The following is a 57,671-nucleotide window of genomic DNA, read 5'->3' as shown; positions in this document are numbered from 1 at the left end:
TAGGAAAAGAAGACAGAAACCTTGAGATTGAAGCACTCATGCAGTTTCAACCCCATATTGTTTATTTGGCAAATTCGGGTGGTATTAAGGTAGGGGTAACACGCAAATCCCAAATCCCTACCCGCTGGATAGATCAGGGAGCTGAATATGCCCTTCCACTGGCAGAAACAGCAAACAGATACGAAGCGGGAGCCATTGAGGTAGCTCTGAAACAGCACTTAGCCGATAAAACAAATTACCGGAAGATGTTGAGTGGACAGGTTCCCTTTGAAGATCTTGCCCTCAAAAAGAAAGAGATACACAACTTTATACCCGAAGAGCTACAACACTACATATTGAAAGAAGAAGAAATTGTACGCCTGGAATATCCGGTGCACCAATATCCCACGAAAATCAATTCGGTAAATCTGAAAAAGACTTCTACATTCGAAGGAGTACTAACAGGCATCAAAGGACAATATCTGATATTTAACAATAACTTCGTGTTTAATGTAAGAAGTCACGAGGGGTTTGTGGTGGATTGGGAGGTCTACTGATCTTTCAAAAGAACAAATTACACCATAAATCGTTCTTTTGAGAGATCAATTTCATATCTTTGTAGAAAAGAAATGAGACTATGGATACTTTGTTCAGAAATTACTCCCGACTTTTAAGTGCGGTAAACAACCAATATCATCGTTATCTGTATAATCAGATTGATTGGGAAAATCGCCTGATTGGTATAACAGGAGCCAGAGGAACAGGAAAGACAACCTTATTACTTCAGCATATCAAAGACAATTTTCCAGATACCAGCAAAGCATTATATGTCAGTTTGGACAATATTTGGTTCACCAAAAACTCTCTGCTTGAGTTGGTAGATCGCTTTCAGGCATACGGAGGAACTCATTTATTTCTGGATGAAGTGCATCGCTACCCCACATGGTCAGTAGAAATTAAGAATATCTACGATAGTTATCCTGAGTTATATATTGTTTTCACAGGGTCATCCATCCTGGAAATTTATAAATCTAATGCAGATTTATCAAGACGGGCCATTACTTATCACCTTTATGGCTTATCATTCCGTGAGTTTCTTCTCTTTGAAAATATGCTGGAAATAGCCCCACTATCTTTAGAGGATATCTTGCAAAATCATCAAACAATAGCAGGAAACATTGCTTCCAAGCTTAAAGTGTTGCCGGAATTCAGAAAGTATTTGGAACACGGTTATTATCCTTTCTACAAAGAAAGTATCAAAAGCTACCCCATTCGTTTACAGAATATAGTAAATACTATTTTAGAGAACGACTTGCCTGCCGTGGAAAGTGTGGAGTATGTCACGATACAGAAAATCAAAAAGATGTTGATGATTATTTCTTCATTAGTTCCTTTCTCGCCCAATATCACCAAGCTTAGCGCAGAAATAGAAGCCAATCGAAGCAATACACTTAAATATCTGGGATATTTACAGAAAGCGGGACTGATTATTTCTTATTTATCTTCACAAAAAGGCATGAGCTTGATGAATAAGCCTGATAAGATATACTTAGATAACACCAATTTATTGTACGCCCTATCAGATATTTCAGTTAATGAGGGGAATCTAAGAGAGACTTTCTTTGCCAATCAGGTAAACGTATTACATAGGCTTACCACCACCAAACAAGGAGACTTCCTTGCTGATGATCGATATACATTTGAAATTGGGGGACCCAACAAAAGCTTTAGTCAAATAAAGGACTTACAAGACAGTTTTACGGTTATTAGTGATATAGAAACGGGACACGGAAACCGTATCCCATTATGGTTATTTGGATTTTTGTATTGAGAAAAGGGATTAGCAACTCTACTGCACATCCAATCCATCCAACGCCAACCCATTCATATCCGTCGCCGACAATATCACCTTATAATACCCCGCATTAATATACGTCCCCGTTGTGGTGCTCATTAAACGCCACTTCTCGGGGGCTTCGGGGAAGGTTATTTCATCATCCTTTAACACTGTCCCTGCCTTGTCTATAAATTGCAAGCGAACAGTAATCGGCTTACCGCTGGTATTCATATACTTAAAGCGGAGGGCATAAACTTGTGCCAGACCGGTAGAGATATTCCATTCAATGCTGTTATTCATTCCTTTTCCAAAGAAAATACCTGTCTGCTTACGATGCTCTTTTTTCGTGAATTTACCTTTCAATTTAGCATCTTCGGCTTCGTAGGTAATATTCGGACGAGCATTTTTATCTTCGGGGAGTAATTCTTTCGGGGTTTTCGCCATGACAGAGGTATTGAAAGATTTCCACGACAGAGCCTCTCCCCGACCCTCTCCCAAGGAGAGAGGGAAACCCTGCGGAAGGAATTGCGCAGCTATCTCCCTCTCCTTGGGAGAGGGCTGGGGAGAGGCTATAGCTATCGCCGAGATTAACGCCTGCCCTGCTTTCACTTCGGGGAAATGAATCATTAACTTACCACCTTTTACATCCGCATAAACAACTTTCTTGCAAGCACCATCGTGGCCAGTTTCTGCCCAGATATCCAAATCATCCAGAACGGTTTGCCCATTGACAGCTACATCGAAGATTCGTAAACCTTCGCAATCTGTTTTATCGCTTCCACCTGTACCGTGCCAGGGCTCTGTAAAGTAAAGTTCAATACGGTAACGACCATCAGTAACAGGGAAGGTATAGTTCAGTTTATGACGACCGAAACGGAAGTACTGAAACAATTCCCAATCACGAGTGCCACGGATAGGATCATTAGTATAACGTTGACTGGCTTGATAAGGAGATAACTCTTTAAAGTCGGCTGCCCAGGATTGGGAAACAGTAGAGTTATCTTGCATCCATTCCTGACCAAACTCATCAGTATAACGATCGCCGCCGCAATTAACACGGTAAAGGTAATTATAATCTGCTTCGCCTTTCAAAATAGGTTTTGCACCGGCATAAAGCTTTTCAAAGTGAGGAGCGCGTTCCAAACCCTTTAATATTATTAGGTCTTCGGCAACAGGTTTGCCCTGATAGTAACCGACAGCGCGGAGAACATTGTAACGAATATCCCGGTTTTCCCATGTCATGTGGGTACCGATACCATTATTACGTTTACGACCTAAATATTCTTTATTGGCCACATCATTGTATAATAGAACAGAGTCGCAGTTGCTGTACACTTCAACGTTAGCACGACGGCGACCTGTCTTAAAGCGATCAGCCCAAGTGTGCGAAACAATGTACACCATTGGATCTTTAGCGGGGCTTACGTAGTTGGAACGGTACATGTAGTACACATCGAGAGGTTCTTCCCAAGGAGTAACGAGTCCTTTGTAATTGAACGGACCAACTTTATCTATTTGGCGATAAGCTTCGTCAGGTTGACGACGGCCCGGGTTATCGTGACTGCTGTAAATCCATTGGAACTGTCCGCAAACACTATCGCGTACCTGCTCTGCAAGGCGGATTTTCATCTCCATTAATTGACACATGCGGTCTTCACTCCAAACGCCGTTCTGTTCAAATGTGCCGGGTTCGGTATGCAGGTCGATGCTGCGCCAAGCACCGTATTCTCCATTAAGAAGTTGGTCGGGACGAACTAATTCAGTATTATAGTTGTAGGGGTTGCCACCATAAGTGCCACTCCAGTTCTGAACAACGTTCCAGTCACCTCCTTCGCCACCGTTGCAGGTGGTGATAACACGCATGTTACGGGCAGTAGGATCCATCTCGCGGATGATTTCACTGCATTCTTCGGCAAAGGCACGGGGCAGGGTACTTTCGTTTTGTAATCCCCAGATCACTACAGAGGGAGAGTTGCGACGTTCTTTCACCCATTGGCGAAGAAGCTTCTTAAAGTTCTCGCGAAATTCAGGAGTATCGTACCAAACGTGAGCAGAGAGTTGTGTCCAGAATAACACGCCTTCTTCATCCCAGTATTTCTGATAATCGAGGTGATGGGGTTGGTGTGCATCGCGAAAGCCGTTGAAGCCAGCGGCACGTATCTGCTTAACACGGGCTGCTACTTGCTCACGACTAAAAGCATGACTTTGCCCAAACTGATGTTCGTACTCGCAAACACCATTAATAAATACAGGCTTACCATTCAGATAGAAACGTCCATCGCCATCGTTACGTTTTACCGGCCAACTGATTGTACGTATTCCAAAAGGTGTGGTAATCTCGTCAGTGGTTTTAGTGCCACGTTTAATCATGGTGGCGAGTTTGTAGAGATAAGGATTCTCTGTATTCCACAAGATAGGTTTCTCTACCGGAGAAGATTGACGGATTACCTTCATCTCACCCGGAGCAAGGGTTATTTTCTCGGCAAGACGGAACACCTGGCGGCCATCTTCATTGCTCAGTTTGTTTACAAACTCAATAGTTTCGGTGGTAGTTCCATAGTTCTTAATCTCAGTATCTACATAAACGGTTTCGGCTTTATCATCGTTCCAGACATGCACGCCGAAAGGTTCAATACGGATATTATCTGTTACTTCGAGCACTACAGGACGGAAGATTCCCAACGGCTGCGAGCCTTCGCTGAATCCCCATTCGGAAGAGCAACCACCACATACCCAAGGCATATCGGCAATCATTTCGGGGTGTTCGGCTTTTACGATGAGTGTATTTGATTGTCCTGCGCGGAGGGCATCAGTAACATCAAGCGTCAAAGTAGTTCTACCCACAGGGTGGCGACCGTAGTCTTTACCATTCAGTTCGATGGTAGCATAAGTACCTACGCCTTCAAAGCGAAGGAAAGAACGCTTGCCAGCCTCCTGTTGAGGAGTCACAAATGTGTGTGTATAGATAGCAGTACCGTGTAAGTTGCCGTGAGTAAGTTGACGGTAGCCATAATAATCGTCCCAGTTATGTGGTATGTTAACAGTTTGCATGTTTCCCTGGCTATTGCCTTTCTCGTCTACCAACCAGGTTTGCCAGTCTTTTTCCAGTTCAAGTACCATGCGTCTATTTTTAACTTCGGGTGCCGGGAAGCGAACAGCCGACCTTCCCATTGGTTTACTGGTAGCCACGGCAATACCGCGCTGATCGTACTTATTAACGGCGCAATAAAAATGATACACTACCCCGTCGTGTTTCACCACATAGCTTTTATGAGCAAAGAGATTATCGTAATCTTTAGAGGGGGCTATGAGATCTTCGCCTTCCCAGTCTGTCCAATGCACAAGGTCATAGCTACAAGCAAAGGTGTTATATGCTTTGTAGCGACGGGTAGGATTGAAAGCAGAAAAATAGAACATCACATACACATCGCCAAACTTTTGAATATGGGCGTCTCCTGTAATGGTGCCTTCGGTTTCGTGGGTAAAGATGGGGTTACCTTCGTAGCGCTTCCAGTTCTTCATGTCTTTGGAGAGGGCGATGCCCACGCGTTCGCCTTTGAGGTTGGTTTCAGGGTGGCGTCCTCCTGCATTGTAGAACATAACAAAGGGATAGCCGAATGTTTTGCTCTTATCCCAATAGACAGTGCTCTTATACTCGGTGATGTTTTCGAACCATTGTGCATCTTTATCATCAGAGGCAAGAATGGGTTTATCCATAGCCTCCCACTCGATGGCTTGACCGAGATTTTTCTCTTTCGTCCAAGCAAGACCAACGCTCAAAGGACCTGTCTCGTAACCTGCATTGGGACCGCCGATGTAAGTCATCCAGTAGTTTCCTTTCCAGGGTTGAAGTTGATAGCTTCCTCCCCACTCCATATCGGGCAAAGCAGGGAATCCACCGCGTTGGTTGGTATCCCAAGTGCCATCACGAAAGGCAAGAAGGCAACCTTTAATATCCCATTCGAGAAGATTATCACTCTCGGCTATCCAGGTTTCGTAGCCTCGACCATCGCGACCGTCACGACCGTTGTAGATAACAAAGGTCATGTACCATTTATCTTGATGGCGGAAGACAGTGGGGCAATCCATTTTGGCATTGTTGGTGTTGGGGGCTACAACAAGGCCATATTTATAGGGAGTACGGGCTTCTTCGTAGATCTCGGCCATGCGCGATTGGGAGACAATAGCCCCTTCCCGACCCTCTCCAAAAGAGAGGGAGGAGGATAGCAACAAGAGAAATAAAAGCGATATTCTATTTATCATAATGTGGATTCACTTAATAAAACATCCAGTCCATTGCCTCTTCCGTTCCTGCCAGTCCGGCATTACGAACAGTGATATCGCTGTCGGTAAATCCTAATACCAACGTATATCCTTTGGGTAGTAACAACTTATGCTTTCCTGCTTCAAAGTGATATGCATGTACATTTGCCAATGGCATACCTTTCAAACGGATTGCATTTGTCAGCTTCGGCTCTGCCTGTCCGTATTCATTGGCGGCAGCATCGGTTTCCAATGTTGGTTTTTTGGCATACTTCTTTTGATCGTCGCGGAAATAGCCAACTAACAGACTTACAGGTTTAGCTGATTCAAACTCGATGGAAGTACCTTCTTCGCGTTGATTGTTACCGTTCAGGCAGAAAGCGGTTAACCCTTCCAATTCAGGGGCTAAGGCTTCTACTTTACTATCTAAGTTAGAGAACAGAGAAGCACCTTCGGTTAGTTTTATGGTAGGCAACTTACTGATTATTTTTACTTTAGCAGGAGATAAAGCTAATATGGAAGTCTCCTCCGATTGCACTTTACCGGCCAGTCGGTCTTTTAAGAGAGAGAGGTTTGCTTTGAAGTTCTCCAATTCCTTTTCGTAGTGAACCAGCATTTCTTCCCAGGTTTTATTGTGACCATCGTCTCCGCCAATAGGGATACGGCGTTGAGCTGTTTGCATACTGTTGGCGTAGTAGTAGTGATCTTTGGTCAGTTCTACTAATTTGCGGTAGTGTTCCAAACTTTGCTCCAATAAGGGGATGGCATTCTCAAGGTTCTGAATATCTTTTCCCCATTGATAATCCAATACCAGTTTGGCGGCTTTTACTTTCAGGTTGAAGGCGTATGCAAATTCCCGGTAGCAGTATATATCATTACGCAGACGATCGAATTCTGCTTTATTCTCTGTGGCTTTACCCGCGGCTTTATCAATGGCAGCTATCGCTTTGTCTCCGTGCTCAATAGCTTGGGCAACAATATCTAACGGCAATTCGCCTACATGTGGTTCTTTCTTCCATTCTTTTTCTACGTATTCAATCAGCTTCTCGCCTTCGGGACCGCAACTTTCGTAGAAGCCCGGATAGATGGTGTATTTATAAGGGTTCACCAATTGACTGACAAACATTCCTAATAGTAGGGTCTGACGGTTTCCTTCGGTAATACCAAAGCGACGCAATAGTTTCGGTGCAATTTCTCCGCTTTCTTCATAAGCTTCGCGAATGTTAGCAGCTACCGATGGATTCATGCCGTAGAAGTCTCCTAACTCCCGATCCCAGTAAGTTATTTCTTCCTGACGATTGCGCTGACAGTTCCATGCATAGCGTCCCCATGTTTTGTACCAAATCCAGTCGCGGTAAATTTGTAGTTCGCGCTCGCCATCGGGTAGTTTATCGGCGGTATATGGCCAATCCCAGTAAGAGGCTTGCGGATAAAGATGCAGTGCATTTGCTCCATGCACATTATGCATGGCTTTCACTGTCTTTTGCACAAAGTCGGGCGATCCCCAACGGAATGGTTCCAGGTTGGCAAGAATGTGTACATTGCTGATATGTATACTTCCTAAAGAACTTAGGTCGGTATGAATCTTTGCCCAAGGACCGCGAGGCTCGTATGTAGTGAGTGATTCACCATTGTATTTATGCATCGTGTAGAGGTTCTTGTACAGAGGCAAGGCTGCATCCATCACCATTTTGCAGTCGGTATCGTGTGCACGAAGCAATAAAGGAGGTTCGTCGGTACGTCCCAGTTTTGCCAGTCCGTCTTTTACGCCCGGAATAATGGTTTTGGTAAACCATTCCACATCATCTTCGTGCGTATCCATTGCCTCGCCCAGACATACCAGCAGACCTACATTGGGATACTTCTCTATAAAAGCTGCTACGGATTTACGTGTATAATCGCTAATCAATGGCGTAATAGGCCGATTACGATCTTGCGTTTTAATACCATAATGATCGGCAAAGGGTTTAGATACCAATATATTATAGAACATCTGAATCACAAAGATTCCGCGTTTGTCGGCTTCTTCGGTCAGGAAGCTGAAAATTTCTTCATTCATCTTAAAGGTAGCCTCATCTACTTCGAGGGCAAACGGATAATCTTCCAGTTTAATTAAGGAAGCAAATGGATGTCCGTTCCAAAGATAAAGAGAATTCATGCGGTTTTCCACCAACATATCAAGGTACTCAATCCATTGTTCTTTATCGTAGAACCAGGGGAAATTTTCGGGAGTATAAGGATATTCGTATACGGTATGCCCGGGCAGATAAACAGTTTTCTGCAAGCCGATGCAGGCACCACGAAGCACCATTTCGGGAGCATCGGTATAGGAAGTTGGGAAATTGAGATTCTTTTTATTATTGACATGGTCTATCAATTCACGGCATCCGTAGATAACTCCGCTGCCGTCTCTACCACTAATGGTAGTTATATCTCCTTCGGTTACAATACTGAATCCTTCTTTTTTAATAGTGGTATCATTGGAAAGTGCCAATCGAATGGTTTTACCTGTTCCTTCGTTAACGGTATAGCCCGCTTTTATCAACTCTTTTTCGAGGTGGTTGGCACCGAATTGAATACGTTTAGGAGCGTTCGGCTCAACTTCAATATTAATATTAGGCTTTCCGCAAGCGCATAGAAAGCAGGCGAGAAGGGTTAACAGCAGTAACTTGGGTTTATTCATCTTATTATGAGCATTATATTATTTCTTCACAAAAAGACGAGGAAAGAAAGGGTTTGTACTCAATATGGCCTCTTCAATACGATAAACAAAAAAAGAAAGAGGTTGCTTAAAATTCTTTTTTAAACAACCTCTTTACACGATTTATGCGACTCTTTTATTTCACAACTTCAATTTGAACCATACGATTCAGGTAAGCCTTGTCGTATTTTTCAACGCCTCCTACTGAGTCAGTAGTCATACGGTTGCGTTCAATCTTATAAGTACCTACCAATGCATCAACTACAGCTTGTGCACGTTGGTTACTCAAACGCTTGTTTGTTTCTGCCGATCCTGTTGCTGAGTCGGCATAACCTACCACCTTGAATTTCAGTTCAGGATATTGTTGCATCTGATCTGCAAGGAAACCTAAGTTAATCAACTCTTGTGATGATACTTTAGCAGAACCAATGTTGAAGAATACCGAACGTGGTGCAATATCCGGAGCTTTTACTTTCACAGTTTCTTCTACAACTACGGTTGAAGGTTTCACTGCCAATTTTTGTTTCAGGTTAGCATTTTCGGCAGCCAAGGAGTTTACTCTTGAACGGATATCCCTCAACTCTGCTTCTGAGATAATTTGACGAGCCGGATGTGGCTTCTTAAATTCACGATTTCTAAAACGATACGTTAACCCAAGAGTTGTAGCAACAACACCGTCAAAGTCACGACTACCATTTAATTCTCTATCAAACTTGTTTTCAGCACCCATGGCACTTAATTCAAGGTTAATATCTAAAACCGGAGAAATACGGAAACGGTTCACAATACCTGCATTAGCTGTGAAGGCTTCGCCTTTCGGGCTATCGTAAGTGTGAGTAAAACCAGCACCTAAATAAGGTATCATTTCATATACACGGTCGGGGTTGTATCCGAAAAGCAAGGCACTCAGGTTGAACATTACATCACCATGCAAGTTACCATATTTAAATTTCTGCGGATAGTAAGGAGATTCACTCCTTGGCTGTTTTATAGCTCCGTCGACAAAGGGGTTGTAAGGATCTGTCGTAGCACCTTTTCCCTGGAAGCCACTATACTGCAAACGCAACCCCAAACCGGGAGTAAACCATTTACCAAGAGCTACATTGAATGTAGGACTGATACGATCTTTGAAGCTGGCTCTTACATCGCTGTTACCCAGCATCATTTCGGCACCACCGCCTGCAGAAATAAACCAGTTATCCCAGAATTTATTGGTGAACACTTCATACTTATCGCCGGATACATTATCGTATCCCGTACTACTACTCTGCGCAAAAGCTACAGAAGAAAGACCGGCAATTGCCAGTAACATTAAAATCTTTTTCATATTAAAAAACAGTTAAGTGGTTAAATTATTGTTATTCAAGTCTTTTTTTCTTGCTATTACAACTTAAATAACAGCTATTAAGGAAAAAGGTTTCGGAAAAGAAGATTTTTTTTAATTCATTCCACGTCCAGACACGCACTATTTACACGAAAAGTTGCAAAGAGCGTGAAGTTTTTTGAAAAAAGATTTTGCAGACTCATGCATCTTTACGTAATTTGTGAGGTGAACAATTAATTAACTAACCTTTTAAAACAAATTATTAACATGAACTCACACATGGAAAAACCTTACGTGGTAGGTATCGACATAGGTGGAACTAACACCGTTTTTGGAATTGTAGATGCTCGTGGAGCTATCATTTCAAGCGGAGCTGTTAAAACTCAGGCTTATGATAAAGTAGAAGATTACGTAGATGATGTATGCAAAAGTCTTCTGCCATTGATTATTGCACAAGGCGGCATAGAGAAAATCAAGGGCATCGGTGTAGGTGCTCCTAATGGAAACTACTACAACGGAACCATTGAATTTGCCCCCAACTTACCCTGGAAAGGTGTTATTCCATTGGCTGCTCTTTTCGAAGAAAAATTAGGAGTGCCAACCGCACTTACCAATGATGCCAATGCTGCCGCTGTGGGAGAAATGACTTACGGTGCTGCACGTGGTATGAAAGATTTTATCATGATTACTTTGGGTACAGGCGTTGGTAGTGGTATTGTTATCAATGGTCAAATTGTATATGGTCATGATGGTTTTGCCGGAGAATTAGGACACACCATTATTCGTCGCGAAAACGGACGTAGCTGCGGTTGCGGTCGTAAAGGCTGTTTGGAAACCTACTGTTCTGCTACAGGAGTAGCGCGTACTGCCCGCGAAGTTTTGGAGTCTCACCCCGAACCTTCTTTATTAAGAGAAATCCCTATCGATCAAATCACTTCTAAAGATGTATATGATGCAGCCGTGAAAGGAGATGTTTTGGCACAAGATATCTTTAAATTTACCGGAAAGATATTAGGCGAGGCTATTGCCGATTTCATCGCCTTCTCTTGCCCGGAAGCTATTATTCTTTTCGGAGGACTGGCTAAATCCGGCGATTATATCATGAAACCAATTCAGGAAGCTATCGACGAAAACATCCTCAAGATATTTAAAGGAAAAGCTAAATTGCTTGTTTCTGAATTAAAAGATTCCGATGCAGCTGTACTTGGTGCCAGCGCATTGGCTTGGGAATTGAAGTAAGATTACTGCCCAAGATTCACTCTTTATAGAAAAAGAATCTCACAGAGAAACTTTCTCTCTTTTTGTTTCAAACCGGCAAACAGATAATTTGCTACCGGCAAACTCGTAGTTTGCTACTGGCAATTAACTTGTTTGACGGTTTGAAACGATATAATGAGTACATATCTCTTTTTATCCGTCCTTATTACATATAATGTATAGCCAATAAGAAGAATATGAAAGAGCTCATAAACATGCGTTCCTTTATCGCGCAAACCATTGCCGACAGAAAGAGAATCGCCATCCCCATCATGACCCACCCGGGCATTGAGATGAATGGTAACACTGTATACCAAGCTGTTACCAACGGCACTATACATGCCAAAGCCATCGAAACATTAGATAAACGATACCCCGCTGCCGCTGCCACAGTGATTATGGACTTAACCGTAGAGGCAGAAGCCTTTGGTGCAGAAATTGTATTCTCCGATCATGAAGTACCCAGCGTTACAGGACGTCTTTTAAATAATGAAGCCGCCATCGAAGCTCTGCAAGTACCCAACTTAGATAAAGGACGCGTAGGCGAATACCTCAAAGCCAACCAACTGGCCGCCGAAGCCATCACCGACAAGCCTGTTTTAGCCGGTTGTATCGGTCCCTACTCCCTTGCAGGGCGCTTATACGACATGTCGGAAATCATGATGCTTATTTATATTGATCCAAATGCAGCCAACTTATTACTTCGCAAATGCACCGACTTCCTATTGGAGTATTGCAAAGCCCTGAAAGCAACAGGTGTCAACGGAGTAGTCATTGCCGAACCCGCCGCAGGACTGCTATCGAACGAAGACTGCCAACAATACTCTTCGATCTATATTAAAGAGATTGTGGAAGCCGTTCAGGATGATTACTTTGCCGTAATCCTTCACAACTGCGGAAATACAGGACACTGCACCCCTGCTATGGTCTTCGCCGGAGCCATGGGATACCACTTCGGCAACAAAATCGACATGACACAAGCCATAACCAACATCCCAGCCGATGCTTGGGGAATGGGTAACCTCGACCCGGTGGGTGTGTTTAAACAAGGTACCCCCGAAAGCATTAAGCGAGATACCCTACAGCTATTAAAGGATATGGAAAACTATCCAAACTTTGTATTGTCGAGTGGGTGCGACACGCCTCCGCATGTATCGCCCGAAAACATCGATGCTTTCTTTCAGGCTTTAAAGGAATATAATGATTCGAGCATATAATGTTGCTTTCCATGAACTCCATCTAACACCCGAGGAAGTTTACGAAGTCATGGGATACGGTTCTGTTACTCCCGAAAAGGAAATCACAGAAATGGTTAAAGCTGCTATAAACCACTTGGCGGCTTTTGTCATTCCACGCTGTTGCTATTTCATTGCAAAAGGAGAACTAACAGCAACCACCCTTTCTGTTGGGGCTGTAACTTTGGATATCGGAAAAATTATCAGTCGCCAATTACGAGGATCAGAGCAGTTCGTTTTCTTTGCCGCCACCGCAGGAAAGGAGTTCGAAGCCTGGATGGATTGTTTAAAAGATACAGACGACATCGTGATGCAATACATTGCAGATTCTTTGGGCAGTTGCTTAGCCGAGAAAACAGCCGATTATATGGAAAAGGTACTGCAAGAAGAAATTTCTTCTCAAGGCTGGTTGCACACCAATCGCTTTAGCCCCGGGTATTGCGAGTGGCATGTATCAGAGCAAAAAAAACTATTTTCGCTGTTTCCGGTAGATCGCCCTTGCGGCATTGAACTAACAGAATCGAGTTTAATGATGCCGATAAAGTCGGTAAGCGGAGTGATTGGAATAGGCCGTAAAGTAAAGAAAATGCCATATAGTTGTGGTATATGTGGGTTCGAAAGGTGCTATAGGAGGAAATAAATAACAAAAGTCCCTTTCTCTATTCAATATTATTTGTAATTTTGTTCCCAAAGAAACACTAAAGCAAAAACACATTATGAAAGCAAAAATTTTAGCATTCTTTTTTTTAACTTTTGCCAGTATAACAACATACGCTCAACAAGTAGTTAATGTTGATATAAAAGCCGGAATGGCATACAATGGTATCACTAAGAGTAACGACTTTGATATGAAGCCCGGATTTAGATTAGGTGTAGGGGTTGACTTTCTTATCAACGAATATTGGAGCATCCGCTCTTCGTTCTTAGCTGTACAAAAAGACGTCAAGAAAAAAGGCACTAAAGAATATCCTGACATTTCAGAAGTAAGTGAATATTCAACAGGCAGTATTGCAATTGACAATGAAATGGAAGCTTTATACATTCAAGTTCCGGTATTAGCAACTTACACGCTCGAAATCAATTACTTATTGAGTGCCAGTTTTGGAGCTGGTCCTTATGTTGCTTATGGTATAGCCGGAGATACTAAAACGTATATAAAAGCAACAGCTTCATCTCTTGACCCATCAGCCACAGGAGAATTTAACCGGTATTGGAACAAACAACCAGTTGAACACAAGTACAAAACCTTTGGAAAAGAAGGTTTGAAGAAATTCGATTACGGATTGGCACTTGCTGCCGAGCTGAATGTCGGAAAGCATTTCTTTGTTGGATTTGGAGCAGAATATGGATTAGCTAACATCAAAAAATTGCCTAAATCTGAAGGAGAAAGCTTAGTAGGAATTAATAAAAAAACAGCTTCCCCTCACCGATACGGCTTTGACATGCATGTAGGATTCAGACTTTAATGCCAATGAATCAACTCTGCAAAATTCTAAACCTTACCTGCCTGTTCATACTTCCCTTTATTGGTCTGCATGCCCAACGCGAAGTTAGCTTTAACAGTTTTCAGGCAGGAGAGGTGCTGAATTATGATATGTATTTTAAATATGGCCTTCTCTATACAAAGGTAGGAAGTTCTTCTATCAGCATGGCCAACACCACATACAAAGGAGAAGGAGCCTACAAAGCAACATTAATTGCCAATTCTTCGGGGCTTGCACAAAAGGTAATGTCGGTATCCGATACCATTCATGCCTACACCACCAAAGCATTGGTTCCTTTAGCCTACACCAAAGATGCCCACGAAGGAAAAGACCACACCATTGAGCGGGCTACTTATACTTATTCACTAAACGAAGCCAAGGTAAGAAACATCAATCGTCGAAATGGCAAACTGCGGTATGACACCACTTATGTAGCCAAAGATTGCATGTACGATGTACTAAGCATCATATACTATGTTCGAACACTGAACTACAACAACCTGAAAAAGGGAGATAAAGTAAGCATCCCCTTCTTTGCAGGCAGTAAGAAAGGAAGTTTGGATATAGAACATCACGGGATGGAGAAAATCACGGCCAATAACAACAAGGAATACAATTGCATCAAACTGGTGATGATGTTGAACGATCCAACCTTCCAGAACAAAAACGAAGCTATGAAGATTTTCATCACCAATGATTCCAATAGGATTCCTATCCGGATTGACTCTAAGCTGAAATTAGGTTCTACCCGTGTTATCTTAAAGAGTTATAGCGGTTTACGAAATTAGAACTGATATATTACTTCTATACGCCTTACTTCTTTTATATCTTTGACAAAAACTGTCAGCAGATAGCTATTATCTTCCAAAAGATTAATAGCTGTTTGCTTTCTAATCATCTGATGTGTTAGCCCATTGGCACGCAGAAACTCTTTATCTTCACTAATTAGGTGTAATACTCGTTTCTTTGTTGTTTTATCCAAAGAGTCTTCCCAGAATCCGGGAGGTCGCATACTGAAGTTACCATAATAATCCGTTCGAAGTTCTTCAAACAAGTTTATCTGTCGGGATAATAGGAATTGGTGCAGAGTGGCAAACAAATCTTCCAACTGATAACCCCTGTGAGGGAATTGTTGCATTGCAAAGTGTTTCGCCACTTCATCAAAGAACTCAAAGTAGCGCCCTTTATAATATGTTTGGAAGATTTTATGCATTGTGTTCGGGAAACGTCCACTGTTCCAAAACCGCTCCAAGGCATGTTCGGCTTCGTGAATACGGTGCAGCTCCTCGGCAGAAATATCGGCATTGTCCAGAATTTCATAAGGAGCGGCGTCGTTATAGCGGTACCCATATTGGGCAGCATCCTTGCGAAGGTTAGTTCCCCTGAGCATTTTCAGAAAACCGAGTTGTACTTCTTTTCCTCCCAATACAAAAACATCATTGAAGGAGCGCACAAAGCGATCGTATGTTTCATAAGGCAGCCCTGCAATAAGATCGAGGTGCAATGTTATCTTTCCTCCCTCCATCAGCTTCTTTATGTTGCCGGCCAATAAAGGAAAATTCTGCTTCCGTTTCACTGCTACGTTTGTAGGTTCGTAGGTAGATTGAATACCTATTTCAAAGCGGAAGTAGTTATCCGGCAAGTTTGTATTCAGGTAGTCGATCACTTCATCGGTTAGCAAATCTGCATAAACTTCGAACTGGCAGCTTAATCCTTCCCGGTAATTCTGTATAAGGAAATCAAAGACTTCGCGGGTATGTTGTTTATCGAGGTTAAAGGTTCGATCGAGGAATTTAATCTGCTTGGCTCCTGCTTCAATCAGATAAGCAAGGTTTTTAAACAGATAGTCTTTAGGGAAATAGCGCACTCCTTTCTCACGGGATGAAAGGCAATACTGACATTGATACGGACAACCACGCGAAGTTTCAAAGTACACCAATCGATGAGAAATACTTTCTTTATCTTCTTCCAGCATATAGGGCGAAGGGAGTTCGGCCAGTTTCTCCAGATCTGCTTTGGCTACTACCGGACTTATGTAGTTACGCGAGGACACTCCATCTATCTGTACTTCTTTCCCCTGTTCGATTGCTTCAAGCAGTTCGCCAAGTACGAATTCTCCTTCTCCGCTTATAACATAGTCAACAGGCCAGGTATTCAGAAAATACGCGGGTTCGTACGTTACCTCAGGTCCGCCGACAATAATAATCAGTTGGGGATTTCGTTGTTTGAATAAATGAATAATCTCTCCTATGCGGGTTACATTCCAAATGTAAACGCTTAATCCTATTATATCGCATTGGGTGGCAAGTAATTCTTCAAGAATGGTCGTTGTATTTTCTTTAAGAGAATATTCTTTAAAACAAATATCATGACGCGACTGGTTTGCTACATACAACCAACGAAGAGCCAAAGAAGTATGAATGTATTTGGCATTAAGAGTAGTTAGGAGGGTTTTCATGAAGCAAAGGTAGTGATTTTTGAGATTCCATAAACAAATCAAGCTCCACCTTGTTCTATTATTACTATTAACAGGTTGATTCTCATTGAATACAACATTAAAAAACGAAATATGAAAACTCTTACAACTGAAAAGTTAACGATAGTCGGCGCCGCCGGTATGATAGGATCCAATATGGCTCAATCTGCCATTCTTATGAAATTGTCTTCCAACATCTGTTTATATGACCCTTATGCCAAAGGGTTGGAAGGTGTTGCCGAAGAACTGCTACAATGCGGATTTAAAGGAGTTACTATTACCTATACGAGTGATATAAAAGAAGCCTTGAAAGATAGCAAATATGTTATCACCTCAGGAGGTGCTGCCCGCAAAGAAGGCATGACGCGCGAAGACCTATTGAAAGGAAACGCAGAGATAGCCATACAATTCGGTAAAGACATTAAGCAATATTGCCCGGACGTGAAACATGTAGTGGTAATATTTAATCCGGCAGATATAACCGGACTGTTAGTTCTATTATATTCGGGCTTAAAGCCATCACAAGTATCTACATTGGCAGCCTTAGATAGTACACGGTTGCGAAACGAACTGGCTAAACACTTTCATATTCACCCTGACAAAATAACTCGGTGCAGAACTTATGGAGGACATGGAGAACAGATGGCCGTGTTTTCTTCTACAGCAAGTGTAAACGGAAAGCCATTGAGCGACTTAATTGGAACCCCCTCTCTTACCAACGAAGAATGGCAAAACATCAAAGAGAGAGTAATACAGGGAGGGAAGAAAATTATAGAATTGAGAGGACGCTCTTCGTTTCAAAGTCCTTCGTTCCTTTCATTGGAGATGATAGGAGCAATTATGGGTGGACCATCCTTCGAGTGGCCTGTAGGCGTATATGTATCCGGTGGTGATTTCAACCATATTATGATGGCTATGGAAACAAGTTTAGATGAATCCGGCGTACATTACAAAAAGCCCAATGGAAGAAAAGAGGAACAAGATGCCCTGAATCAGAGCTACAAGCATCTTTGTGCATTAAGAGATGAGTTAATCGGTTCGGGGGTTATCCCACCAATCAGCGAATGGAAAGGAATAAACAGTAATTTAGATTAAAACTACCCAATATTAAGTATAGTTGACTTACCCGGGAAAACGTTTTCCTTTATCTGCTAAACGTTTTCCCAAGTAAAGTACTTTATGCAAAGTTATCAAAACCCATTAAAGAACAAATATAACCCTAACATTACTACAATTAGAGCCGCCCACAACACTACCACTCGCTTTGTTGGTTTTACTATCACTCCGAAATCCAGTGTATCCTGGCTTTCAGCCTTTCTATCCAAAGTACTAACAATGATCATCGCCGCCACAATCACCACAAAAATAAGAAACGAAAGCATCATAAAGTGAGGCCAGAAATCAAATCCTTTAGCAGCAGGTATCACCCAAAGATAAAGCACACCTATTATCAGGCTGAATGCTGTGCCCAAAGTTAGTGCCATATTAGCTGCACGTGTCGTTGTCTTTTTCCAGAACACACCTAAAAGGAATACGGCCGCCATTGGTGGGGCAATAAATCCTAATACAGATTGGAATACATTAAACAGGTTCAACCCTTTAATGCTATCAATAGCAATGGTTATCAGAATGGAGATCACTGCCCCTGCCACCGTAACCATACGTCCTGTCTTAATAATACGACTTTGACAAGCGTCCGGATTAATGCGCTTCACATAGATATCCATCGTGAAAACGGTGCTCAATGCATTTAAGGCTGAGCCAATGGTGCTGACTAAAGCCGCCGTCAGTACCGCCATCACCAAACCGACCATGCCTGTAGGGAAGAGATTAGTCACCATCGTCATATAAGCCTCATCGGGATTTTGAAGCGTAGGATAAAGCGCCAAACAGATGATACCGGGAAGGATATACAAAGGCACATCCAGTATTTTCAGCCATCCTGTGAAGTTCGCTCCCAACTGTCCTTGCTCCAGATTCTTTGCCGCCAGCACCGGTTGCACCATCGACTGATCGGTACACCAAAACCAAACACCCATCACCGGATAACCCAACAAGATAGGTAGCCAGGGAAAATCTGGATTATCATTGGGTTGGAAAAGGTTCCAATAGTCTTGAGGAACAGCCTCATACAAAGCAGATACGCCACCCACTTTATTTAAGCCAACAATAGTCAGGGTGAGAGATACAAATATCAATAGTAACATTTGGAACACATTGGTATAGGCCACTGCTTTCAATCCCCCAAGAATAGTAAAGAAGGCAGAGATTAACAGCAGTATCACCGCCGATTGCCACATCGGTATATCGAAAATTTGTTTGATTAAGATTCCCCCCGCGAATAAAGTAAGTGCTAACCAGGAAATCAGAATGGTAACTATGGTATACCATGCCAGCATATTGCGGGTAGATTGTCCGAAGCGTTTACCCATAAACTCGGGGAGGGTAATAACCTTAGCACCTAAATAGCGAGGGGCAAATACGAATGCAAGCAGAAAGATAAATACAAACGCGTACCAGGCAAAGTTACCCGACACAATGCCTGTGGTAAATCCTGCACTGGCAGAGGCTATAAGCATGGAAGGTCCCACATTTGTTCCCCACATAGAGAAACCAATGGTTGGCCACTTCAGAGAGTTCTCGGCCAGAAACAGGCTGCTTCCTTTCTTGCGGGTAGTGCCTGCCCAAATACCGATTCCGAATAATATAACAAAATAAGTGATCAGGATTCCCCAATCGAGTGTTTCCAAATAGTGTGTTTCCATGAATTAAGAGTTTATAATTTAGAATTAAGAATTATCTAAGGTGACATACAAACAGAGCTATTGATCTTAATTATTAATTATCAATCATTAATTAAATCTAACAGCTCTTTAGCTTTAGCTATCGCAGAGTTTGCGTTATCACTGTAACCGTCCGCTCCAATTTGTCGGGCATAGTCTTCGTTTACAGGGGCACCGCCTACCATTACTTTGACTTGCTCTCGGATGCCCGCCGCTTTTAAAGCTTCAATCACTACTTCCATATAGCCCATTGTAGTAGTTAACAAGGCGCTGATACAAAGAATATCGGCATTATGTTCTTTTACGGCCTCCACAAATTTCTCGGCAGGTACATCAATACCAATGTTCACTACTTCGAATCCACAGCCTTCGAACATAGAGGCTACCAGATTCTTACCGATATCATGAAGATCTCCTTTAACGGTTCCTATTACCACTTTACCAATAGTCACAGAAGCAGCTCCCTGAAGCAGAGGCTTCAAAAGTTCCAAAGATCCTTTCATGGCACGGGCCGACATTAACAGTTGAGGAACAAATGCCTTCCCATCCTGAAAACGTTGACCGATTTCCCCCATTGCTTTAATCATATAATCATTGATCAAAGTTTGAGGGGCCATTCCTTCTTCAATGGCTTGTTGGGTTACTTCCACAGCAGGTTCGAGTTTGCCTGCCAGAATAGCTTCAAATAAAGCCTCTCCCTTACCCTCTCCAAAGGAGAGGGAAGAGGAAATTACATCTTTTTGTGTATTATCCATTATTCATTCAATTTATATTAAAACCTTTAGACAGACTATCTCCCAACTCCCTCTCCTTTGGAGAGGGCTGGGGAGAGGCTTCTTCTAAGATACGCACAGCCTTTTCTATCTCATTTTCATTCTTGAAATCCATTAGGATGTTCAATCCATCTGCTCCGACATGATCCAGCAGGGGACGAAGTTCATCCAGCGTTACCCAGCACGGCATAATTGATTTTCCGCCTGCCAGAATCTTCCGATAAAGATCGTACCACTTCGGATCTCCTCCCTGGGGTTCGCCCACACCTGGTGTCCATTGAATGGCGTTGAGTTCTTCTATTTCCAAGAGGGCATCGACATGACGAATAGCTCCCACACCATCCAGATGATATAAGGTATAATCTATTCTTTGACATTGCTGACGCAAGTAAGGAAGAGCGAAACGTCGGAAGTCATCTTCACTTATCATGATAGAGATATCACTTTGCAGTTTGCTCACTTTGCCGGGTCCCCAGATAGAGAAGTAGCAGAAAGCCATTTCATCGCCTTCGCGGATGATTTCATAAAGTTCATCGAATACACGGAAGTAGATATCATTTACCTGTTGCAACTGTCTTTCAAGCAGTTCGGGGTTCATAACGGTATCCATCAGTACGGTATCGGTGCCGCGTAGGGCGGCTAAGATGTCCATACCTTCCATCAAATCGGGCATACCGACATAGTAGTATCCGTTTGCACGTTGTTTGCAGGCTTTTAGCAAATCTTTATGAAGCTTCCAAGCTGCATTCTCAGGATCGAATATGATTTCTTCTTTCGGATTAGGATCAGGATGAATCCAGATGGTATCTTCCCCACCTTCCAACACTCCACCCAGAATAGCAGCCAAAGAACCAGGGCCAAGTTGGGTATTGGCAACAGGAGGTATATCTGCTAAGAAGGAACTACGAGATAGGTAGTAATTAAGTTCGTCGGCTCGCCATTCAGGATCAAACCAACGTTGATTTAAGTCTTTGGCAGGTGCCGGAGCGGGTACATCGGCATGAGGAGTAACACCTGTTTGAAGATGTTCCCACATATTAATTAAAACGCCTTTACCGTTCCACCAGTCAAGGTAGCGTTGTTGGCTTTCGGGCCAGTTTGGTTTTAGCCTCTCCCCGACCCTCTCCAAAGGAGAGGGAGATGGGGTAGTTGCATTATTTTCAGTATGTTGCATATTTACTCTTTATATATTATTTCCAGTTCTTCATTATTATATTATACAAGCTATCCCCTTCTCCCTCTCCTTGGGAGAGGGCTGGGGTGAGGCTATACTTATCTTTGTCCATCTCATCCGTACACTGAACCACCTCCGGGTAGTAAGGTATTTCCGCACCCTCACGCACATACACAGGCATTTCATCTAAGGGTACTTCTATGTTCTTTAACCAACGACCACCCTCATAACGGGCACCGGTAAAGAAGTTCACCCATTTGCCTTCGGGCAGATAAACGTCTCTTCGATTTTCGCTGTTCATAATGGGAGCAACAAGGAAGTCATCTCCAAAGTAATACTCATCGTCGATGTGCCAGCAAAGTTTATCATCGACATGATGGAAGATAAGTGCTCGCAACAAGGTATGTCCTGTTTCAGTCGCCTTTTTGCTTTGTTCTATTATATAAGGTATAAGGGCATAGCGCAGATTCCACCACTTTTTAACAATAGGTGCCACCGCCGGATAATGCCACGGCTCTCGCTTAGACGTTCCGTGATAACGAATATGCGAAGAGAATACACCAAATTGTGTCCAACGTACATATACATCATCGGGCACAGGAGAATTCATAAAGTTGGGCAGACTATGGAAGCCCGGCACATCATGGCTCCAGAAGGCAAAGCCCGACAAGCCAAAATGTAATCCCCCTTTTAACGAACCCGCCATGCCATCCCAGGTAGAAGCCGAATCGCCTCCCCAATGAAGCGGATAGCGTTGACAGCCCGCCCAGCCCGCACGTGCCCAGATAATGCCGTCGCCTGTAACTTCTTTGGTGATTTCGTAGGCGGCTTTCTGGTACAATAAAGCGTAGAGGTTATTTAATAGTTCGGGCGACATTGCATGGTAATTGGCATCTATATGGATGTTCTCGCCAAAGTCGGCCTTAATGCAAACCACCCCCATATCGAGCAGGTTCTTTAATAAACCTTTGTACCAATCGACTGCTTTGGGGTAAGTAAAGTCGATGGTTCCTGCGTAATCCAACGCGGAGAAATTAGAGCCCTCGCGGCGAGTTTCCCCAGACAATTTCCCTATATAATTGTTAGCCTGCGCTTCTTCAATCTGCTCGGCATCCTCGGCCACGTAAGGAAGTTGCCAAAGCGACACCCGGTAGCCATCATCTTTCAAGCGATGAATAAACTTTTTCGGATCGGGAAAACGTTCATCGTTAAACTTCCATTCGCAAAGCCAGTCGGTTTTAAACCATCCTGTATCCAGATGAATCACATCGCAGGGATACTTCTCGGCACGCAAGCGATCACAGATTTCTGTTACCTCATCGGCACTAAAGTAAGTCATGCGACTCATCCAAACCCCAAAACTCCACACCGGAGGCATAGAAGGAAACCCTGTCAGACTGCGGTATCCACGTAAAATTTCTTCGGGCGTATCACCACTCATCAGGAACACATCCAATAAAGGTTGATCGCTTAGGAACTGCACGGAACGGGTAGAATGATCAGCAAGCGATAGTTTACTGTATGCACTGGTATGATAGAATACCCCGTACATGCGGCTGGACAGGAAGAAAGGTATATTTTTGTAAGCACGGCGATTATTCACCCCTTGCCCGTCCTGATTCTTCAATTGGAAGGTTTGACCGCTCAAATCCATCTTATAGAACCGCTCGCCTGTACCTGTAAATACTTCATCGGGGGCAGCGGTAATGGAAATGGTAGCCCGTTCCTTTTGTCCGTCTTTTACCACATACGCCAACGGAAGGGCGTCGTAGCGTGGGGGCGAGAAGTGATCGTAGGCACTTAGTTTAATCTCGCGCACGCCATCGGGCCAGAAAGTAATATCTAATGTTTCCTGTGGGGCAGGCAACAAATCGCTCCAATAATCGAGCACAGGCTCTTTCAGGTTGATAAGGGCGCGATGAGTACCGTCGGCAGTCGTCACAAGCCATTCGCCGTCATTCTCCGTTACCTTTAAAGGTAGCTTTTGAACAGTAGGAGCAAACTGCAACATCTCCGAGTTATCGGAAAGTTCTTCTCCATTAAATGCCACAAATACGCGCATAATTTTATGCGTATATTGACGGATAATCAAGGTGGAACTTTGGTGAGCCACCTGCTCATCTGCCTGCATATCATTCGCCTTTACCTGTTTCTGAAAAGGCACTGTAATGTATATATCTCCGTTTTTCTCCTGAATATCCGTAGGTCGGCAAGCCCTCCAAAGGGCTTCGTCTCTTTTTAGTTCGACATCAAAATCAAGGAAGTCAAAAAGATGGTAATTGGTTTGTTTCATATTATATTCATTATCTTTAAGAAGACGAATGAATATATCGTTTTGTAATCAGCGAAATAACTTTTCCCGTATTCTATTGAACCATTCTGGTTCTAAGTCCATTTCTTGTTGATATTTAAAGCAAGCATTACAATAAGAAGCAAATACAAACGGCTGGCATCCAATTGGATAAGTTGAAACGAAGTCCACTTTATCGAACATCTCAATACGACGACAAAGGTTTATGTAACATTGATGGAAATTATCTGTAACAGATGAAATACTCAAATTATGACCTCCCCGCATTGTTCTCAGCTTTACAAAGCTTATTGATTCTTCGAGCGAGTTTAATCCAAAGAAAACACCATTTATATAATAACCTGCAGATTTGAATTTAGATATAAACTCTTCACCCCAAAAGGAAAAAGGAGTTTCAAAAGCAAAATTAAACTTATTATCTAAGCACTTGTTTACAATCGTATCGAACTCTGCTGCTGCATAATCATCAACCATTGTTTCTTTATAATCCGAAGGATAAATCTGATATTGGCGTGGCCATTCAGTACGAGGTAGAGCCTCAAACATAGAAGCAATCTCGCTTCTACGCTTATCAAAATCATGAATTTTTATACCATCAGTAAAAATAGGCCCAAATTTACTTTTGCCCGAGCCATTGGGACCCATTACAACATAAAGTACCGGCATACAAACATTACTTATTTAACTAAGACCAGCGCTCTTGTCTTTTCTATTCTTATTAGCTGTTTGTTTTCTTGCCGCCTTCTCATTCTTTTCCGGGTTCTTAGTTCAGCAGAAGGCATTTTTTGATACAACAATCCTCTATTCCTACCATTTAAACATTGAATCACTACATAGTCGGCTTCACTTGCCAAAGCTCCATTACTTACTGGGAGTTTCAATTTTATCAAATATTCGCTTCCATCAGGTTTAGCCAAAACAAACAAGTCGCTCTCCTTTGTTCTCTCATCTTTATAAATAAATGATATATCATTCTTCCAACAATCACTAACCTCCTTCAAACTCCAATTGGCTTTAGGATTTACGTTATCTTCGCAAGTTGTATTCCAACCTGCTAAATAATCACTCGAGAACTTTTCAAAAGATATATCTTTCATGTTTAAACAATAAGCTGTCCACAAAATTACACAAAATCAGGTATTTTCTACCATAATATGCCATCTATTATTCAAAACACCCTTAATTTTATTGCCACATTTCATAAATAAGAACTAATTTCGCAGTGTGAAAAGCAGAACTATTGAATAGAATAAACAAATAAATATCAAAATGAAATTTACACTAAATAGCATTGAAGAAAGCCTGGAAGAACTACGCCAAGGAAAGATCCTTATTGTAGTAGATGATGAAGACAGAGAAAACGAAGGTGATTTTATCGTTGCAGGCGAAAAGATTACCCCCGAAATTGTAAACTTCATGCTTACTTATGGCCGTGGTATAATGTGTGTGCCCCTCACAGAAGCCCGTTGCCAGGAATTACAATTAGACATGATGGCTTGTGATAATACTTCTTTGCTGGGTACTCCTTTCACCATGTCGGTAGATTTAATTGGCTATGGATGCACTACGGGGGTTTCTGCACACGATCGGGCGGCCACCATCCAAGCATTGATGAACCCGCAAACACGCCCCGAAGAATTGGCTCGTCCGGGACATATCTTCCCGCTGAGAGCTGCCAACAATGGGGTTTTTGATCGCGACGGACATACCGAAGCATTGATAGACCTAACCCGTTTAGCTGGATTAACCCCGGGAGGTGCCTTAATCGAAATTCTAAACCCCGACGGTAGCATGGCGCGTTTACCCGAGCTGGTACAAATAGCCAAAGAACATGAACTAAAAATTTGTTCAATTGCCGATTTGATTGAATACAGAAAAGAACGTGGTGTGTAGCATTTGCTTTCATAACTTGTTTGGTTTTAGTTGGGAGTTTGGAGTTTAGAGTTTGAAGTTTGAAGGCTTAACTCTCAACTCTTAACTCTCAATTCTCAACTGCAAAAGTACCGGCTTACAAATTAACAGCATCCACGAGTTGCGCGCTATGGAACAAAACGCTCATTTTCGAGAGATAATTTCCAACTTATTTTCTAAGTTGTTAGTTATAAGCAATTTACAAATCAACCCTGTCATTTTATTTCGGGGCTTATGAGACGAACACAAATTGCCGGTAGCATTTCCTCTAACTGCCGGTAGCATCTGCATAAATTGCTGGTAGCATTTGTATGAACTGCCGGTATCATTTTTGAGGAGCAAAGCAATTCATTTTTTCTTCTTCTTATCATCATCATCAGTTTTACTTCTTCTTTATATATTGTTATAGGGTCGTTATAGCGAACGCTATTATCGACTGTAAGCATTTATGTAAAAAACAAGTAATACATTCCATACCACTGAACCGGGATTAGATAATAAATTGATCGTGTTCAAGTTAGTACAAATCCCTCCTTCCTCCGTCTAAACATAGACAGATAAAAACAAAATACAATGAATCAGGAAGAAGGGATTAAACAGTTGGAATACACTGCTGCCAAACTCAGAAAAAGACTTTTAGAAGTTGTCTATAAAGCAAAAGCGGGACACATCGGCGGGGGACTTTCGTCGTTAAATATGCTGACAGCTTTATACTACCATACCTTACACATAGATCCTAAGAATCCGCACAAAGAAAATCGCGATCGATTCATTATGAGTAAAGGTCATTGTGTGGAAGCTTTGTATTGCATATTGGAGGGCAAAGGCTTTATAACCCGCGAACAAGTAGATACGTATGGCGAATACAACTCTTTGTTGGCAGGGCATCCTACCATTAAAGTTCCGGGCGTTGAAGTAAATACCGGTGCTTTGGGACACGGACTTTCCATTGGCGTCGGCTTATCTATTGCTGCAAAAATGGATAAGAAAACTTACAAAACCTTTGTATTGATGGGCGACGGCGAACAGGGCGAAGGCTCTATTTACGAAGCTGCCATGTCTGCCAGTCATTATAAATTAGATAACCTGGTGGCTATTATCGACCGAAACGGGCTTCAGATTAGCGATAAGACAGAAAATGTAATGTCGTTGGAGTCTATTTACGACCGTTGGACTGCCTTTGGTTGGGATGTTATTGAGATAAACGGCGATGATATGAAAACCATTGTACAGACATTAGACAATTTGGATTTCAACAATAAGAAGCCTCATCTCATTATTTCCCGTACTACCAAAGGAAAGGGAATTTCCTGTATGGAGAATCTGCTAAAGTGGCATCATGGCGTACCCAAGGAAGACGAATACCAACAAAGTATTTTGGAATTAGAGGCTTGTATTAATGATTTCGATTCCAACAAATAAGTATGTCATCTAAATTAGTTTATAGCAAGTTGAACACAGAGGCACGGAGTCACAGAGTTATTAATAAGAAAACTCTGCGTCTCTGCGCCTCTGTGTTCAATATTCAATTTTCAACTCTCAATCTTCAACTTATATGAGTAAACAAACCATACCTTGTCGCCAAAGTTTTACTGAAACATTGCTGGAACTGGGAAAAAAAGATAAAGATATAGTAGCCGTTACTTCTGACGCCAGAGGTTCTGTTACGCTGACCGATTTTGCCAAAGAACTACCCGAACAATTTGTAGAAGTAGGCATTGCCGAACAAAACGCAGTTGGGGTAAGTGCCGGACTCGCCATGGCAGGAAAGAAAGTATTCGTTTGCGGTCCTGCCTGTTTTTATGTGGCGCGCAGCTTGGAACAGGTAAAAGTAGACCTTGCCTATTCAAAGAATAATGTAAAAATATTAGGAGTAAGTGGCGGTGTAAGTTATGGAGCTTTAGGAGCCACTCACCACAGTTTACATGATATTGCGGTACTTCGCACCTTCCCGGGTATGGAAGTGATTCTGCCCTGTGATGCTCGTCAAACCCGGAAATTGGTAGAGGCTTTGGTCAATTACGCTCACCCTGTATATGTACGCGTTGGCCGGAATGCTGTGCCCGATGTGTATGAGAATGAATCGTTTGATTTCGAAATAGGTAAAGCCAACACTTTGATGGATGGCAATGACATCACCCTAATTGGAACAGGAGAAACCGTTTACCATTGCTATGAAGCAGGCAAAAAGCTAAAAGAGCAAGGAATCCATGCCCGCGTTATCGACATGCATACCTTAAAGCCTGCGGATACGGAAGCCATTCTTAAAGCCGCACGCGAAACGGGTAAGATCATAACCGTCGAAGAGCATAGCATATACGGAGGTTTAGGTGCGATAGTGGCCGAAACAGTTGTGCAGCATCATCCTGTGCCTGTTAAAATCTTAGGTATCCCCAACGAGAATGCCATTCATGGTAAGCCATTAGAGATTTTCAGACACTACGGAATAGACACCGAAGGTATTTACAAAACAGCTATTGAGTTTTTATCATGAGAAATTACATCCTGTCCATTGACCAAAGTACATCGGCCACCAAAGCAGTTTTGTTCAACGAGCAATGTGAGTTTGTTTATCGGGTAACAATCTCCCACGAACAATATTACCCCGCACCAAGCTGGGTAGAGCATGATGCCGAAGAAATCTATGCCAACACCTTGAAAGCCGTAAAGCAAGTTATTGAAAGCGGAAAGATAGAGGCTGATGATACCTGCTCCATTGCCATCACCAATCAGCGCGAAACAGTGGTTGTTTGGAATAAGGAAACAGGAAAACCGATATACAATGCCATCGTGTGGCAATGCCAGCGAGGAGCCGATATCTGTGCAGAGTTAATCAAACAAGGGCACACGGAAACCATCAAGCAAAAAAGCGGACTTATTGTCGATCCTTATTTCTCCGCCAGTGGCATTCAATGGATTTTGGATCAGGTAGAAGGTGCCCGTCAACTTGCCAACGAAGGCAAACTACTTGCAGGTACCATAGACTCCTGGCTATTATGGAAAATGACGGAAGGCAAGGTACATGCAACCGACTATACCAATGCATCGCGCACGCTATTATTTAACATCCATACCCTCGATTGGGACGATGAGCTACTCGCCCTCTTTACCATCCCCCGTTCTATGATGGCGGAGGCGAAACCTTGTGATTCTGTTTTTGGAGAAAGCACTTTAGAAGGCATCTTCTCCTCCCCCGTAACCATTGCAGGCATCTTGGGAGATTCTCATGGAGCCCTTACAGGACAAATGTGTTTTGAACCGGGCATGGGAAAAAGCACGTATGGCACAGGATCGTCCGTGATGGTAAACATCGGAGAGCACCCCATCGAAGCCTCCAACGGATTGGTTACTTCCGTCGGTTTCGCCGCTTGCGGAAAAGTGTATTATGCCTACGAAGGCAATGTACATTGCACAGGCGCTACCATTAAATGGTTGGAAGAGAAGTTGCAACTCATCAACAGCCCTGCCGAAGTAGAAGCTCTCGCCGTCAGCATCCCTGATAACGGAGGCGTTTACTTTGTTCCCGCTTTCGCAGGATTGGGTGCCCCTTGGTGGAATTCTCAAGCCAAAGCCATGATTCACGGAATGACTTTGGGAACAGGAAAAGCCCAGATTGTTAGAGCTGCCTTAGAAGCCATTGCATACCAGGTAAAAGACTTAGTCGATTTAATGACCACGCAAGCCCAACTCTCTTTAAAAGAATTAAGAGTAGACGGCGGCCCTACAAAGAATAACTTCCTGATGCAGTTTCAAAGCGATATGTTGAACGCCACCATTAACCGTTCCGAAGTTGAAGAAGCATCTGCTTTGGGAGCGGTTATTATGAATGGACTGGCACGCGGCATCTGGAAGAGCTTAGAGGAAGTTGCCTCTCTCCGGAAAACAGAGAAGATAATTACACCCAAAATGAATGCTGAAACCCGAAACAGGTTTTACGCAGGTTGGGTAAATGCAATAGAAAAAACGAACACGGAGACACAGAGACACAAAGTTTACTCTAATTAAGAACTCTGTATCTCCGTGCCTCTGTGTTCTAACTAATATAAATCAATTTTAATAATATACGTATCATGAAAAACAGGAAAATGACATTTGGTATTATCTTAGGCACACGCAGTTATTTTAACTCCGCCTTAGCCAAAGATGTTCGCGCAACACTTACAAAAGTGCTTACCGATAACAATTACGATTATGTAATACTCGACGAAAAGGATACTCCCACAGGTTCAGGAAGTATGGAAACCCGCGAGGATGGTGTAAAATGCGCCGAACTCTTCAAAAAGAATCGCGAACGGATTGATGGTATCATCATTACCTTGCCCAATTTTGGTTTTGAGATAGGTATTATCAATGCCATTCAATTAGCTAACCTGAATGTGCCCATCCTTGTACAAGCTTGTGACGATGATAATGACAAAGTAGATCTTGACAATCGTAGAGATGCATTCTGTGGTAAGCTTTCTGTTTGCAATAACTTGTATCAATATGGTATTCCGTTTACAGATACTACCCTGCACACCTACTCAATTAACAGCCCCTTACTATTAGAAGATATCAATCGCTTCGCGGGTATTTGTCGGGTAGTAAACAAATTGCGCAATGCCCGTATAGGAGCTATCGGCGCTCGTCCTGCCGGATTCCAGACAGTACGTGCTTCGGAAAAGATTCTTCAACGCGCAGGCATTACTGTCGTTCCCGTTGACTTATCGGAAATCCTGGGTATGGCCAATGCCATTACAGATGAAGATACTGCTTTGCTGAATCGTATTAAAGAGATTCACGGCTATGCAAAAGTTCCCGAAGGCTACGAAAAGAAATTAATGAAACAAGCCAAGTTCGGTTTAGCCGTAGAGCAATGGATAGAAGCCAATGATATCGACGCGGTAGCCATTCAATGCTGGGATTCTTTACAGGCAAACTACGGCTGTGCTTCTTGTGTAACCATGAGTATGCTGGGAGATAAACTTATACCAAGTGCTTGCGAAGTAGATATTGCAGGAGCCATCTCCATGTATGCACTAACGTTAGCTTCGGGCAATGCCTCTGCCCTTGTGGACTGGAACAACAACTTCGCCGAAGAACGCAACAAATGTGTTTGTACACACTGTGGAAACTTCCCGAAGAGCTTCGTAAAGAACAACTTGGAATTAGGGAATCTGGGTGTATTAAGTCGTACCATGGGTACAGAGAATACCTTTGGAGCCGTAAAAGGCAAAGTAACCGCAGGACCGTTTACCTATTTCAGAATATCTACGGATGATCCTAAAGGTATTATTAAATCTTATCTGGGAGAAGGAAACATTACCGATGATCCATACGGAATGGATGGTTGTATTGCAGTAACAGAAGTTCCGAATCTTCAAAAGTTGATGAAGTATATGTGCAAGAATGGTTTTGAACATCATGTGGCAATGTGTCGCGGTAATGTTCAGGATATTGTACTGGAGGCTGTGGAGACTTATTTGGGATGGGAGGTTTATTCAGTTGAGAGTTAAATCAGTTGAGAGTGGAGAGTTGAGAGTGGAGAGTTACCATGCGGCATCGTAACTCTCAACTCTCAACTCTCAACTCTCAACTAATAAGGTCCATTATTCCTCCAAACATTCCCCGGCCCGGGGCTATTTGAATCGAATCGTTCTTCGGGACACCAGTTATTCTCTACCCGATAATACGAGGTAGCCTCATCAAAGTAGATATAGAAAGCGCGATCATTCGTAGCATAAGGAGCATCTATCAGATGTTCTATTCGGTTATTCGTCATAGAGGAGCCGGGCTGTGAAGATAAGGTGTACAATCCGCCTGCATCATACAACTGCTTAGCAAAATGATGCACATAGTTGGCGTGTATGCGGTTGTTCTTCATGCCACTATCCAACTTTGTCCAGCCCCACCCTACACAGATGCCTGAATAGTTTACATGGCCAACTTCATTGTGTTCTATATTCACATCGCTTACATACCCTGCACCGATACCCACACAACCCCAATCTTCGTTGGTTACTTCTGTTATCAGGTTATTGGAAATACGGATGTGAGAGCACATTTCACGGGAGTTTTCGGGGATATAAGGTACATGTGTTTCAAAACCACCGTCGGGGAAACTACCTAAAAGAATGGCAGAACCGCCAATATCTGTAAATAAGCAATCTTCCACGGAAGAGTGATTCACCGCCCATTCATAGTCCAGTCCGGTAGAAGCAAGATGTTGGAAAGTACATTTTGTAAAGTTGATATTGTTTCCGCCCCGAACGCGAACAGCTGCTTCCGGACGAGCAATCCAGGCTTGGTTCTCCAGTGTTGCTTTCTCGGGCAAGCCGGGGATCTTCAATTTGTAGGCATCCAATAGATACAAGCCGCCCTGCAAAGTAACATGACCTTGATATGATGGACGAATGCACGTACTGTTTTCGAAATGGATATTCTTAAAGTGAATGTGCGAAACAGGACGTTCCAATGAGCCATCTACTTTTACAATTTCTTCTAAGGCAGGCACTACTGCCGAAACTGTGTGCATATCTTCCCCCTCACGCGGCCAATAATAGATCTTTCCCGATGGATATTCGCGATACCATTCTCCGGGTTTATCTAACAGTTGGATAGCATTACAAAGAAAAAAAGATGAACTTCCTTTCTCACCATTAATTATAGGTTGAGGCCACGGGTGTGCAAACTCCAACTGGCTTTCCGGTTGGTGAAAGGTAACTCGCGTCTTTGTACCTTGTATATCAAACTCCTTCACTCGCAAAATAGCAATAGCCCAACGTTGGTGTACTACCATTTCTAATTGATCGGCTGTATTCAGTCCTGTTATGTTGGGTGTGGGTATCCATATTTCTTCTTTCCCGGGAATAAAATCAAGCATACGCTCCATCTTCCCCGGTTCAAACTGTATGGATCGGGTAGCCTTATTGCCATCAATCCATAGCTGACGGAAGTCGAGCAACTTATTTCCTATACGTGGAGATTCGGCTACCCAGATATTTCCTTGTGCAGCTTCGGGTAATCCGGGAATTTCTTCCGCAACCTTTTTCCATGATTTTAAGGGAACTCCACCGCTGATAATGGCTTTACTTTCAGGTGCCGATTCTATCCACGTGGGGCTATCGGCAGTACCGCTATCTTCGGGACGAATAAATAATACTTTGTCTTGTTTATAGGTTCCCTGTTCAAGGATTATGTGTATTCCTCCTTTTACTGCGGGATTGGAGAGTCGTCTCCATTCGCGAGCTTGCTTTAGTGCTTCGGCTACAGTACGCAAGGGAGACTCTTTAGTACCGGGATTTGCATCGTTTCCATTCGGGCTTACCCAAATTTCTCCACCAACTGCACGAAAAGCAATTAGGGAAAGGATAAACAGTAATCTTATTCTTTTCATTTTCTACAAAGCAGTTTCGCCATTAAGAACCCAACCAAGAAGATTACAATCGTACCAAACACAATCGTCAGATTAGCATGGAAGGGACTACGGAATTCGCTCAGGAATCCATCGGTAAAGAATATGGGCGAAAGGCTCATCCACATTACTACAATCACCCCTGCAATGGTTCCGATAATTGCATCTATGTTGCGGGCTTTCTTACTTAGGTATCCCAGTAAGAACAATCCCAGCATACCGCCACTAAAGATAGAGGACAATGCCCACCAGGCATCCAATGCACTTTCTACCTGTAAAAACGCAATGGCCACAAAGATACCGATGATGCCAATGGCTGCATTCGATATATAAATCATCCGAACAGATTGTCCATCGGTTGCCGACTTCTTAAAGAAACGCAGATAATAGTCCGTCAAAAGAACGGTGGCCGAACTGGTGATACTGGTTGCAATGGTACTCATACCTGCGGCAAAGATAGAAGCGATCAATAATCCGGTTAACCCTGTGGGTAATTGGTGTACAATGAAATAAGGGAATACAAAATCACCTTCAACACCTGCCGGCAGTAAATCGGGCTGTACTTTATAGAAAGTATACAGACCTGTTCCTATTAAGAAGAAAACGGCAGAAACGGGTATAAACAAATACCCACCGAAAAGCGCAGAGAATTTAGCACTCTTTTCATCTTTGGCTGTGAGGTAGCGTTGCACATAGTTCTGGTCGATACCATAGTTTTGGAGATTGATAAAGATTCCGTAAATCAGGCAAACCCAGAAGGTTGATTCGGTAAGACTGGAGCTGAAACTTCCCAATGAGAATTTATTATCGGCTACGGCTATATCCCAGAATTGTTTAGGACCTTCGGGCATGCCGAATATGATTACAAAGAAACAAACTAACGCTCCACCTATCAGGATAAACCCTTGTATAGCTTCTGTCCAAATCACGGCTTTAATTCCACCCATCATTGAATAGAAAGTAATAGCAATGGAAGTACACACTATGATGGTTTTGATATCCCATCCTAATAAAGCATTCATGGGTAGTGCCAATAGATAAAGGATAGAACCCATACGGGCAATTTGCGTTAACAAATAGCAGGTAGAAGCATATACACGTGCCCAAGGGCCAAAGCGTCTTTCGAGAAACGAATAGGCAGATACACTTCCGAGATTCCGATAGAACGGAACAAAATATTTAGCAGCAAAGTAAGAAGCAATAGGAATGGAGAGACTAAATACAAACGCATTCCAATCGCTCATATACGCTTTTCCGGGATAGGCCAAATAGCTGATACTACTTACGTAAGTAGCAAAAATACTCATACCCACCACCCATCCGGGCAGGGAACGTCCGGCAGCAGTCATTTCGTCGCTGGTACGTTTCTTCTGGAAGAAGGAACATCCAAATAAAACAACGCCGCCGGTGAAAATAAGAAAGATAATAATATCGAGTATAGTCATGGTAATTAAATTGAAGGTTAACGGTGTTATTTCAGCATGGCTTGTATCTTATCCAATGCCTGGCGTATCTTTTCTTTTTCAGGTTCTTTGAATTTATTGAAGGGGGCAGCTAAATGGTCATTGCAAACACCAAGTAAGCCCAACGCACACTTCACCCCTTTAAGATAGCTACTACCATACTTTCCTACTGTATAGATGGTAGTGGAAATCTGCATAATGATTTGCTGTAAACGACGTACTTCCTGCAAGTCTTCTGCCGCTGCTGCATTATAGAGATCGACGTATAGTTCAGGGAACATATTGGCTCCTCCGTTAATACCTCCATAACCGCCCATCAGTACTACTTCTCCTGTAATTTCTTCGGGACCTACCAACATAGAGAAATCCGGACGATCCTTCATCGCTGTCATCACGCTTTGGAAATAGACTGCATTGGCGGAGCTATCCTTGAAACCAATCACCTTCTTGTTTTCGGCAATAGCGCGAATCGTTTCAGGAGCAAAGTTTACTTTCGTATGACTGGGCATATTGTACAGGAACAAGGGCAAAGGCAATCTGTCTGCCAAGTCCAGATAGAACTCCGCCAACTCCACCTGACTGGGTGCGTAGTAGTAAGGAGGGGCAGATACCACAGCGTCGGCACCGCAATCGGCAGCAATCTGTGCCAATTTGATGCTTTCTGTAATACTGGTATCGGAGATACATACCAGTAAAGGCAAACGTTTATTATTAATCCGACTGGTTTCTTCAATCATCTGCCGACGCACACAATAGCTGATGCTTTGTGCCTCTCCGGTGGTTCCCAAGATGAAAAGTCCGTGTACTCCGCCTTTGATGAGGCGTTCGATCAGGTTCTCAAGTCCTTTTATATCAAGGGTATCGTTGTCTAATAAGGGGGTTACTAAAGGAGGGATGATTCCTTTGAGTGGAAGCCTCTCCCCAGCCCTCTCCAAAAGAGAGGGAGAAGGGTTTGTTTTGTTAATGGTATTCATTTCTTTATTCTATTTATGCTTCTTTTTTATATTCTAAACAATATGGATTATGGGTTACTTCTTTAGTGGAGAATAAGATATACAAACCATCTCCCCTTCTCCCTCTCCTCTGGAGAGGGCTGGGGAGAGGCTTAGTCGGTATTTATTATTACCTAATGATTCTATTTGCCCCCTATTTGTTGTTGGTTGGGTTTGACTGGTAAAGTTCACATATCCTTTCCCCTCCGTAGCTTTTACCTTAATCGTTCTCTCATCCATATACACTTTGATGTCTCCATTTGGAGTGGGCACATTGCTTTCCATCCACTCCAATCCACCCAATACAGGATTGATTTCAAATTCTTTGTATCCTTCTTTAATGGGTCGAACGCCTACATAATACTTGCCTAACAGGTAAATAGGGCTGGCACCCCAAGCATGGCAAAGACTCTTTCCATACGGACGGCCATACATCGCAAGGTGCTGCGTTCCACTTTCTTCGGGATTGTATTTTTCCCAGAAAGAAGTAGCCCCCAGGCGGAGCATGCCTCCCCAATAGGCTTTCATCTCTTTCATTACTTCCTCTTGCTCGCCTAAAGCGCAAAGTGCTTCCAATTCATAGAAACGCATGTAAGGGGTAGTGATTTTGAGGATATCATCGTTTAATAATACCGATTTCTTAATGGCTTGCTTCTGATTATCATCCAGGTAATTGAAGAACACCGAGAACATATTGGAGTATCGGGTAACTGCTTCACTCTGTTTTCCATTGATACGGTTATGCACAAGAGCTTGCTTACTTTCATTCCAAAAGGCCGGTAATAATTTGCTGCGTAAATCATCTGCCAGTTTAGAATATTGAGCTGTGTCTTCTTCGTTATTTACCAGGTTAGCGCAAAGTGCCATGGTTTCCAGACTTTTACAAAGTAATACTTGTTCAAAAGAGAGTTCCCCTTTCTTATCCAGATAGCCGTCTGCCCAGTCAACAAATACCCAGTCGCCCGTCATACCTTCTACCATGCCGTTTGTGTTGGTACGCCCTAAGACATACTCCATCATGGTTTGCATACGCGGATAGATTTGAGCGACAAATGCTTTATCTCCCGAATACATATAATAATCGTAGATACTCAGGAACCAATAAAACGTATAGTCCATAATGGTATTGGAATGTCCGGTCACCGGATCTTTGCCACGAAGCAACCAAATGGTACGCTTCACAGATTCGCTATCGAAGAACAGGTAGTAGTTCATCAGGTAACTTTGAATGGCATCGCCACTCCACACCCATCGGTCGCGCTTGATGCCGTCAATAAAGAATTCGCGCGTAGTGAGATGCATGGTGTATGCTCCTATATCCCAGATGCGATTAATTTCTTCATCGTTACAACGGAATGAACCGCGATAGTTCACCGGGAGGTATTCATATAACATAGAGATACCATCCCAACTGACTGTATCGGTTTTCTGTATATATACATAACGGAAAGCTTTACTATTACTCAATGTATAGTCTCCGTTTAATTTTGTTTCTTTATTTATAGCCAGGTCGATTACCCGATTGTTTTCAATCTGTAAGCAATCCAGTGTTTCGCAATATTCTGTATCCTGTGCTTCTTCCGGGCTTTCTCCATAAAAGAGGTTGATAACTCCATTACCTTTTAATCCATGAAGTTGGATATAGCCGAAGGTTTCTTTTCCAAAATCAATGAGTTCTCCCTCTTGAATAAAAGTACTCGCTACCGGATTTTCAATACGGGTAGCCAATTGGAATTGAGATGGTTTCTGATCGGGAGTATTAAAATTCCAGTGACCGGCATCCATATAAACAGTGGCGGAAGTATCACTGGCTTTGCCACTCTCGTCAATCCATTCTTTATCTTCGAAAGTTACTTTCCAGGTAGAATCGGTATGTACTGTTTTTCCTTGAACGAATAAAGCAGGAGGCGTTGCCTGATTATATACTTTGATATTCAGGTTATGTTCGCCGGCAGGAAGGAGGAACTTTCTTGGTTCTCCGAATTGCAGTTTCCCATCCAATTTGATATTGAAACGACCTTCTACGGCTATTTCAATTTCTTCGGGAGCAGAAAGATTCAACTTTTTACTAAACTCTACCACTACATAATGGCTATCTATCTTCCAGAACGGGGGAAAGAAAGCACCGCGTTCGGTACGGCGATTATTCATTTCATTACCCAACCATATTTCATAATCACCGGGATACCAGATCCAGGTAGGTACATTCATTTCTTCAGACTTCATCTCTATATCTTTCCGGTTAGTAGTTATCTGCTTAACGGCATCCAAACTGTCATTTCTGTTTTTCCTCTATTTCCCCATGCATAGTAAGGTATCAGGCGGATGTTCACCGACTTATCTGCCTTTGATACTGCTCTGTATAAGGTGTTTTCCCAAGAATCGTTATTTGCCAAGCGGGCAGTTCCTTCCAATGCAACAACCGGGCTTCCTTGGATGGTGATCTTCTTTGGAGTCAGTTTTATGTCAGCAGGAATCAATACATCGTCAATTCGTTTACCGTTCTCTATATCTATATTTTCAAGACAGTACACCAATGGACCGCGTTTCACGGCTATCTGATTGCGTGTTTCTTCTACTAATGGGTGAGATTCCATCAGCTTCACCGGCATATCCATCACCAGTTCTACTTTATCTCCTTTCTTCCAAACACGATTGATTTCTGTATATGTATTTGCTTTTAATGAAGTGTTGATTGCTTCTCCATTTACAGTAAGCGTTGCTTTCTCGCACCATTCGGGAATACGCATAAATAAAGAGAATGCTCTCTTTTTGGGAGCAAGTTCTACGGTTAATTGCACATTTCCGTCCCACGGATAATCGGACATCTGAGTCAGTTTTACTTTATCGCCGGTAGCCAGTTTAGTTTCCAATTCGCTGCCTCCATACATATTGCACCAGATTCCTTTTTCGTTGATTGAGTAAGCATAGTTTTGCGCTTCGCAAAGTGTACGAACGGTATTGGGAGGACAACAGAAACAACTGATGTATTCTGTTCGTTCTTTAGGCCAACGCAAGGTATATGGCAAATCGGCACTGATACGTAAAGGGTTGGTATAGAAGTATTTCTTTCCATCTAAGCTGATACCACTTAAGATACTGTTATAGAAACAGTTCTCTACCAAATCGGTATACTTGGCATCTCCGCTTGTTTGGAACATCCGCCAGTTAAACAGCATATTACCAATATTCGCACATGTTTCATTATGGGCAGTGCTATTGGGTAGCTGATAAGGTCGCCCATAGCTTTGGTGTACCTTTTGAATACTGTCCGGTTGATAACAGGTTGCATCGGGTGAGGTACCATCATAAAGTGCGCCACAGGCTCCGGTGATGTACATTTTGCGGGTAACAATATCTTTCCAGATGCTTTGGAGGTTTTCCATCAAGAGGTTTTCGCCGGTTTCTGCGTACACATCCGCTACTCCGGCATACAGGTAATTGGCACGTACGGCATGTCCCATAGCTACTTTCTGATCGCGGAAAGGAACACGATCCTGATTATCATCGGTACCGTTTTCTACCATGCCGCGAATATCAATCAGGTTTTTAGATAGTTCGAGATAACGCGGATTGCGGGTTACTCTGTACATCTCTACCACACCCATGTAATGAGAGGGGCAGATAGCATTACGAGCCAGTTCGGCAGAAGCAGTTTCGTAGAAATGGCACAAGAAATCGGTTGCTTTCACTGCTACATCAAGCAATGTTCTTTTACCCGTAGCCCGATGATGAACAATGGCGGCCATCATCAGGTGACCCAAGTTATAGGTTTCAAAGTTCAGGCGGTTGGCAAAAGCTCCTTTTTCATCTTCCTCGCCAACTTTCGTTCCGATAACGGTTTGATCTTTCTTATGTGTATCGATTCCTTTGTTTCGTTCTTCAATAATAACAGGAGTATGGATATAGCCGTCTTCGCGCTGTGCTTTGGCAATATGGGTAATGACATGATCCATCAATTCGCCCAACTTTGGATCTTTATTGACAGCATATACGGCGGCCACTCCTTCCAGCCATTTGTAAACGTCTCCATCGTGGAAAGGAGGTCCCCAATGTTCGCCGGGACATACACCTGCGGCTATCTCGAAGTTACGGAAGCCGTGAGATATTTCGGGAGTATTCCATGTATTCCACATACTTAGAATAGTGGTGTTTTCAAAAACATTGAAACGATCGCCCCAGAAACCGTTTGTCCAGCGTACAGCGCCAATCTCTGTATTGGACATCTGCGAGTATTTACTCTGACTCATATCGGTGAGTCCATTGGTTTGGGCGTGGGCAGTAGCCACAAGGGTTGCGGATAGTAATAGGAGTTTTAGTGTCTTCATTATTAATTATTGGATTCTATAATTAATAGTAAGACGAATAAAGGGGGCGAGATGTACTCAACTTAACAAATGCTCTCCCCTTTTGTTTTTCTTGTTTCAAACCGGCAAACAGATTGTTTGCTACTGGCAAACTACTTGTTTGCTGGGTTGAAACTATTCGTTTGCCGGTATCTTTATATACTAATAATACTTCTCTATAATTTCCCTCACCACTTTTATGGGATCATTTTGAGCCGTATTCGGATAAGAATTCTCAGATGTTACACTATTTGCCCACTCATATTCCATTTGAAAGAACTCGGTGGCAGTGGGTACAGGTTTTTCCTCTTTTATACAATCAAAGTATGTTTTCCATCGTTTGTAATAATAATCTTTCAATAAGCCACCCCACTCGCGGTTGGAGTAATCATGCAATCCTCCTGCGTTAGCAGCCGCCAAAGGTCCCCAAGTGGTTACTTGCAAACGGGCATTCTTTTCGTATAGTTCTTTTTCCGCAAGGGTTTTTCCAAGTTTACGGGCAGAACTGATCCATTTTCCCAGCATAAAATCAGGTATGGTATTCATCAGTTCATCTTGGTCGAGAATGACTTCCAGAAAACGATCCATTAAAGCATTGCGAGCTTGAACATCGCCCGAAGTATGTGCCGTATTGATTTGTGTTAACAATCTATATGCATAATCGGCCAAACTCTGACGAGTAACATCCACCAAATCATACATATAGTTTGAATCTGATAATACATCACTCTGTGATAACAAAAGCTTGGCTGCCTCGCGCACTTCCTCCACATTATAATAAATAGCCGCTGTAGACCAGGTAGACACAGACTTTATGGTCAACGCCGGACGAGCACACAACACCGATTCGGTCACCCCATCCTGGTTTGTCGGACAGTTATAAATACCATTCAGCAATAAGTTCCATGCTTGTTCTGCTTCCGGAGAAGTATGCCCATAGCGGTATCTAACATATTCACTAATCCAGTTATTCACTTGTACTTCTGCGGGTTTCCGCCAAGCAAGTTCATAAGCCATTTCGTAAACTACGGGATTGTTCTCAATTCCTTCCATAGTAGTACCAATTCCCGTCATTGTTTCAGGATAGCGCAACTTGGCTTCGAAGAATTCTTTCATTGTTCTCTCCAACCTTCCGTGCATGCCTGTACGTCCACCGAAGTTATTCAATACGCAAAACACAAATTGGTGTCTGTTTCCTGTGGTTGTTTGTTTATAACCGTCCCATTGTGCCCATTTCTTTCTGGCATCCGAGAATAGATCGAGTACAATAAGAGTGCCCGGTTCAAGTGCGTTTAATGCCGTCTGACTTGGATTTTCCTGCCAGGACTGAATAACCCATTGAGGCGTTTTCGAGTGTTTGCTATGCTTTTTCATGGCATCATATATTGCCTGAAATGCCGCAGTAAGATTTACTCCCTTTACACTGCCTCCTTCGTGAAAGGGGTCCATGCTGTAATAATCGGAAGTACCGTACAGCTTCTGCATTTCGTCGTAGTAATATTTAGCCATTTCGTCGAAATTCTCATCTGTTGGCAGCAAGAAGCCCGGACGCTGAAATCCGCACCATTTTCCCGGATCGGATATGTTCCATCCCTTCTTGCTGTTGATATTGCTTGGCACCATGCCCGAATATCCGGCAAGAACGGGTTGCATACCCAATTCGCGCATACGGGCTACGATTTTCTTTTGCAAAGCCTCCTGTTTATCGTACCAACGATCGGGATTAGGACCTCCCCAACCTTCCAGATTATTCATCAGAAACCATGCCTGAAAGCCGGAGCCTGCAATAAATTCATTAGCCTCGGCTTTGGTATATCCCAGCTTCTTTGTCAGCACATTTCTCCATATCACTTCGGTACCGGTTAATGCAAGTGGCATATTTATTCCATGCAGGGCCATCCAGTCTATCTCTTTTTGCCAGCGCTCCCAATCCCAGAAAGCCATGGAGTAAGAATAAGTACAATAATTAAGGTAATAACGATGTTTGAGAGAAGTGCTTCGGGTTTCTTCTTTCGTAGGAAGAGGCAGTTCGACTGTTGATAAGTCTGTAGTAAGATTATTCCATGTCAGGAAAACATTTGCATAGTACTTTAAATACCAATGAATTCCGGTAGCCACAGACAGATAACTGTCGCCTACAATCTTGGGCTTTCCATTCTCTGAACTGATAGTAAAATATTCATTATTCCCGGAAGCCGGTGCAATAGCTACAATGAATCTTTTACTTGTACCCTTTCCTCCTATTCTGTTTAATAAATGATCTACAGGGTTAGCAGCCTTTAGTCCGCTAATAAGCACAATAATAAAGGTAATAAAAAAGAATATTTTTTTCATAGTTGAGTTAATTTGGAAACAAATATAACAAAAAGAAAGATTAGCTATCCGAAAACAGACTTAAAACAAGGTAGACATATATCATAATTGAGAATAAAAGCACTTTATCCACCATAAATTTACTATTTTTGCCACCCAAACGTAATATCAACATTTAATATAACTTAAAGCATGAACATTATGAAGTTTAAAACAACAATCATGACACTATTATTCGCTCTTCCTTTCTTTTTTTCAGGATGCGATACAGCCAAACAGTTAGGTAGCCAATTAGGCAGTCAATTAGGCGGCGCTTACAATGTAATCAACTGCGACTACAAATACAATTCAATCTCCAACCTTGATTTGGCAGGTATTCGCGTAAGCGAAGGATTGTCTTTGACTAATATCACCAAAGCCACCTCTCTTTTGTCTGGAAATGCCGCTTCTATTCCTTTAAACTTTACGCTCAACCTGAATGTAAATAACCCCAATCAGTCTGCTGCTTTTTTGAGCGGGTTAGACTACATCCTCAGTATCGACGGTATTCAGTTCACCACCGGTTCGCTTTCGCAAGCATTGAATGTTCCTGCAAACGGTAACAGCATCTTACCCTTAGGCATCGGTTTCGACTTAGCTACTTTACTTAAAGGCGAAAGCAAAGATGCTGCATCGGGCATTATAAAGAATTTCTTAGGAATAGGATCTCAAAAATCAAATGTTAGTTTCCAAATCAGACCAAGTTTTGCAATAGGAGGGGTATCTATTCCTTCTCCGATATATATTCCTATTGAATTTTCGTTTGGAGGGAAATAATTGTAGAAAGGGATTTCTTTTTTTCTTATATTTACAGGCTTAAAAGCTATCATTTGCCAACTAAAATGAAAAAAGTAATCCTATAATGACCCTTAAGAAAACAACAAAAGGAAGCAAAAAGTCCTTTCCCAAAAGCATTCTAACAAGTAAGCCTCATAATATGACGCTGCCGGAATGGCAAATTGCACTCAGAAAATATGCTGCCGAGAAAGAACTTTTTGCCATATCCTTTAGCAACAGAAAACTATATCCGGGTGACTATTCGGTTATCAACCCCATTACCAAACACACCTACAAGGTTGTGTACAGAGGAAACGAGGAATGGAACTATTGCTCGTGCATGGATTTCAAAACCAACCAGTTAGGCACTTGCAAGCACATAGAAGCTGTAAAGCTATGGCTTGAGGAACATAATCTGGGGATACCCGGCGAACAACTTCCGGCTTATACTTCCATGTATTTGTCTTACAAAGGAGAGCGGAGAATCAAAATCCGTATCGGCTCCGAGCACAAGGAGGAGTTCGAAAAGATTGCCGATACCTATTTTACCCCAGACGGTGAGTTTCCTATTGAGAACTTTCACCTTTTCTCCAATCTTTTAAATGATGTGGCTCCATTCAATAGCTCTTTCCGTTGCTACGATGATGCTTTCTCTTACATCATTGAACATCGCGAAAACACGCTCCGCCACCAGATGCTTCGAGCTAAATACTCCAGCGAAGAAAAGGTAGATGGTTTACTCAAAACCACTCTCTACCCCTACCAACGTAAAGGGATACTCTTCGCAGCGAAAACCGGTAAATGCATCATTGCCGACGAGATGGGGTTGGGTAAAACCATACAAGCCATCGGAACAGCAGAACTTTTAAAGAAAGAACAACTGGTACAATCGGTACTCATACTCTGCCCCACCTCACTAAAGTATCAGTGGAAAAGCGAGATTGAACGGTTTACCAACTCAGATGCCGTAGTTATTGAGGGCAACCATATACAGCGTAAAAAGCTTTACAGATCGGCTCCTTTCTATAAAATTGTATCCTACAATAGTGCTTGCAACGACCTGAAACTGATGTCGTCGCTCCATACTGATATGCTCATTATGGACGAAGCGCAACGACTAAAGAACTGGAAAACGCAAATAGCAAGAGCCACCAAACGAATTACTTCAGACTACACAGTCGTTTTATCGGGCACACCACTCGAAAACAAACTCGAAGAGCTCTACTCCATCACTCAATATGTAGACCAATACTGCCTGGGGCCTTTTTATGAATTTATGAATCGCTATACGCTTTCTTCCGAATCGGGACGAAGAAGCGGGTATCAACATCTGAATGAAATAGGTAAACGATTGGAGAATGTACTTTTACGTCGTAAGAAGAAAGAAGTAGCCCTTCAACTGCCCGAACGCATTGATAAGATTCTGTTTATGCCGATGACTCCCGAGCAACGTGAAATGCACGATGAATATCAAACAATAGTAAGTCAATTGGTGCACAAATGGCATCGGATGAAGTTCCTATCAGAAAAAGACCGCAACCGCTTGTTGCTCTCTTTAAATTTGATGCGAATGGTATGCGATAGTACATTCATTATTAACCAACAAAAACGCTACGACACCAAGATTGATGAACTCATGAATATCATCTCTAATGTGGTAGAAAGCGGAGAAGAGAAGATCGTAGTTTTCAGTCAATGGGAACGAATGGCGCGATTGGTTGCACAGGAGTTAGACAAGAAGAACATCCGGTACGAATTTTTGCATGGTGGCGTTCCTTCGCCTAAGAGAAAAGCCTTAATGGAGAACTTCACCAACGACCCGGAAAGCCGCGTTTTCATCTCAACAGATGCGGGAAGTACCGGTTTAAACCTACAAGTAGCGTCCATTCTTGTTAATCTTGATTTGCCTTGGAATCCTGCTGTGCTCGAACAGCGCATCGCACGCATTCACCGTATCGGACAACGAAGCAGTATTCAAGTACTCAACTTTGTTGCCAAAGATACCATTGAGGAGAGAATGCTATCGACACTAAACTTCAAGTCGGCCCTCTTCGAGGGTATTCTGGATAATGGAGCCGATTCTGTTTTCTTAGAAGAAAGCAAGTTCGATAAGTTAATGCACGTGGTAGAAGATTTAACCGAATCGCCCTCGGCAGAGACACCCGCTAAAGAAAAAGCCATCTTAGAGATGGACGACATGGAGATGCCGGAGGAAGCCAAACAACCAGTTGCCGACAAAGAAAAAGAAACCATTCAAGCTGTAAATGAAGGGGCTACAACTACTGTTGCAACAGATTCCTCGGCCGCCTCTCCTCAACAACTGATAGCACAAGGAATGAACTTCTTCTCCGAACTGTCTCAAACTCTTTCTTCGCCCGAGAAAACCCAACAGCTTGTTTCATCTATTATAGAAGAAGACAAGGAAACCGGGCAAACAGTACTCAAAATTCCTGTTAAGGATAAAGATACTGTGATGAACGTCTTTAATCTCCTCGGGAAATTACTAAATCAAAACAAATAAAAACCATGAAAAATATCACTCTTGCAGATTGGAAATCCTTTCATCCGGATATCGTGGAAACAGAATCCAGCGATTATTACTATGTTAAAGTAGCCAATAAGTTATATGATAGTTGGAAGTTCTCTCTGATGTATAGAGAACTGCCCAACTACCTTCGTCTCCTGATTACCTTGCAGGTAACTGCTTATTTCGAAGATATCATATCCGGATTCTGTTTATGGCAATCTTTCACCAAGAATCACAAAAAGAGATATGGAAGTTACTTGCCCTTTTATACCATTCGCGAAGGTGAATACTATACCGATGAAATCAATCTTCAGGACATCAATTTTCTGATATGGAGTGTGATGCAACGGGATATGATAGATGAGAGGATTATCAATCCGGAAAATCCGGGCATTCAGGATTTGGCTATCCGGTTCTATGAAATATTGGATAACGAATTTGAGAAGGCCCCTATCAATACCGCATTTCTGGACTGCATCCGCAAAGAAGATTATTTTACCGACTTCTTCAAGTTTAAGGAGTTAGCCGACTGGTTTTATATGGATTCTTACTTATTAACGAATGACAGTGCCTCCATTTATGAACAACAAACAGACTTTGACAATGAAGATTATAATTGCAGCCGTTCTCAACTTCTCTATGCCATTCGTTCGAACCTTATATTCAACTTCAAGACAGGTCCTTTAGCCCTGCCCATGAAAGAGTGGCTATCCAATTGGCTCGAAGAAATTGGTATGACCGAAGAAGCTGCCGTTGTAAAGGAGATAGAATCAGTATCTAATAGCCTCTTCCAGTTAATTAGTACAGATGACACTTATCTTCATATTAAAGACACCAAAGAAAACACCTATAAAGTATTACGTTCATCTCTTGGAGAGGAACATCCTAAAAATCGTTCAGAGTTAATAGCCTCATTGGTAAAGTTTGATAACGAATGGCACGTCAACGGAGCAGCTATCTGGCTATCTAAAGGAAAATATGCCGAAGAGAAAGAAAATGAAGCATCCTTAAAAGAAGATTTCAACATTGCCAACGAAAAACTTTTAAAGGCTACAAACAATTATCCACTGGCTTATTTCAAAGACGAAGCTGAATTAAACCAATGGCTGTCGAAAGCTTTCGAAATAAACCAAGCCAGCAATAACACATCTGAACTTAAAGGAAAAGAAGGTATTGTCACCTTTATTGAGTCCGGAAAAAGTTTAGCCGTAATGCCCGAGTTAGCCTTTTTGATTAAGGATGAAAGGAACCCTTATTATGATCAGAAAAAGGCTAAAGACCAAGCCATTTCTGCCCTTATAGGAAACTATCCTTGTAGTGCCAAAATGGTTAAGTTCCTACTCGAAAACAACATGCTACCGGATGCTATGATCAACTCTTTGCAAGGAGAAAAAAGAGGATTGGAACTTGTACAGAATAATAAGGAGTTTATGGCGAGGTTCTTTATGTTGGAGAGGTGGTGAGAGAAGAATAAATAGGGGAAGAGGGAGGGAGGAGTTACCTCCTCTTCCCAAAGAAATATCGCGTTAAAAACATCCCCCTCTCACAGCTTTATTCCTGCATATTTAATCCGCTGCCTCCTCCATGTATATACCACATGCACCGTTCCATCTTTCCCTTGAATCATAGACGGATAAGAATACTGGCTAATCGGGCTATCCTCCAAAGTCAGCACCTGTTTCCAATTTACACCATCCTCTGAGACAGCAATATTTAAAGGAGTTCTTGGTCCCTTGGGAGTGCCGGGAAGTGTGCGGAAGTTATTATAAACCAGTAGATGGCGACCATCTTTCAATGTTACCGCATCCGTTCCGGAGTTGTTGTTTGGTACATTGCTTAAAGTAACTTTACTCCAGGTTTCTCCATTGTCGCTGCTCCAACTGGTAGCTAAATAACCGTTTCGGGTACGTGCCAATACTTGCAATCTGCCATCTTTATGTTTTAAGATGCTTGGTTGAATGGCGTATATATAATATTTCTTCTGTTCTTTTATGGCTTCTCCGGCTTCCTGATCATCTTTATTCTCGGCGGGTTGAGTGCCTTGCATCTGAGTTAATACGGCTTCTTCGGCAGGGATGGGACCTACCTTGCGCCAGGTTTTGCCTAAATCATCGGATATCTCAAAATGCAATCGCCATCCTCCGGAACCTTCTGTGCTGGAAGGACAAATGATACGGCCGTTGATGAATTCGGGTTTATTCTTTACAGGACCTAAGAAACCGTCGGGTAGTTGTTCGGGTTTACTCCAGGTTTTTCCACCATCTCTACTGCGAACTAAATGACCTGTCCAATCGGATACTTTGGTACCTATCTTATAGAATAAAAGTAATTCTCCTTTAGGCAACTGAAAAAGCACGGGATTCCAACAAGCCTTTCGCGGCAACGGCGGCAACGTGCCGCTGCGGGGTTCTCCTGCGGAATCAAGTATACCATTCGCTACTTCCACAGGCGCCGTCCATGTGTTTTTCCCTTTCTCTTTGCGGCAAGCCCAGATTACACAATCAGGATTTCTTTCTTTGGTTCCACCGAAGAATGCGGCAACTAAATCCCCCTTGGTAGTCTCAGCAATGGTGGCGGCATGGCATTCGGGGAAGGAGGCCTGTTCGTAAAGGAATTCATCGCTTACAATGGCTTTATCACGAGTAGGAATGTCTACCTTATATTGATAAGAGCCCGAACCTATCTGCTCTATCTTTCCGTTGGGAAGATGCACCTCTGCTGTTGTATTAGCGGGAACGGTAATGTTCCATTCCAGATGCATAGGGGTTTTAGTCCATTTGCTGATTGCTTTTCCATAAGGGGTTTCGTAGCTTACATCCACTTTACTGAGTTCTTGAATCTCAAAGTCAGGGCGGAAGATAATGTGCTTGAAGCCCACTTTCTCGCGACTACTCCGAATACCTCCCAGGTGCTCATAACACCATGATATTAAGTCCCCCAGCAACATCACATGGTTGCCGCTGTTCATTTCGGGGTTTGCGGTGTTTCCATTCCACAATTCCCAGATGGTGGTGGCTCCCTGCTCAACCATATATCCCCAGCTTGGGTACTTTTTATTGGTGGCCAGCAGATAAGCAATATCGGCACGTCCCATGTTGCTTAGTCCATGCATCAGCCATTGGGTACCGATGACACCGGTACTTATTTGTCCCTTGTTGGTGGTGATAATGGCAGCAATGATATTCTTTTGTACTTCTTCTATATATTCATCGGGCACTAATCCGAAGGCTAAGGGAAGCAGGTTGGCTGTTACCGTATTATTTCCGTAGTAAATGCTATCAGGGAATAAAAGATGTTCCGGAACAAGTGAAGTGCCTTTCTTTATAGTAAGGAACTTGTGATTGAAAGCAGACTTCATTTGTTGGCGCAGTGCACGGAATTGGTTAGCATCTTCCTTAAAGTTTTGAAGTTCTGCAAAGCGTGTCATAAGTTCCAGTACTTTACAGCTATATGCGGTGGCAATTAATGCACCATCTGTTTTGCGTTGAGGGTCTTTGCTGTGAATCATTTCCAAAGATTCGGGCGGCACACACCAGTCTCCGTATTTATCTTTGGTGATGATGTATTCACTTGTCATGTACTCTTTACATATATGATTCAACCATTTTTTGATGGCAGGATAGTTCTTTACAATTGGGGTTATGTTGCCGAACTGGGTGTAAATCATTTCACAATCCAACGGAAGGGTGGATGGCCAAGTCATGTTATCGGAGTAGTAATTCCAGTAAGCGGGGGCTACGTCGGGGATACAGCCGTCTTCCCGTTGTGCTTCGCGAATATCGTCCATCCATTTAGCATACAAATTGGCACAATCGAAGATAAAGCTTTCTCCTAAGGCTCCCATGGCGTGATCTCCTAACCAGGGTTGGCGTTCGTTCCGTTGGGGACAGTCTACGGGCATTCCTTTGTAGTTACCCAGAATACCCCAATAGGCATTCTTATAGATTTGGTTGAGGGTGGTATTAGAGCACTCAAAAGAACCGATTACATCCATTTCATCGCTAACGACTTCGCCAATGAAGTCTGTTAAAGCTGGATTCTTATATCCGCTTATTTCTACATAGCGGAATCCATGATAAACAAAACGGGGTGCCCAATCTGTGCCGACTTCATCACCACGAACGACATAGACATCTGTTACACGGGCATCGCGCAGGTTACGTACATAAAGTTCGCCATTTTCTTGCAATAACTCACCGAAACGCAGGCGGATGCTATCGCCAGATGCTCCTTTTACTTTCATACGTATCCAACCCGCCATGTTCTGCCCCATGTCCATGATGTACTTATCGCCTATTTTTTTAATGGAAACAGGTTTCACTTTGGCCATTACTTTCATATTGGGAGTTATTCCTGCTCTTAAAGTTCCGGCGGGTATTCCTACGCGTTCGGCGGGTTTCCAGGAAGAATCGTCGTAACCGACGGTTGTCCATCCTTTTAGTTCTTTGCGGGCATCGTATTCTTCACCGTCATATTCATTATTGGTACGGATAGGGCCATCGGCTGTTAAACGCCAATTGGTATCGCTCGCAATGGTTTCTCTGGAGCCATCGGTATATTCCACAATCAGGTTTAACCGCATTTTGGGATAACCGAAATTGGGTATTTTATAGGGTTTATAATCTTGTCGCATGGTATAAAAGCGACCATTGCCCAGGGTAACGCCGATGGCGTTTTCTCCTTTCAGGAAAGAGGTAACATCGAAACTGTTGTAGGTAATGGTTTTCCGATAATCGGTAGGAACGGGCGCCAACACCTGCTCTCCTACCCTTTCGCCATTGATGAATAGTTCATAGAGTCCCATTCCTGCAATGTGAACAGTGGCTTGTTTGATTTGTTTAGCTAACTTAAATTCATGGCGTAAGTAACGGGCACTTAAACGACTCCATTGGGTTTCGCTATCCCAGGGGGCAGGACGTTCCATACCTATCCAGCGACCTTTCCAATGAGTTTCTCCCAATGGGCCCATGCTCCAGAAAGCTTGTTCGCTCCAGTTTGATTCTCCCTGGGTGGTATATACTTTCACTTTCCAGTAGCAACGAAGATTACTCTTTAGAGCTTTTCCCAAATAAGGAACCAAATGAGAGGCATCCGAAGATACTTTACCGGAATCCCAAAGGTCACCTTCATTATTTGCCAACTTTTCCGGAGTAGAAGAAACCAGAATATGATAGGCGGTTTGCATCACGTTCTGTCGGTCGGAAGAGATTTTCCAGCTCAGTCGAGGAGTTTCCGTATCAATTCCTATGGGGTTGGTTAATTGTTCTGTCCGCAGAGAAGTTACTGACAGCCTCTCCCCGCCCCTCTCCAAAGGAGAGGGAGAAGAACTATGTAGGTGGAGAGGAAAAAGGAAAAGGAATAATCCTAATAAGATATTTATTTTATTTGTATCCATCTGTCAAAACATTTATTTTACTGAGAATGTATCAAAAGTCCCAATTAATGATAAAATACGATTTGAACACAGAGACACGGAGGCACAAAGTCTCTCATTTTTAATGAGTTAAATTCTCTGTGCCTTTGTGTCTCTGTGTTCAAATCATAAATAATATCATTTTGACACACCCTCCTGGGGAGAGGCTAAAAGTTCTTTCTGCTCTTTCTGTATATAATCCTTAGAAGCATCTACTGCAATCAACACTTGGTCGTTACCACTTATGTATCCGCTATCGTGTTGGAAAGTTGTTGTTTTATTATCGAACTCGCCTACATAAGTAAGTTTACCGTCTTTTGCACTGAACCACCATACGTTCTTTTTGGCTCCGCTTATTTTGCTTAAATCGATTTGCATGGGTCGACCTGTATAATTGTAAATCATCAGGTAATCTTTGCCGCGGGTGGCAATGGCACGGTCGTAACGTTCTCCGTTGGTGCCTATTATGATGCTTTGATCGGGTACTCTTTCAAAATAAGGGAAGGAAAGCATTAGGTTTTTGATGTATTTCATCTGATTAAAACCCGGGTCTTTCAATGCATCGTACCAGGGAGTGGTTGCACCATAAGCGGCTCCTACCCCGGGGCGAATAAATTGCATAATAGAATTGTGACCGTAGGTATGACCGAATGATCCGGCAAATACCGACCAATAGGCATAGCGGCGTACATCTCCGTCGTGCCAGCGGGTTTCATTCGGATCGTGCAAGCCTTGTGGGATATCTTCATAGATGGGTTCGCCATCAATTACAGGTTTCAGTGGTTTCATGGCGATGCTACGTTCTACAAAACGCCAGTTGTCTTCTTCGGTATTTTCTTCGATGGGATAATCTCCGTCTCCCTTTCGTTGTCCGTATCTACGGTGTCCGCTTTGGAACATATTAAAATCTAACCACTCAGCATCGTTAAACCACATAGCAGAAGTAGTTCTTCCGCGTGGGTGGAAGGTCATGAGGTGGTTTTTATCAATGGCACGAATGCTTTTTGCCAATGCTTCCCAAACATCTGTTTTTACGTCTCCGCGAATATCACCTCCGATAAACCAGATTACATTGGGATCTTCTTTGTAACGTTCAGCCAAGAACTTACCATAAGCCTGTGCTTGCTTTACATCCATATCGCCACGACCTACGGGACTTCCCCAAATACAAACCATACCAATGTAGATTCCTTTTTTAGCTGCGGTCTTTATGATGTAGTCCATGTGATCCCAATAGCCGTAAACTCCTTTTCGGTTAATGTCTTTAAAGTTGTATCCGTCGATGTGGGAATACTGTCCGTAGATATTCATAGAAGGAACATTGTTTAATGTTTGCACTTGTACAACGTTGTATCCTGCGCGTTTACATTGTTCCAGGTAGAACTCGGCTTCATCCCGGTTCAGTCGTTGGGGAAGTAGCCAGCCGGTTTCTCCCAACCAGAAGAAAGGGGTGCCGTCTTCATGTTTCAGGTAGCGACCTTCTTCGGATACTTTGAGTTTACCATGTGACCAGGGGATGTAGTTCTGGGCTACAGCCTCACCCATCCATATTGCGATAAGCAATAAAAGGAATAATTTAAACTTTCTCATGAACTATTTTTTTTAGATTTATTTCTTGGCTTGGGATGTAAACTTATCAGTCTACACAAGTCCCTGAAGGGGGTTGAACCCACTTCGGGGTTCGTAGCAAGTTATCATCATTTTTTTCCGATTACTACATATTCCTTACCCGCTTCTGTTTTTAAGTCATACAGATAGGTTTTCTTTAGCTCTACTTTATTCAGCTTAGCCTTTTCGTTAATTATTGGTTGAGGAATAGAAGGAATTTCATACAATTCATTCGGGTTTTTACCGGTTGCTGATTTTAGCCCTTTGCCAGTTAATGGTGTTAAGGAACGTAAGCGACAGTTTCCTCCTTTACGGGATTTCACTACTAATCGGCTCACTTTACCATTTTTCCAACTTAAATCCATTTCAAAACCTCCGCGGGCAATAATGCCTTTAACTTCTCCTTCTTTCCACAAGGAAGGAAGAGCAGGAAGGAGGTAGATAAACCCATCGTGACTCTGCATTAACATCTCAACTATTCCTGCCGCACAGCCAAAGTTTCCATCAATCTGAAAGGGAGGATGGGCGTCGAACAAGTTGGGGTATGTTCCACCCTTTTTCTTTTCATTGCGTACAAGGGTTAGCTGATCGGTTATCAGTTTATAGGCATGATCTCCATCAAGTAAACGAGCCCACAGACATACTTTCCATCCCATAGACCATCCTGTAGATGGGTCGCCACGGGCGATTAATGAAGTGCGAGCAGCATCGAAGAGTTCGGGAGTACGAAAAGGGGAAATCTGATTGCTTGGAAACAATCCGTATAGGTGAGAGACATGGCGGTGTTTATCTTCCGGGTTATCCCAATCGAACATCCATTCCTGTAGTTGCCCCCAGTGTCCGACTTGCATCGGCGCCATTTCGGTCAGTCGCTTTTCGAGACGATCGGCAAACTCTTTATCGGTATTTAGTAAACGGGCGGTGGCGATAATGGAATTCCATAAATCAAATATCAATTGATTATCCATAGTGCATCCGCCTGCTGTGGTTGCCTTTCCGCCACTACCTGCATGGGTATTCTCGGGAGAGTTACTGGGGCATACTACCAACCAGCCATGTACCGGTTCAACCACCATGGTTTCATCAAAGAAGCGTCCTGCTTCCTTCAAAATCGGATAGGCAGAACGAAGAAATTCTATATCTCCGGTGTATAAATAACGTTCCCACAAGTGACGGCAAAGCCAGGCACCGCCCGTAGGCCACATTCCTGAGGGGGCTCTGTCTAATGCTCCTGTAATACGCCAGATATCTGTATTATGGTGCAACACCCAGCCATTGGCACCGTACATTATTTGGGCGGTTTCTTTTCCTGTTTCACTGACTTCACGCGTCATGCGTAACAAAGGTTCATGTAGTTCGCTCAAATTGGTTACCTCGGCAGGCCAATAGTTCATTTCCGTATTGATGTTGCAAGTGTATTTGCTATCCCAGGAAGGGAGAAGTTTATCGTTCCAGATTCCTTGTAAGTTGGCAGGTTGCCCTTTCGGTTGGGAAGAACAGATCAATAGGTAACGACCGAACTGAAAATAAAGAGCAACTAAATGGGCATCTTTTGTTTCTTTAAAGTTCTGCACACGCATATCGGTGGTTACATTGGCATAGTTATCTTCTCCTAAATAGAGAGAAACTCTATCCATGTAATTCTTATAGAAAGCCACGTGCGCCTGCTTTGACTGTTCGTAATTCTTAGTCAACGCATTTTCTAAATAGTTGTGTGCACGTTCTACCTGATTTCCTGTAATGTCTTTATAATTATTGAAGTTAGTAGCAATGGATACATATAAGGTTGCTTCATCTGCATGCTCAACAGAAACCACCCCATCAGCAACGGTTACTTTTCCTCCTCGATTTGTAGCAGCCAAGCATCCTTGAAATTCCACTTTGCCTTTTAACCTTTCATGGATAGACGAAACACCTGAAAGAGTGATGCAGTTCTTCTCGGTTTCAATCATTACATCCTGGTGAGGAGAAGTAAGAACGGCATTACACGTTATCTTCCCGGGTTGATCGGCTGTTAACCGTACCGTTACCACCTGATCGGTAAAAGAAGTGATGGTTTCGCGCCGATAAGTCACTCCATCCACCTTGTAAGTGACTATAGCACGAGCAGAATCTAAGCTAAGTTCCCTGTAATAGTCAGTGTAACGGGTATGTCCGGGAAAAGAAATCCGCAAGTCTCCAAAAGGTTGGTAGGGCATTCCAAAGTTAGTCTTGGCCATTACCTTCTCAGTGGCCAGCGTCTGAGCTTCGAGATATTTACCCTCAAAAACCAGTTGGCGAACTTTGGGAATGTATTCCAACGCATTTGGATTAGCGTTGTTATTGGGTTGACCTGCCCAAATGGTTTCTTCATTCAACTGAACTTGTTCCATGCCCGGATTTCCATAAACCATGGCACCCAATCTGCCATTACCTAATGGCAAGGCTTCTGTCCAAACCTGCGCAGGGCGATCATACCATAATTTATAGGTTGACTGCGCCTGAAGGGCAAGCCCTGCGAGTAGGAGGATTCCTGAAAAGAGTATTTTTCTGGTCATTATTGATGTGGATTTTGATTGATTACACACTTGCTTTCAATAAAAGACGAATTAAGGTGTTTTTTGTAATCAATCAAAATCAATCCACTACAATCTCATCCAAGAAGATAAAAGGCGAAGATCCTTTTCCGAAATGCCATTCGGGGATACGATCTGTCTTCTTTACCTTCACTCGTACATAACGAGATTCTACGGGTTCGAATTGAAGGGTGAGTTTTTCCATTCCGTCTTTGTTTCCTTCCAAAACAGGATAAGATTCGGAGGCTATTGTTTTATAGTCTTCACCATCTGCAGAAACAGCAATTTCTAAGCCGGTGGCACCAAACACCCAATCATTGGTGGCGATGTAGGTACTTACTTCCACTGTAGAGAAGGTTGTATTCTCCTGCAAATCTATAAATGCATCAATATCTCCGCGGGTAAAACCAATCCAATGACCATCTTTATAACTGTATTCATTACCGGGAATACCATCGACCAATGCATCTGCTCCTCCAAATGTATAAGAGCGGTTTGGCACTACGCTTAATGTTATTGGTTTGGCTGTCGACTTACCAAAACGGAAAGATTCCGAATACATGGGAGTTTCTATTTTATCACGGATAGCCAGGGCATTTACTTGTGTAGATTGACTGATAATCAGTGGCTCTGTATATAGCTTACTCGTTTTTGTAGGTGTGCTACCATCTAATGTATAATAAATAGAAGCATTATCTATGGTAGAGAAGCTCAACTTAATTTCTCTTTTTTCTTTATCCGCCACAGCTTCCGAAGCTATATCATAAACAGAAGTAGCATAGTTATAACCTGCTTTGGTATAAAAATCCAGCATGCGGGGAAGACGCTCCATAAAAGATTTATAATCTTTCTTTGCAGAAGAAGTCCATTGTACTTCGGCCAATGCATCCATACGAGGTAATATCATGTACTCGACCAAAGAATCTTTAGAGAAATAAGAAGTCCAAAGATTGGCTTGTACACCTAAAATGCGGGTTGCTTCTTCCTGAGTTAGCGTACTATCAATGGGCTCAAAGGCATACACTTTTTCCAGAGGGATATAACCTCCAAAGGCCAAAGGAGCTTCGTTAGTATTTAAGGTTTGATAGTAATCGAAATACATGGGGTTCACAGGACTGAGAATCGCTTTATTGCCTTGCTTGATGGCAGCAACACCTCCCTTTACACCTCGCCAAGACATAACAGTGGCATTCGATGGCAAACCACCTTCCAGTATTTCGTCCCAACCTATAATTTGTCTGCCTTTTGCATTCAAAAACTCTTCTACATAAGAAATCATAAAGCTTTGCAGCCCTTCTTCGGCTGTATGTGCTTTATTGGATGTTAATCCCAAAGCTTTAATTTTCTGTTGGCATTTAGGGCATTTCCTCCAACTAACTTTAGGACATTCATCACCTCCTACATGAATGTATTCTGAGGGGAAAATATCTATAATCTCGGTAAACACTCCTTCTAAGAAGGTTAGTACTTCGTCGTTTCCGGCGCATAAAACATCATCTGAAATTCCCCATTCTGTACCTACTTCATAAGCTCTGCCTGTACAGCCTAAATGAGGATAAGAAGCTAAAGCAGCTGTCATGTGCCCGGGTAAATCTACTTCGGGGATAACAGTAATAAAACGATCTTTGGCATAAGCAACGATTTCGCGTGCTTCTTCCTGTGTATAGAAGCCACCATGAGGTATGCCATCATACTTCCCTGAATTTCGTCCGATAACAGTTTCCTTGCGGTGAGAACCTACTTCGGTTAAGAGAGGATATTTTTTAATTTCAATGCGCCAGCCTTGATCATCTGTTAAATGCCAATGGAAACGGTTGATATTATGAATAGCCAGAAGATCGATGTACTTCTTCACAAAATCAACAGGGAAAAAGTGACGGGCCACATCCAGCATCATACCACGATAAGCAAAACGAGGATAATCAACGATAGATACCGAAGGGAACTCTATTTTCTTTCCTGCAGAATTTACATTAATCGATTTCCGCAATGTTTGCACTCCATAAAAGGCTCCTGCGGCAGTTGCTCCATTAATAGTTATTTTATCATTATCCACAGATAATGTATAAGCTTCTTTGTTTTCATGCTCGAAAGTATCATTTAGTACAATGAATGCCCCCTCTGTAGGTTGCTCCGTAGTGATGGCAAGTTCGATATTTGTTGAAAAACGAATATATTCAACCAGGAATTCGGCGATACGTTTCAGTTCTTCATTACCTGTAGGATAAACTACTTTCACCTGATCTTCCAGTATAAAGGAGGCTCCTTCACCCCTCATAATTTCCTGAGGCAATGGAATAACTTGATAGTTGGCTGTTTCAGTTTGCGAACAAGATAGCAAGGTTACAATTACCAATAAGCTACTAAGCAGCATTTTCGTTTTCTTCATATTCTTTGTTTCAATTAAATGATGATAAAGGTAGTGCAAAGATAACGTCAACTAACCGTTTTTACCCCATCTTAGTTGAACAAATTTCCCCACGACATATTTCTGATTACTTTAGCAAGATTTCGCCACGGCCGTAACAAGATTTTGCTGCGGCCGCAAGAAGATACTGCCACGGCCATGGCAAGATTTGGGCACGGCCGTGACAAAACTTTGCCGCGGCCGTGGCAAAACCTGGCATGCCGGACATCAGTAACCATTCGGTGTCGTACATCCCTTCTGATTTTTATATTAAAAGAAACCGCCCATGCTTGGATTAAGCCTGAGCGGTTTCTTCTTTCTTGTTCCTAT

Annotated in this window: 34 protein-coding genes and 2 pseudogenes (1 of these 36 running past the window's edge); 16 read left to right on the top strand and 20 right to left on the bottom strand. The window is 42.7% G+C overall.

Annotation, left to right across the window (positions count from 1 at the left end):
• Together D0T60_RS05700 and D0T60_RS05695 are read left to right on the top strand one after the other, a co-directional pair.
• On the top strand, positions 1 to 536 hold the 3' portion of the coding sequence (locus D0T60_RS05700) for a DUF2797 domain-containing protein (protein WP_203558288.1). The gene continues 232 nt to the left of window position 1, outside the view; only the last 536 of its 768 coding nucleotides appear in the window; the start codon falls outside the window, past its left edge; its stop codon occupies positions 534 to 536.
• An 80-nt stretch (positions 537 to 616) separates the two neighbouring features.
• Positions 617 to 1,810, top strand: coding sequence for an ATP-binding protein (locus tag D0T60_RS05695; RefSeq protein WP_163217191.1), 1,194 nt, complete (start codon positions 617 to 619; stop codon positions 1,808 to 1,810).
• An 18-nt stretch (positions 1,811 to 1,828) separates the two neighbouring features.
• Here the strand turns inward: D0T60_RS05695 and D0T60_RS05690 are convergent, their stop codons facing one another.
• The 3 genes from D0T60_RS05690 to D0T60_RS05680 form a co-directional block, all read right to left on the bottom strand.
• Complete coding sequence (locus D0T60_RS05690; protein ID WP_163217190.1) at positions 1,829 to 6,079, bottom strand: malectin domain-containing carbohydrate-binding protein; 4,251 nt, start codon at positions 6,077 to 6,079, stop codon at positions 1,829 to 1,831.
• A 13-nt stretch (positions 6,080 to 6,092) separates the two neighbouring features.
• Positions 6,093 to 8,762 (bottom strand): glycoside hydrolase family 20 zincin-like fold domain-containing protein, encoded by a 2,670-nt coding sequence (locus D0T60_RS05685; protein ID WP_163217189.1) that lies wholly within the window; start codon positions 8,760 to 8,762, stop codon positions 6,093 to 6,095.
• A 154-nt stretch (positions 8,763 to 8,916) separates the two neighbouring features.
• A complete protein-coding gene (locus D0T60_RS05680) occupies positions 8,917 to 10,107 on the bottom strand; it encodes an OmpA family protein (RefSeq protein WP_163217188.1) in 1,191 nt (396 codons plus the stop codon).
• 264 nt (positions 10,108 to 10,371) lie between these two features.
• Between D0T60_RS05680 and D0T60_RS05675 the strand changes: the two genes are divergently transcribed.
• The 5 genes from D0T60_RS05675 to D0T60_RS05655 all read left to right on the top strand — a co-directional run bounded on the left by D0T60_RS05675 (position 10,372) and on the right by D0T60_RS05655 (position 14,868).
• Positions 10,372 to 11,343, top strand: coding sequence for an ROK family protein (locus tag D0T60_RS05675; RefSeq protein ID WP_163217187.1), 972 nt, complete (start codon positions 10,372 to 10,374; stop codon positions 11,341 to 11,343).
• Between the two features lie 215 nt (positions 11,344 to 11,558).
• A complete protein-coding gene (locus D0T60_RS05670) occupies positions 11,559 to 12,578 on the top strand; it encodes a uroporphyrinogen decarboxylase family protein (protein WP_163217186.1) in 1,020 nt (339 codons plus the stop codon).
• Positions 12,562 to 13,236: a vitamin B12 dependent-methionine synthase activation domain-containing protein gene (locus D0T60_RS05665; RefSeq protein ID WP_163217185.1), complete on the top strand. Its 675-nt coding sequence runs from the start codon at positions 12,562 to 12,564 to the stop codon at positions 13,234 to 13,236. The genes D0T60_RS05670 and D0T60_RS05665 overlap by 17 nt, the downstream gene beginning before the upstream one ends.
• A gap of 76 nt (positions 13,237 to 13,312) precedes the next feature.
• Complete coding sequence (locus D0T60_RS05660) at positions 13,313 to 14,062, top strand: porin family protein (RefSeq protein WP_163217184.1); 750 nt, start codon at positions 13,313 to 13,315, stop codon at positions 14,060 to 14,062.
• Between the two features lie 5 nt (positions 14,063 to 14,067).
• The gene (locus tag D0T60_RS05655) at positions 14,068 to 14,868 is read left to right on the top strand and encodes a DUF3108 domain-containing protein (protein WP_163217183.1); all 801 of its coding nucleotides are present in this window, start codon (positions 14,068 to 14,070) and stop codon (positions 14,866 to 14,868) included.
• On the opposite strand, the gene D0T60_RS05650 is transcribed toward D0T60_RS05655, so the two are convergent.
• On the bottom strand, positions 14,865 to 16,538 hold the full coding sequence (locus D0T60_RS05650; protein WP_163217182.1) for a B12-binding domain-containing radical SAM protein: 1,674 nt from the start codon (positions 16,536 to 16,538) through the stop codon (positions 14,865 to 14,867). The genes D0T60_RS05655 and D0T60_RS05650 overlap by 4 nt on opposite strands.
• Positions 16,539 to 16,649: 111 nt before the next feature.
• On the opposite strand from D0T60_RS05650, the gene D0T60_RS05645 reads away from it, so the two are divergent.
• The gene (locus D0T60_RS05645) at positions 16,650 to 17,651 is read left to right on the top strand and encodes a malate dehydrogenase (RefSeq protein ID WP_163217181.1); all 1,002 of its coding nucleotides are present in this window, start codon (positions 16,650 to 16,652) and stop codon (positions 17,649 to 17,651) included.
• 95 nt (positions 17,652 to 17,746) lie between these two features.
• Here D0T60_RS05645 and D0T60_RS05640 read toward each other — a convergent pair whose 3' ends face one another.
• The 6 genes and pseudogenes from D0T60_RS05640 to D0T60_RS05615 all read right to left on the bottom strand — a co-directional run bounded on the left by D0T60_RS05640 (position 17,747) and on the right by D0T60_RS05615 (position 24,694).
• Positions 17,747 to 19,321 (bottom strand): sodium:solute symporter, encoded by a 1,575-nt coding sequence (locus D0T60_RS05640; protein ID WP_163217180.1) that lies wholly within the window; start codon positions 19,319 to 19,321, stop codon positions 17,747 to 17,749.
• An 80-nt stretch (positions 19,322 to 19,401) separates the two neighbouring features.
• A pseudogene (locus D0T60_RS19030) lies at positions 19,402 to 20,028 on the bottom strand (corrinoid protein); the annotation flags it as partial.
• 144 nt (positions 20,029 to 20,172) lie between these two features.
• Positions 20,173 to 21,148, bottom strand: a pseudogene (locus D0T60_RS19025) (cobalamin-binding protein); the annotation flags it as partial.
• A gap of 154 nt (positions 21,149 to 21,302) precedes the next feature.
• Positions 21,303 to 23,579, bottom strand: coding sequence for an alpha-xylosidase (locus D0T60_RS05625; protein ID WP_163217178.1), 2,277 nt, complete (start codon positions 23,577 to 23,579; stop codon positions 21,303 to 21,305).
• A 48-nt stretch (positions 23,580 to 23,627) separates the two neighbouring features.
• The gene (locus D0T60_RS05620; RefSeq protein ID WP_163217177.1) at positions 23,628 to 24,263 is read right to left on the bottom strand and encodes a hypothetical protein; all 636 of its coding nucleotides are present in this window, start codon (positions 24,261 to 24,263) and stop codon (positions 23,628 to 23,630) included.
• An 11-nt stretch (positions 24,264 to 24,274) separates the two neighbouring features.
• A complete protein-coding gene (locus D0T60_RS05615) occupies positions 24,275 to 24,694 on the bottom strand; it encodes a hypothetical protein (protein ID WP_163217176.1) in 420 nt (139 codons plus the stop codon).
• A 172-nt stretch (positions 24,695 to 24,866) separates the two neighbouring features.
• Here D0T60_RS05615 and ribB point away from each other — a divergent pair, with 172 nt between their 5' ends.
• The 5 genes from ribB (at position 24,867) to D0T60_RS05590 (ending at position 31,003) form a co-directional block, all read left to right on the top strand.
• Entirely contained in the window at positions 24,867 to 25,490 is a 624-nt protein-coding gene (ribB, locus tag D0T60_RS05610; protein WP_163217175.1) for a 3,4-dihydroxy-2-butanone-4-phosphate synthase, read from the top strand.
• Between the two features lie 591 nt (positions 25,491 to 26,081).
• The gene (locus D0T60_RS05605) at positions 26,082 to 26,930 is read left to right on the top strand and encodes a transketolase (RefSeq protein ID WP_163217174.1); all 849 of its coding nucleotides are present in this window, start codon (positions 26,082 to 26,084) and stop codon (positions 26,928 to 26,930) included.
• A 133-nt stretch (positions 26,931 to 27,063) separates the two neighbouring features.
• Positions 27,064 to 28,002: a transketolase family protein gene (locus D0T60_RS05600; protein WP_163217173.1), complete on the top strand. Its 939-nt coding sequence runs from the start codon at positions 27,064 to 27,066 to the stop codon at positions 28,000 to 28,002.
• Positions 27,999 to 29,513, top strand: a complete 1,515-nt coding sequence (glpK, locus tag D0T60_RS05595; protein WP_163217172.1) for a glycerol kinase GlpK — start codon at positions 27,999 to 28,001, stop codon at positions 29,511 to 29,513. Before D0T60_RS05600 ends, glpK begins: the two co-directional genes overlap by 4 nt.
• Before the next feature lie 65 nt (positions 29,514 to 29,578).
• On the top strand, positions 29,579 to 31,003 hold the full coding sequence (locus tag D0T60_RS05590; protein WP_163217171.1) for an L-fucose/L-arabinose isomerase family protein: 1,425 nt from the start codon (positions 29,579 to 29,581) through the stop codon (positions 31,001 to 31,003).
• Between the two features lie 80 nt (positions 31,004 to 31,083).
• Here the strand turns inward: D0T60_RS05590 and D0T60_RS05585 are convergent, their stop codons facing one another.
• From D0T60_RS05585 to D0T60_RS05560, 6 genes are all read right to left on the bottom strand, one after another.
• Complete coding sequence (locus D0T60_RS05585) at positions 31,084 to 32,883, bottom strand: right-handed parallel beta-helix repeat-containing protein (RefSeq protein ID WP_163217170.1); 1,800 nt, start codon at positions 32,881 to 32,883, stop codon at positions 31,084 to 31,086.
• Positions 32,880 to 34,346 (bottom strand): sodium:solute symporter, encoded by a 1,467-nt coding sequence (locus tag D0T60_RS05580; protein ID WP_163217169.1) that lies wholly within the window; start codon positions 34,344 to 34,346, stop codon positions 32,880 to 32,882. The genes D0T60_RS05585 and D0T60_RS05580 overlap by 4 nt, the downstream gene beginning before the upstream one ends.
• A gap of 26 nt (positions 34,347 to 34,372) precedes the next feature.
• Positions 34,373 to 35,338 carry a dihydrodipicolinate synthase family protein gene (locus tag D0T60_RS05575; RefSeq protein WP_370524390.1) on the bottom strand — a complete coding sequence of 322 codons (966 nt, stop codon included), beginning with the start codon at positions 35,336 to 35,338 and terminating at the stop codon, positions 34,373 to 34,375.
• 54 nt (positions 35,339 to 35,392) lie between these two features.
• Positions 35,393 to 37,582 carry an alpha-L-rhamnosidase C-terminal domain-containing protein gene (locus D0T60_RS05570; RefSeq protein ID WP_163217204.1) on the bottom strand — a complete coding sequence of 730 codons (2,190 nt, stop codon included), beginning with the start codon at positions 37,580 to 37,582 and terminating at the stop codon, positions 35,393 to 35,395.
• 23 nt (positions 37,583 to 37,605) lie between these two features.
• Positions 37,606 to 39,684 carry a glycoside hydrolase family 127 protein gene (locus D0T60_RS05565; RefSeq protein ID WP_163217168.1) on the bottom strand — a complete coding sequence of 693 codons (2,079 nt, stop codon included), beginning with the start codon at positions 39,682 to 39,684 and terminating at the stop codon, positions 37,606 to 37,608.
• A gap of 180 nt (positions 39,685 to 39,864) precedes the next feature.
• Positions 39,865 to 42,036 (bottom strand): alpha-N-acetylglucosaminidase, encoded by a 2,172-nt coding sequence (locus D0T60_RS05560; protein ID WP_163217167.1) that lies wholly within the window; start codon positions 42,034 to 42,036, stop codon positions 39,865 to 39,867.
• A 201-nt stretch (positions 42,037 to 42,237) separates the two neighbouring features.
• On the opposite strand from D0T60_RS05560, the gene D0T60_RS05555 reads away from it, so the two are divergent.
• The 3 genes from D0T60_RS05555 (at position 42,238) to D0T60_RS05545 (ending at position 46,821) form a co-directional block, all read left to right on the top strand.
• Complete coding sequence (locus D0T60_RS05555) at positions 42,238 to 42,831, top strand: LEA type 2 family protein (protein ID WP_239059497.1); 594 nt, start codon at positions 42,238 to 42,240, stop codon at positions 42,829 to 42,831.
• Between the two features lie 85 nt (positions 42,832 to 42,916).
• Positions 42,917 to 45,352: a DEAD/DEAH box helicase gene (locus D0T60_RS05550; protein WP_163217165.1), complete on the top strand. Its 2,436-nt coding sequence runs from the start codon at positions 42,917 to 42,919 to the stop codon at positions 45,350 to 45,352.
• 5 nt (positions 45,353 to 45,357) lie between these two features.
• Positions 45,358 to 46,821, top strand: coding sequence for a DUF3843 family protein (locus tag D0T60_RS05545; protein WP_163217164.1), 1,464 nt, complete (start codon positions 45,358 to 45,360; stop codon positions 46,819 to 46,821).
• 80 nt (positions 46,822 to 46,901) lie between these two features.
• Here D0T60_RS05545 and D0T60_RS05540 read toward each other — a convergent pair whose 3' ends face one another.
• The 4 genes from D0T60_RS05540 to D0T60_RS05525 all read right to left on the bottom strand — a co-directional run bounded on the left by D0T60_RS05540 (position 46,902) and on the right by D0T60_RS05525 (position 57,323).
• The gene (locus D0T60_RS05540) at positions 46,902 to 50,753 is read right to left on the bottom strand and encodes a family 78 glycoside hydrolase catalytic domain (RefSeq protein ID WP_163217163.1); all 3,852 of its coding nucleotides are present in this window, start codon (positions 50,751 to 50,753) and stop codon (positions 46,902 to 46,904) included.
• Positions 50,754 to 50,909: 156 nt separating this feature from the next.
• Complete coding sequence (locus D0T60_RS05535) at positions 50,910 to 52,361, bottom strand: glycoside hydrolase family 140 protein (RefSeq protein WP_163217162.1); 1,452 nt, start codon at positions 52,359 to 52,361, stop codon at positions 50,910 to 50,912.
• Positions 52,362 to 52,468: 107 nt separating this feature from the next.
• On the bottom strand, positions 52,469 to 54,916 hold the full coding sequence (locus D0T60_RS05530) for a glycosyl hydrolase family 95 catalytic domain-containing protein (protein WP_163217161.1): 2,448 nt from the start codon (positions 54,914 to 54,916) through the stop codon (positions 52,469 to 52,471).
• Between the two features lie 79 nt (positions 54,917 to 54,995).
• On the bottom strand, positions 54,996 to 57,323 hold the full coding sequence (locus D0T60_RS05525) for a family 20 glycosylhydrolase (protein WP_163217160.1): 2,328 nt from the start codon (positions 57,321 to 57,323) through the stop codon (positions 54,996 to 54,998).
• Positions 57,324 to 57,671: the final 348 nt, after the last annotated feature.

The sequence above is a fragment of the Bacteroides sp. 224 genome (genome assembly GCF_010500995.1).
In the GTDB taxonomy this organism is placed as follows: Bacteria; Bacteroidota; Bacteroidia; order Bacteroidales; family Bacteroidaceae; genus Bacteroides.
The sequence above is the reverse complement of the archived record's forward strand: the minus strand, read 5'-3'. Positions and strand labels throughout refer to the sequence as shown.

Excerpts from the sequence above, each read along its gene's own strand:
- D0T60_RS05690 (WP_163217190.1), bottom strand. The coding sequence starts at position 6,079 with ATGATAAATAGAATATCGCTTTTATTTCTCTTGTTGCTATCCTCCTCC.
- D0T60_RS05680 (WP_163217188.1), bottom strand. The coding sequence starts at position 10,107 with ATGAAAAAGATTTTAATGTTACTGGCAATTGCCGGTCTTTCTTCTGTA.
- D0T60_RS05670 (WP_163217186.1), top strand. The coding sequence starts at position 11,559 with ATGAAAGAGCTCATAAACATGCGTTCCTTTATCGCGCAAACCATTGCC.
- glpK (WP_163217172.1), top strand. The coding sequence starts at position 27,999 with ATGAGAAATTACATCCTGTCCATTGACCAAAGTACATCGGCCACCAAA.
- D0T60_RS05600 (WP_163217173.1), top strand. The coding sequence starts at position 27,064 with ATGAGTAAACAAACCATACCTTGTCGCCAAAGTTTTACTGAAACATTG.
- D0T60_RS05535 (WP_163217162.1), bottom strand. The coding sequence starts at position 52,361 with ATGAGAAAGTTTAAATTATTCCTTTTATTGCTTATCGCAATATGGATG.
- D0T60_RS05685 (WP_163217189.1), bottom strand. The coding sequence starts at position 8,762 with ATGAATAAACCCAAGTTACTGCTGTTAACCCTTCTCGCCTGCTTTCTA.
- D0T60_RS05560 (WP_163217167.1), bottom strand. The coding sequence starts at position 42,036 with ATGAAAAAAATATTCTTTTTTATTACCTTTATTATTGTGCTTATTAGC.
- D0T60_RS05625 (WP_163217178.1), bottom strand. The coding sequence starts at position 23,579 with ATGAAACAAACCAATTACCATCTTTTTGACTTCCTTGATTTTGATGTC.
- D0T60_RS05640 (WP_163217180.1), bottom strand. The coding sequence starts at position 19,321 with ATGGAAACACACTATTTGGAAACACTCGATTGGGGAATCCTGATCACT.
- D0T60_RS05540 (WP_163217163.1), bottom strand. The coding sequence starts at position 50,753 with ATGGATACAAATAAAATAAATATCTTATTAGGATTATTCCTTTTCCTT.
- D0T60_RS05605 (WP_163217174.1), top strand. The coding sequence starts at position 26,082 with ATGAATCAGGAAGAAGGGATTAAACAGTTGGAATACACTGCTGCCAAA.
- D0T60_RS05615 (WP_163217176.1), bottom strand. The coding sequence starts at position 24,694 with ATGAAAGATATATCTTTTGAAAAGTTCTCGAGTGATTATTTAGCAGGT.
- D0T60_RS05620 (WP_163217177.1), bottom strand. The coding sequence starts at position 24,263 with ATGCCGGTACTTTATGTTGTAATGGGTCCCAATGGCTCGGGCAAAAGT.
- D0T60_RS05580 (WP_163217169.1), bottom strand. The coding sequence starts at position 34,346 with ATGACTATACTCGATATTATTATCTTTCTTATTTTCACCGGCGGCGTT.
- D0T60_RS05665 (WP_163217185.1), top strand. The coding sequence starts at position 12,562 with ATGATTCGAGCATATAATGTTGCTTTCCATGAACTCCATCTAACACCC.
- D0T60_RS05565 (WP_163217168.1), bottom strand. The coding sequence starts at position 39,684 with ATGAAGACACTAAAACTCCTATTACTATCCGCAACCCTTGTGGCTACT.
- ribB (WP_163217175.1), top strand. The coding sequence starts at position 24,867 with ATGAAATTTACACTAAATAGCATTGAAGAAAGCCTGGAAGAACTACGC.
- D0T60_RS05550 (WP_163217165.1), top strand. The coding sequence starts at position 42,917 with ATGACCCTTAAGAAAACAACAAAAGGAAGCAAAAAGTCCTTTCCCAAA.
- D0T60_RS05590 (WP_163217171.1), top strand. The coding sequence starts at position 29,579 with ATGAAAAACAGGAAAATGACATTTGGTATTATCTTAGGCACACGCAGT.
- D0T60_RS05695 (WP_163217191.1), top strand. The coding sequence starts at position 617 with ATGGATACTTTGTTCAGAAATTACTCCCGACTTTTAAGTGCGGTAAAC.
- D0T60_RS05660 (WP_163217184.1), top strand. The coding sequence starts at position 13,313 with ATGAAAGCAAAAATTTTAGCATTCTTTTTTTTAACTTTTGCCAGTATA.
- D0T60_RS05675 (WP_163217187.1), top strand. The coding sequence starts at position 10,372 with ATGAACTCACACATGGAAAAACCTTACGTGGTAGGTATCGACATAGGT.
- D0T60_RS05645 (WP_163217181.1), top strand. The coding sequence starts at position 16,650 with ATGAAAACTCTTACAACTGAAAAGTTAACGATAGTCGGCGCCGCCGGT.
- D0T60_RS05650 (WP_163217182.1), bottom strand. The coding sequence starts at position 16,538 with ATGAAAACCCTCCTAACTACTCTTAATGCCAAATACATTCATACTTCT.
- D0T60_RS05655 (WP_163217183.1), top strand. The coding sequence starts at position 14,068 with ATGAATCAACTCTGCAAAATTCTAAACCTTACCTGCCTGTTCATACTT.
- D0T60_RS05555 (WP_239059497.1), top strand. The coding sequence starts at position 42,238 with ATGACACTATTATTCGCTCTTCCTTTCTTTTTTTCAGGATGCGATACA.
- D0T60_RS05575 (WP_370524390.1), bottom strand. The coding sequence starts at position 35,338 with ATGAATACCATTAACAAAACAAACCCTTCTCCCTCTCTTTTGGAGAGG.
- D0T60_RS05525 (WP_163217160.1), bottom strand. The coding sequence starts at position 57,323 with ATGAAGAAAACGAAAATGCTGCTTAGTAGCTTATTGGTAATTGTAACC.
- D0T60_RS05530 (WP_163217161.1), bottom strand. The coding sequence starts at position 54,916 with ATGACCAGAAAAATACTCTTTTCAGGAATCCTCCTACTCGCAGGGCTT.
- D0T60_RS05570 (WP_163217204.1), bottom strand. The coding sequence starts at position 37,582 with ATGAAGTCTGAAGAAATGAATGTACCTACCTGGATCTGGTATCCCGGT.
- D0T60_RS05545 (WP_163217164.1), top strand. The coding sequence starts at position 45,358 with ATGAAAAATATCACTCTTGCAGATTGGAAATCCTTTCATCCGGATATC.
- D0T60_RS05585 (WP_163217170.1), bottom strand. The coding sequence starts at position 32,883 with ATGAAAAGAATAAGATTACTGTTTATCCTTTCCCTAATTGCTTTTCGT.